The following is a 56,483-nucleotide window of genomic DNA, read 5'->3' as shown; positions in this document are numbered from 1 at the left end:
CTGATTTCGTATCGACATCCGGCCAAAAACAAGCCATGTCACAATCCGTGTTGCAGACGGAAATGACGGATGCCGTCAACACCGGAATAGTAGGACGCGCCGACAAGAGCGAGAAGTCGTTGAAGAGCGGTCTCTACTCGGTTGGCAAGAAGGCAGCAACGGGCGGTGCCGCCAGTGCCGCCCTCGCCGCCGTCACCAATGGAAGGAACGGCAAGACCGGTTCCGCATCTGGCGGGGCGTCCCCAAAAGGCAAGGCCGGAAAGGCCAGCGCCGCCGCCATGGTTCACGCCGCCGTCCATAGCGCTCTGGAAGGCTCCGAACTTGAGGGCGCTGATGACCTTTACAACAGCGGAAAGGGCGCGTACCGCGCCGGTCGCGCCATCGGCAGGCGCATCAGCGGTAAGTCCGGGTCCCTCGACATCAAGGGCGCGGTGAAAGGTGCCGGTAAGGCAGCCGCAAGGGGTGCGGTGAGCGATACCCTCCAAGGTTCAGAACTTGAGGGCATGGATAACGTCTATGACGGAGCGAGGGTCGGCTACCACGTCGCGAAAGGCGTGAAAAAGCACCTCGGCGGCAAGGACCCCCTATCATCGGACAAAAGCCTCGGCAAGCTCTCCGAGAAGAAATCCGCGAAGAAGGTAGCAAACACGGTCGAGGCGAAGCGCAAGGCTCAGGCCGCAGGGTACTTCAAGAGGAACGTCTATACCTCTGCGCATAATGTGCAGATGGCTAAAGAAACAGCCAGTGCAGCGAAAAGTGGTTTCCACCTCATCGCGTCAGGCTCGAAGGGCGGTTTCTTTGCTGCCATTAGCTCGCCTGCCGTTCTCCTCCTTATCGGGTTCCTCCTGATTTTCATTTTGTTGGCAGCCATTCTCGGCGGTGGCGCTAATGATGAGATGGAAAAGAAAAGTATTGGTAGCTTGAGTGGCGTCCCAGCAGAGGTCGCCACATACCTAAAAGGTCACGGTTATTCAAACGAAGGCATCGCGGCGATTCTTGGAAATATGCAGCAAGAATCATCAATGAATCCGGGAACGTCTGGTGATGACGGATATGGAACCGATTCGTTCGGTCTGATACAGCTTACCGGCTCCAACAAGAACAACTTCCTTCGCTGGTGTGCCAATACCGGCAAGATATGGAACTCGGTATCCGCGCAGATGGAGTGGTCATTTTCGGGCGAACTCGGAACTGGGTATTTCGCTGGGGATTGGTATGATGCCCTCGCGGAAACATATTATGAACTCGAAGATGGATATGAGCCTCGTTTCGGTAGCGACTATTATCGAAATGGCGAGGAAATGAAAACCTCCAACGATGTTGAACTCGCCACATATTCTTTCATGGCATGCCATGAAAGACCGGGTAGTAGAAAAAGCTACAATGATGATGTGTCTCGTCTCGACAAGAGGCTCGAATACGCCCGAAACTTTCTCGCCCAATTGAATACCGGTCCAATTGGCGGCGGTCAAGATTATGTCAGCGCCGAGCAATGGCAGAAGGACATTGTAGATGCGTGCAATCGCGTCAGCTGGCCTGGTGCTTCCTTGTGCGCAACATGGACCAGCAATGTTTATCGCGCCGCTGGTTATCAGGTATGGGGAAACGGTAACAGTGTTCTAGGCCATCAAGGATATGGCGCAAGCTATTATCCCTCACGTGCAACAACGGACTTATCAGAAATAAAGGTTGGGATGCTGGTGTCAGCACAGTTTGGTTCAAATACCGCAGCAGGCAATACATACGGCCATGTGGGCATTTACATCGGTGACGGTATGGTCATGGACAGCGTAAACTCTGGCATTCGAACCATACCTCTTTCTGAGTGGGTCTCCCAGAACGGCAGAGGTTGGATTGTATGCGGTTACCCTTGGGATTGGCGATAAAAAAAGGAGAAAAAATACAAATGGAGAGCATTAAAACATTCATCAGAGAGCATCAAAAGGGGGCTATCATCCTACTCTTCATGCTCATCGTGTTCATTGGATGTTCCGCCGTCAGCGCCATCAACGTGGCTAAGCATCGTGCGGAGGAAGCAGCCGTACAGACAGATGAGGTACGAGACAAGGGAAATGCCTCCGATAATACCGACACCCCTCTATCTAAGGAACAGAAAGAAGCCATCAGCAACTACGATGATGAGACAAAAAACTTCATCGACACTCTTTCAGCTTCCGTATGGTCTGCGGGAGGTGGTCGTTACTCACTTCGCTTCTCCCGAGATTCGTATACCGAGTCTGTGAACGGTGAGTCCAACACCCATAGCTATGCCATCACTCGTATGGAAAAAACAGGAGACGGTTATGGTGGAACATATCGCACTATCGTCTTTGACACAGACACAGGTACTCATATCGTGACTTATGCGGATGGAAAAGGGTCTGCTGTACAGGATGTGAGTGGAAACATCGACAAAGATGATTCCTCCGTCATCTCAACCATCAAGAGCACATCCATGTTCGCCCAAAAAGATACCCCTTATGAAAGGGTCGAAACTGTCGAAGACATCAGCATCAAGGGATTGAATAGCGAGATAACAACACTTCTCGACGATAGCACCGATAAACTCATCGAAGAACTTAGCACGTGGTGCGCAGTCCATTATCCATCAGCTACCGAGGCGACATGGGAGAAGACTGCGGTCATTGATTATGAGACCGGCGTTGTCTCCACCAACTTCACCCTTAACACTGAGAACCCGGTCTCTATCGCCATCACATACAGCCTTTCTGACAAATCTTATGACTTCGAGTTGTAGTGTTGATGACGGAGCAGAAAGGATTGAGATATGAAAGAAAATACAAACAAGACAATCACCCGTATCAAAAGAAGGCTCCCTACTAGGCTCAATCCAGCCATCATCCTTCTAATCGCCGCATCTGTCACGCTGCTATTTCCTCAACCAGTTCACGCAGCGCCATTTTGGGAAGTCGGAACAAATCTCAAGAATATGGTTTGCGAATGGCTCCTCGACATGTCATGTTGGGGATTCAACTTGTATAACGACATCGCCATGAAAATCGGCAGTTCCGACATGCTCTCGGCACCATTCGACTCCCTGCTTGGTGTTAGCACCTATGAACTCACGAAGACCATCCATCAGACAGCTGTAATTCCTATCGCGGAATCTATTCTTGCGCTCTTCATGTTGGTTCAGCTCGTGAAAATCAGCCAACGCATCGACGCGACCGCGACCCTCCCAGCTGTAAAAGACATCGTGTTTCTCGCAGTCGTCTACGTGCTCATACATTGGTTCATTGTCAATTCGCTCGACATCATGCAGGCCATTTACAAGATAGCCGTTGACAACATCATTCCAGAAATCGGCACCGCTCAGAGCAATACAGGATTTTTCAATGGTGAACTTACCACTTCGAACATTCCTGATTCCACTTGGGATGAACTTACGATAGGAGGTTGCTTCTTAACGCTCTGCGCGTCTATTCTTAGCGGTATCGGAGGAGTCGTCGCCTACATGGTCGCATTCATCGTCGCTTATGCCCGTGCTTGGCAAATCTACGCCATGGCGGCATTCTCCTCCATTCCAATAGCCCTTCTGGGATTCGATGAGACCCGGCAGATGGGAATCGGATTTCTCAAGAATTTCGCAGCCGCCGTCCTCGCCGGTGCAGTGATGATGTTCCTTCTCGTTATCTATCCTCTCGCCCTCAGTACAATGACAACTGCAAGTGGTGTTACGGGAGGCGCATCCATTCTATTCCTGATTTCGATTCCGGCCGGTGGAACAGCAAGTCTGGCCTCGGCATCAGTTCTGATACTTCTTGAGTTCCTTGCCATTACATTTCTTCTCATCATCGCCCTCATAAAGTCCGGCGCTTGGGCAAAGGAGATTTTGGGCAGTTAACCACTTACCGAGAAATCAACACCATCAACCGAAAAGGGACGGTCTTTCGGCACCGTCCCTTTTCTTTAATAATATATTATTGGGCAATCGCAAGAGCCTTGGAAAGGAGCCGCCATGCCAAACTACAACGACGCACAGGGGGTCGCCGACCTCCTCTCCCAATTCGACTTCAATATCATCAGCAAGGGTCCGGGTGACTTCTCGACCCAGCACCGCAAGTACACCTGCGAGTTCAGCAAGCCCGGCATCGAGTCCTTCACCACCACGTACCAGTCCAACCCTGATGTCCACGGCCAGCCGACTGCGACGGATGTGTTCGCCGCGCTGGCGAGCGACGCGCTCGCGGTCGATGGCCGTCATATCGACGACTTCGCCGATGAGATGGGATTCGAGAAGCCGTCTCAGGCCATTCGCGCCTAGGAGTCCTGCCGCAAGACCCTCGACTGGCTCAAGAACGATATGCAGCTCATGACCTCTGAAATCTCCGACATCGCGGAGACCCTTGACAACGAGCTTGATGAGGTAAAGGAGGAGGTCGAGCGCGTGCAGGCGGAGCGCAAGGCAAAGCATGAGTTCGAGCACCCGCCAGTGCCAGAGGGATTCACCTCCATCGAGGACTTGCAGGCGAGCCTCAACCTCGGCGAGTACGGCGACCGAATCACGGACTACACTGGCAATATCGGAGATGCCTTCAGTGAAATCGCCGATGGTGCGGTGGACCTCTACACCCACGACCTGCTCAAGTGGCTTCCCGATAACTACGAGTGGCTTGAGGAGGCGGATTTCCAAGGCCTTCTCGAAGGTTGCAAGGGCGACCTCATCAAGATGACCCAGATGGCCCAATACGAGTGCTTCACGCAGGACATGTACAGTCATCAGGAGGACATCGCCAAGTACGCCGCTCTCGAAGGCCTCGCAGCCGAAGGCGTGTACGCGCTGGCAGATGAGGTTTACGACGATGTGTTCGACGGCATCACCATCGACTTCAATGACAACAACATGGACATCGAGGACTTCGCCACCGAGGCGCAGACCGCGATTCAGGATGCCATGGATTCGCAACTCTACGATGCCCTCGGTTCAAACGATGAGATTCTTGAAGATGGTGAGCTGAGTGGCGACTTCGAGGCAATCAAGGAATCCGGTTACGATTTCCCGAATCCCTACGCCATGAGCGCCGAGGCGGTCCGCACGGTCAACGAGAAGGGCTACGAGACCGCGTTCAACGAGTTCTGGAAGGAATTCATGCCAGATAAGGGCTACGAGGTCCCGACCGTCTCCGAGGCTGCCCAAGAGAGCCGCGAGGCATCGGGCAAGCTCGAACAGGACAGTCATGACGGGCAGACGCCCGAGCGTGAGGATGAGCGTGCCGATGGGGACGCTGAGCATTAGATAAGACGATGACCGGGCGGCGCGGGTTCTTCTCGCCCGCCTTTTCACATGAGAACATCGGGCAGGACGCCCGTTAGGAAGGAGCATGGATATGGATAAGACACCGAAAGAGCGCATCGTCTTCGATGAGGGCGTGTATTACGGCGACGAGGGCAGCGAGATTTCCATCGAGGACATCACGAGCCGCGAAGGCATCACCGTGGAAGAGGTTCTTGATAGCTATACCGAGGAGGAGATATTCGAGAACGCGATGAACATGATGGACATCGACCGCTCCGAGGAACTTGCCGGATTGAAGGCGTTCCTAGACGGCTCCGATAGCCCGCTGTCCTCATACGACAATCCACTCGGCGGTAACCGCATCATTGCGCGAGGCTCCATCGGTCGCTGGGATGGCACGCGCCATGGCATGACCGCGTACAGGGATTTCGATGACATGATGGGCGGTCACGACTCCGTGTTCAAGGACTGCGAAATTGGTAAGGTCTGGGATGAGAACGGCAGCCTGTTCATCCACGGTTACCATCACGACGGCGGGGTCGATGTCGAGGTCCGCCAGCTCACCGATGCCGGTGAGGAGGCACTGGATGTCATCGAGGACGCGTGGGTCGGCGAGCCGTTCACCATTAACGACAAGGAATACGACGGCTCTTGGGAATCAGTGAACGCAGCGATGCGTGAACTCTGGGAGAACCCCGCCCTCTGCCCCTCACCGCGCTATATGGAGCTTGCATTCGGCTGCCCCGCAGTGGAGTACGAGGCACCAGTCATCGACCCGCTTCTCGAAACCGCCGAGTTCACATCATCCGCCATCATGAGCGCCGAGGTCGCTCCGGGTGCCGCGAGCGCGACCGTGCATGATGTCGCGGGTGTTCCCTATGAAGTCCCCGCAGATGTCCTCAACGGGTTGAAGGACGCTGTGCGCATCTCGGACCGCGCAGCGACTACCACCCTCTTCACCTCCCTCACCATCGCCGGATGGACGCAGAAGGGCGATGAGAGCGCCAAGGCCAGCCCGGTGAGCCTGAAAGCCGCCGCAAAGGAGGCACGCGAGTCATCTGCCGCGTTGGCTGCGCATGGGGCTTCCACCATCGACCTCGAACATGAGGTCGATAACGCCCAGAAAGCATCGGAAACTCTTTTCGATGCCGATGGCGACCGTTAGAAAGGAGGCGGCTCTATGGATTTCAACGACGCGACCGCGCTCATGCGTCTTGTTCAGGCAGTCGAGAACGACCCCTATGTATCGAGTGGGGCCGGTGAAGCCCTCGCGGACAAGGTGCGCGAGTTCATCGAGGATGAGGCGGAATTGGGCGGCTGGTACACTGAGCTGATGAATGCCATCGGCGAGGGTGAACCGACTTTCAGGGAGTGCGGAACCTTCACCGACCACGGCTTCGGCTTCCATGCGCAGGACGGCACGAGGACGGATTACGTCATAGGATGGCCCTTTGAGGACGGCGGTTGGGCCGTCCTCACCGGCAGTTACGACCTTGAGAGCGATGAGCTGGCGGACTACCATCTTCCCGAAGATTACCTGAACGGCCTGCTGTCCCGTTACGGCTACTCGTCGCTCGCCGACTTCAAATCCGTCAACGGGGAGGCATGGCGCGACGCGCTCACGGGAATCAGGAAGCGAATCGCTTCGAGGTTCCCCATCTTTTCCCCGACCCATCAGCCGCAGAGCGGTTCTGCACTTATCAAGGCGTCCCCGGCGACCTGCTCCGCCCCGCCATGGAGAAGGCACGGGCCGAGTACGAGAAGGTGAAAGCCCACCAATCTCCCGAGAAAGCCGTGTCCCTCAAGGGCGAGGTGGAGACGGCCCGTGGCGCTTCCGCCGCGATGGCCGATAACGGAAACCATTCAAATCGTGGGCAGGACGCCCGCTAGGAAGGAGGATTGTGACATGAAGGGCATGCTCATCCCGACAAACGGGAACCCGGTCGAAATCGACATCGAGGTCGATGAGACGGGTTCCACGTTACACGACCTGCAACGCCTTGTCGGTGGGAACATCGAGTCGTTCGATGTCATCTTCGGCGAGGGCACCAGCCTCTACGTCAATGAGGAGGGCCTGTTCACCTGCCCGCCCAACCGCGCGGTGTACGCGACGAAGGGCATGGAAGAGGCCGGGTACCTCTCCATGATGGATTACAGTTCACCGGTCAAGGAGGGAGAACTGTACTCCATCCTCTGCGGCGACCTCGTGGCCGTCGGGTTCGACTTCGAGACCGGAGAGAATCGCGACCTCTCAGCCGATGAGATGTCCCGCGTAGCCGACTACTTCACCGAGGTCAGCAAACCCGGCAGCGGCATCGAGGAGGTCATCGCAATCCGCACGGGACAGCGCCGTGAGGAAGCCCGCTCGGAGGATGGCCGCGTCACCCTCAAGGGGGAGGCTCAGGCATCACGTGCCGCCTCCGAGAAGCTGGCAGAGGGACGCGACACCGGCTCACCGGCACTCGACGACCACTCCATCGTGTAGATATATAGAAAGCCATCATGGCAGAAAGGTAGGAAAACACCATGGCATATGACAAGAACATCCCCGACGTGCTGCAACTACTGCGCCTCGACCTCGGTAACGTCGATTACACTGTACCGCGCGACACGACCATCGCGCGATACACCATCGTCGGAGACTACTTCCCCCGCTACTGCATCGCGGATGTGGCCGACGATGCGGACACCATGGACATCCAAGGCGCTATTGAGGAGACGATGCACACCATCCTCGACTATGGCGGTACGCCAGAGGATTTGCGCACCGCCATGGGCCTCGTGCCCGAGGCGGAAATCGACTCGGACATCATCGAGTCCGGTGAGTACGTCCCCGTAGACCTCGGCTACTGCCTCGACGGGCAACTCACGGGTTTCGAGGTGCTTCCACTCGATGAATGCGACATCAAGGACGTGTTGAACGGGCACCAGATTGAGAACGTCATGACGGCGCTCAACAACTTGCCCGTGAACCTGCGCCTGCCAGCAGCCAAAGTCCTCTCGCAGGGAGGCTACACCGAGTGGCAGGCATACCAAATCTGCAAGGCTTTCGAGGTAGGCGTCGATGCGGACGTCATCGCGGAGCGCATCGCGAACCCGGTCCTGAACCATGCCCAGATGCGCGAGCTTCGCCGCATCGCCGTGCATACCGACTTCGCCGACCACGATGCAAGCCCCTATAAAAAGGATGTCTTCAAGACGCTCTCGAACGGTGAGTACACCGCCGAGCATCTACATCAGGCTCGTGAGCTTATGAAAACCACTGCCATCCATGACATCGCGTTCCCTCGCGACTGGCTGAAACTCGACTCACGCCAAATGGAGGTCGTGCGTCACTCCCTCAAGTCCGATGTCCCCATGGACGCTTTAGAGGAATACGCGGACGGCACTTACACCGCCGACCACATGAATGTCATCACCATGGCGCTCACCGAAGGCATGGAAAAGCCAGGAATCGAGCGTCTGATGAACCATGACCTCTCCATGGAGCAGGTCTGGGGCTTCTATTCGGCCATCTCGGGTGGTCGCTTCACGAGCGAGCAGCTTGACGTGCTGTGCGACCCGACCAAGCCCGCCGAAGTCATGAACGCCATGCGCACCGGCATGACCTATGGACTGGATACCCAGACGGTGACGCGCTTCGCCGACGGCACCTTCAAACCCGGCCAGATGGAGACTATCTATCATGCCGCAGCCGACAAGAAGTGGGTCACAGATGAGATTCTTGATGTCATCGCCGACCCGCGTTACAGCGCGAACCAGATTGGCGCTCTTCATATCAGCGCCGCTCAGGGCGCGACCCTCGACGAAATCAAGCGCGAGAAGGAGGTCATGGGCATGTCCATGAACCTCAAGGACGATGCCGCGAAGTCCGGTTCCGTCCACGAGGCAGCCAAGGAATCCCGCGAGGCATCCGCCCAGCTCGGCTCTGAGAGCCATGGCGATAAGGCCGTCGAGCGCGAGGAGTTGGAGTAGAGAATAAGCGGTTTTCCACGCTTTCAATGGCCGGAGGGTTCTCAACCCGACCCGCAGGCTGTTGGAAGGGTGGAAAACCGCCCCAACTATACATATTGGAAACTATCAGACCACAAAGGAAGGAGGCCATATGCCAGATGAGATGAACAAGCGAGAGGTCATCCTGACCATCCGCGAGTACGAGAACTCGGTGGCGATGCCCGAGGGCGAGCGCGTCACCTACCTCGACCCGCGCGGCGGGGTGCATCTGAAAGACGGCGACGATAAGGCATCGGATTACACGGGGCACGCCGCGAAGTGCGCTGAGTACCTTCGCTTCGGCGATGAGGTCGATGCCGTCACCTGCGGGGAGTATCCCCGTTCCAGCGCGGTCAAGTTCTGCGATACGCCGGAGCTGTTCGTGCAGGCCGGGTTCCGCCTGCTGCCGATGCTCTACACCCAACGCCACCTGCGCGATGCCATCCGACCGAAGAGCAGCTACGACCCCCACCGCCATGGACTCACCGTTGAGCAGATGAAGCGCCTGCCCGAGTTGATGGAGCATCCCGTGATGCTCTGCGATAGCCCCGCCCGCGAGGACACCATGCTCGTGGTGCTGCGCGATGTGGATTGCGATGACCTGCCGCTCATCATGGCCGTGCGTCCCGATGGGCGCGGTTATTACGAGGCTGGCGAGATTGAGACCAACTTCATCTTGGCTGTCTACGGTAGGACGAACTTCCCCCGCTACTTCGACAACCTCATCACGCCCGATAGGGTCGTCTATTATGACGAAGAAAGAGGCCGGGAACTCAATGCACTTGCGAAGCTACACTTGCTTCGGAGCCACATCGTCGAACCCGACCTCAATAGGATTATTATACGCTGCCCGCAGTGCATAGTCAAGAGCGAAACCGCAGGTCAAGAGGGTTATCGGTTGGAATCGAAGGCCAAGGAGGCCCGTGATTCGAGTGCGAAGTTGGCAGGAAAAGAGCACAGTGCCACTCTTGAACATGACCATGAAGATAGGTAGATGGACGTGATGAAGGATATATCAGAAATCGAGGGATATGAGGATGTCGTCACATGGTGCCGTGACTTCTTCTCGGCTACGGATTCAATCCATGCCGACATCGGCGTATCGCCACTACTCTACCGTTCGGAACGTAACCTCCTGATGTCTCTGGTCTCATACCTATTCGATTACCTCCCATCGGAGGACCTGACAACGGATGCCTTGCTGACTCTTCTGTCCATGGCGGAGACTAAGCCCGATGATTATGGATGGAAATCGCCATTGGACCTTCTCTTCATGGAACTTGAGACGGGCAAGAGATACGCGGCCAGACCTGACCGCGAAGAGCCTATCGGACTATCGCGAAATCTCCTACCTGCTGACGATTCCTACCTTGTCCAGATACCCTCCCCGCTCAAGCGGCGCGACGGCTACAAGCCATCTGAGTGCGAATACTTCCCATCACCGGATAAGGACTTCACCCTCCGATGCTGGCTCCCCGTCAAATCGCTCTCCCGAGTGGACTTCGCGCTCATCGTCTCAGACTTGACGTGCCGGACGCTCGACTTCAAATACCGTGATGTGTCAGTAGCTCATCCTCTCATCACCGATGAGGATAAATCTATCGCGAAACGCCATAAACCCTTCGGTTTCAGAAGGGACAAGAGACAGAAAGGACAAAGCCTATGAAACTGGTAATCGCTGAGAAACCGATGCTCGCACGCGACATCGCACGCGCCATCTGCGGCAAGGAGGTATCGGAATCGGCGCGGCTGCCCATCTCGGGCAACGGGTACACGGTCATCGCCTGCGCCGGTCACCTGCTCGAACTGGTGGAGCCGGATGCGGTGAACCCCGCATGGGGCAAACCATGGTCGTTGGACGTGCTGCCCATCCAAATCGACGATTGGGCGAAGGAGCCGACCGAGGACAAGAAAGACTTGGTGGAGCGCATCGACTCGCTTTTGCCGGAGGCCGAGTGCGTCATCAACGCCGGTGACCCCGACGATGAAGGCCAGCTCATCGTTGATGAGGTGTTGGACTACCTCGGCTACGAGGGAGAGGTGCTGCGCGTTTACGTCAACGACAACATCGAAAAGAACATCGTCAAGGCGTTCGAGCGTCTGGTACCCAACGAGCAGTGCCGCCCTGCCGGTGACGCGGCATACGCCCGCCAGATGGCGGACAAGTGCTTCGGCGTGAACGAGACCCGCCTTGCCACCAAGCGGCTCGGGGGCCTGTTCTCCGTCGGTCGCGTGCAGACCCCAACCCTCGGATTGGTGGTCAACCGCGATGAGGCGATAGAAAACCACGTCACCCGGAAATATTACGAGCTGACCGCTACCGGCAGCTGTGCAGACGCGTCGGGAGCACCGGTGTTCAAGTTCAAGCCGGACAAGGACATGTTGGCCGGTGAAAAGCACGTCTTCGACCGCGATGTCCTCGATGTCATCAAGGCGAAGCTGGACGGCTCGGGTATGTCCTTCTCCACGGTCATCTCGAAGAAGGTCGAGAACCCTCCCCTGCCCTACAACCTGACGGTGCTGCTGTCCGACATGTCCCGCCGCTACGGTTTCTCCGCATCGAAGACCCAGCAAATCACGCAGGACTTGCGTGATAAGTACAAGGCGATAACCTACAACCGCTCGGACTCCCAGTACCTCAAGGAGGAGCACTTCGCGCAGGCACCGGTGGTGCTGGCGCAGGCCATGGAGAACGTCGGGGTAACATGGCCGCTCGACTACTCCATCCACTCCAAGGCGTTCAACGAGAAGAACGTGACCGCTCATCACGGCATCATCCCGCAGGAGGTCAGCGCCCCCGTGGCCGACATGACCGGGGATGAGGCCAAGGTCTACACGGCCATCGTGGAGCGCTACGCCATGCAGTTCCTCCCGTCTGCCACTTACGATGTGAGCACCAGCGTCTTTGCGGTCGATGGCGGGGAGTTCCAAGCCGTCGCGCGGCGCGTGCGCGAGGCCGGTTTCAAGGCCGTGTTCGGCAACGTCTCCGATGAGGACGGCGATGACGCGGCATCCGGCAACCCTTGGATTGACGAAGGCGACCATCGCCTTGAGCGCATCGAGTGCGCCGTCACCGAGAAGGAGACCGCCCCGCCCAAGCCCTACACGGAAGGCACGCTCATCGCCGACATGGCCTCCATCGCCAAGTACGTCACCGACCCGGAGGTCAAGGCCATCCTCAAGCAGAAGGACGACGGAAAGAAGGGCGAGCACGGCGGCATCGGAACCACGGCCACCCGCGCCTCCATCATCGAGAAGTTGAAGGAACGCGGGTACCTTGAGGACGTGAAGGGCAAGATTCGCTCCACCGAGAAGGCCCGCGCCTTCTACCATCTCCTCCCGCCCGAGATTCGCGGCGCGGACGTGACCGCCCGCTGGTGGCTCATCCAGCAGGACATCGCCGAGGGCAACGCGGATGTGAACGCCCTGCAACAGAGCGTCATCGAGGTCTTCAAGGGCCATCAGGACACCGCCTACGTCGGTGCGAGCATCGCGCCCAAGGCCACGGTCGTGGGCAAGTGCCCTCTCTGCGGCGCGGACGTGGTGCAGCGCAAGTCGAAGTCCGGCAAGGCCTTCTACACCTGCTCCTCAAACAAGAGCGAGAAGCAGGAGGACGGGACTTGGAAGCAAGTCGCGGGCTGCGGTTTCAAGCTGCTGGGCTGGTGCGGCAAGATGTTCACGGCGAAGCAGGCTGCATCGTTGCTCGAAGGCAAGGCGGTGAAGCTCACCGGCTGCATATCCAAGACGACGGGCAAGACCTTCGACTGCAAGGCGAAGCTCAAGAAGGACGGTACGATAGAGCCGATGTTCGATAGCAAGCCCAAGGGCAAGTACAACAAGGCAAGGAGATAGCACATGGACATGGTGAATGACGGCAAGGACATCCACCTCGACACGCCGCAGGCGGTCAAGGAGGCACTGGCTTCTGGCAAGGACCTCTACAACCCTCAGACCGGCGAGTTCTGGTGGGAATATAACTACACGGGAAGCATCGCCAATACATACGTCCACCTCGACGACCCGAACCTGCTGGCGGTCATCGACAATCCCGACTTCGACCTATACGAGGACATCGTGGGCGGGTTGAACTACACGGGTTACATCACCGACAGCATCGAGACCATCATCGAGGACGGCGAGGAGAATGCTCCGCTAATCGACCCGCGCGATGAGGTGTTCGCTCAAATCGCCTCCGAGGACGGTTGGGTCATCGCGTCCCCCGAGAACGTGAGAAATGCCGTGCAATCGCACATGGCTGAACATGGGGCCGATGCTCCCGGAAAGGAGAAAGGCATGGACAAGACCGCAGAAATCGCCGCGTGGAAGGAGAATCACGTCCCCATCGACCGCAACGGTGATGACGCGCTCGTGATGCACAAGATGGCCGACGGCAGCCGAGAGTTCATCGTGGCGCACGGCTATGATGAGGAGACCGGGCACTGGGGTCACGGCACCTACTACGATTCCCTCGCCAGCGCGGCGGCAGACCTTGAGAGCCGCACCATCTCCGACGCCGGTGAGGAGGTCATCTGCCCTGACTTCTGGTACCGCGCCGACATCGAATCCGCCCTTGAGAACGCCGGTCTCGAAGTGAACGATGCGAACGTGAATGCCACGCTAAAAGAACTCGGCTTCGACAACGGATGGCTTAACAGCAATTTCCACGACCGCCTCGCCGAGATGGGCAACGAGATGATTGCAGATGCGGTGGACAACATCGAGCCGAACGGCGGCGACGGCGATTCCCCCGAGGCCTTCGTCGATAGGGGCATCTCCCTGAAAGCCGAGGCCGAGTCCATGCGCAGGGCATCTCAGGCGCTCTCCGCCGACGGCTCTGTCGATGAGCGTGAGCCTTCCTTCATCCCCGACCTCTCTTAGGAGGCACCGATGATGGACGTGAACTCGGGGTACATCGGCCACTCGATGTCACGACGCGCCGCCGAGGCTTACGAGGACGGCGAGATGCCCAATAGCAAATGGACGAAAAAAGCCATGGTCGCGGCCATCCAATCCTATTGTGATGAGTTCGACATGTCCTTCGACCCCGATGTGCTCAAGGGTATGCGCAAGGATGATATGTTCGAGCGGTTCTTCCACAAATCGTCGTGGCACCACACCTCCAAGTTCTTCAACGAGACGGATTTCTACAAGCTCGATGAGGATGCGGTCTGCGGGTCGTTCCGACCGATGACCGATGCCGAGGTCGCCGAGCGCGATGCGCTGCATAGACAGGCCATCGAGGAAGAGAGGGCCGTGCGCGAGGCCATGCGGGCTGCGAGGATTGAGCAGTTGGACCGTCATCGTGCATACCGAGAGGAGCATGGATTCGCCCCCGACACGGTGGCCGCGTTCGCCCATGAGCATCCCGAATGCTGCCATGAGCGCGTGAGCCGCAAGGGCAACCGCATACTCTCCTATATCGACTACCTTGGGCATGAGCAGGTGTGTCCCATCGACCGAATCGGCGAAACCCATCTCTACGGTTTCGATGCAACCGAACCGGGCAGCTTCGACAGGGCAATCGAGTGTCACCAGTTGCACAGTACGCGCGGAATGCCCGGTAACGACCGCATCACCCTCGGGGGCGAGGCTCAAGCCATGAAGGCCGCGTCAGCTGAGATGGCGGATGGTACGGAAAAACATGACATCGGGCTAGATGCCCGATAAGGAAAGGATGTGATGGAACATGCTCACCGATTACGAGCGCTATCAGCTCGAATGGATGATTGAACACGGGCACAGCCTCAAGGAGTTCGTGCAGGGACTCGACCTCGTTGACCGTGACGGCATCGACAGCCTTGAAGAGGCCTATGCCATCTGGGAAAACGACTACGGTTTCGGCGGTGAAGTCTTCTCCAACGAGCGCGAGTTCAAAGAGGAGGACCTACCAGCCATGAACGTCGGGGCGCATGGCGAAACGCTCCGCCAGATGGTCGCTGACACCAGCGAGATGCCAGTTAAGGCCGTCGAGCTAATCAAGGGCCTCTATGTGGTCGAGGGCGCTATGGCGCAGGACCATGGCATCGACTATCTTTTCGATAACATCGGAATCCTCACAGCCAGTGTCCGCGATATGCTCAGTCGCGAGGCTGAGCGCGGTCAGTGGGAGGGCCAATACAAGAGTCTCATCGACAAATGCGAGGAGATGCGCGGCGATGAGGAATGGGATTGCAGGGACACCGACACCCTCGTGGACGGCTTCGCGAAGGCCGTTGAGCACGAGGCGGATGCCGCATTCGAGGTCGCCCGCATCAAGGGCGAGCTGTCGATGTACAACGCCGCGTACTACAACCCCGAGACCGGCGACCTCATCGTGAGCTACCTCACCGATTACGAGGACCCGACGGTCGAGGTGTTTTCGTATACGCCTGATGAACTCCTCGACGAGATAGCGAGGCAGGGCGGTGATTTGGAGAACCTTGAGCTGACCGCGCACGACATCACCGCAGACGGCGATTACAGTCATCATGTCGCGACCTACCACTCGACCGACGAACTCGCCGAGTCCGGTATCTTCGGCAAGGGAAACCTCATGGATGTATCGGGGGAAATCTCCCTCGCCGAAACGATGTCGAGCCTGAAATCTGACAAACCCGTCCCCGAAGGTCTTCTGAATATCGACAACGTGCGCGAGTGGTATACATCCGCCTTCCCCAACGATGAGCTTGGGGCCGAACTCAACCTCGACCTTACCTTCGATGACGCCCTCGCGGCGATACCGTCGGGTACCGGCTTTTACGATTCCATCGGCGCGGGCGATTCCGTGGTGCGCGAGCGCGTCTTCGAGGAGCTGTGCAACCGCTATGGATACACCTACGATGAGGTCTATGATAGTTGGCTCAATGAGTCTCCCTTGCCCTCCCCCGCCATCTCGCAGCAGCCCGAGAAAATCGCGGTGGCGGCGGGCTACCGCTTCAACCTCGTGGACACGCGTGAGACCTCCGGCATCGACCTCAAGGGCTGCGGCACCGTGGTTACCGTGGACGGCCATGATTACGATGTAATGAAGGGCGCGACCTACGAGGACTCCCGCAAGGTCGATGACCTGCTCGACTCCCATGGGGACAGGCCCATCTCCGATTACCGCAAGCGTCCGCAGGGCATGAGCCTCAAGCAGGCCGTGAGGGAGTCCCGCGAGGCATCCGCCAAGCTCGCCGAGAATAACAGCGGCACCGATGCACCCGATGGCAAGGATGAGCGCTAGGAGGGATGCCAGATGGGACTTGAACGCGACACCTATCTCGACGCGGATGACATGACCGTCTCCGTCACCCAATCGCTCCTCGACGTGCAGGCACCCTCGCATGACGATGCCGACGAGTATGAAGATGGCTGTGCCGTCCTACGGGAGGCGGTTCAGGTGACCTCGCATGGACGCGTGGTGTCCAGTGCGGTGCAAGAGCTCCCGGTCTCCATCCACGGGGAATCGACCCGCGCCCGCGCGGCGGCTGCCGCGTTGACCGCGCATGTGGATGCCGAGGATGAAGTCGAGGAAAAGGACGACAAGCGCAGGAGCCGTTAGGGCAACCGCTACCCAGATGGTGTGGTTTCCCTTCACCACCTGCCGATTGATATACAATATAGGGTGTCTTAGGCACTCTATGGACAGAAAGGATGAGTGATAGACATGCCAGAGAACGCGAAGTACGCCAACGTCAAGATGCCTGCGGCGTTCCTCACGCCGCACGAGTTCACCGCCAAGGACGGTCGAACTTTCGAGAAGGCCTACGTTCATTTCCCGGAGGGCACCAAGGTCAACGGCATCGACCTCGGCCACTACTCCTGCGACGTGTTCCTCAACGAGCGCATGAAGCAGCAGATGCTCTCCGGCGAGCAGGTCACCATCGGCTTCAAGGCCGATGAACCTGTTCAGGTCTGGACGGGCAAGGCCGGTGATGAGCAGAACCCGTACAAGAAGTACGAGGTCAAGCCTTGGGATTTGGTCAAGGGCCTCAAGGCAGCCAACGAGGGCTTCAAGGCCGAGAAGGCAGCTGAGCGCGAGGCTGCCAAGGAGCAGGGCGCGACCCTCAAGGGCGAGTCCGAGCAGATGCGCGAGTCCTCCGCCAAGCTGGCCGGGGACAACACGCCCGAGGAGCACGCCAACACCCGCTAGGGTCCAAGGAAGGGGGAATACGGTAGATGAAGGTCGAGGTGCTTTTCAAGAGCCACCGCTACGAGGAGTTCGATTCGTCCACGCAGACGTGCCCGGAGCCGTATCGCGGCAAGGGGCTGAACGTCCTCACCGACTGGAACCTCTATCTCGGCTCCCTTGAGGAGAACGGCATCATCCTCGTGCAGCACTGGTATGACGGGAACCCGGCATCCTCCCAAGGCAAGGTGACCTTGGAGGGGGTCGAGGTTCCCGCCTCCGTGCGCAAGGTCGGGTGCGCCATGCTGCTCGTCTCCCCTGACGAGCTGGACGAAATCGTGTGGCTCAAGAAGGACGGCGAGAAGCTACTTTGGCGCGAGGGCGAAGACCTCATCAACGGAGAGCGCTTCTTCGCGCAGGAGCAGCTTTGCTACTCCGATGAGACCACCAAGTCCATCAACCGCCGCGCCGTGGCGGTCTACGATTACCTCGCGAACGCCCATCCGACATGGGACGAGGAGGAAGTGGCCGAGAGCATGGGCTACACCGCATCGGCCATCCGCCGCATCCGAGATGCGGAGCTATGCCAAGACCCCGAGTTCATCGAGGTCGAGGACGAAGATGACACCGAGGAGGCCGACGTGGATGCCGAGGGCGGTATCGGCGGCTACAACTTCGGTTAGAGATAGCAATCAGGCAAACCACCAAGCAATCAAGAAAGGAGTCTTTCATGGAACGAATCTTCTGCAAGATTAAACGCGTGAAGCGCAAGCTCGAAGGCAAGCGCATCACCGCCAAAGTCATGTCAGCCGTGCTCATCGCCAGCTCCATGCTCAACGCGTTCGCGCCCGTCGCGGCATACGCAGCCGAGCCGGAGCTTGCGACCGTCTCGCTCTCCGAGACCCAGCACGGCAAGCTCTCCTTCGACGGCACCGAGGACATGACGCTGGCCGTCGAGGTCGGCACCGATGTCACGGTGAACGTCACCCCGGATGAGGGCTACTTCTCCGACGGCATCACCGTGTTCAAGGATGAGGAGGACGGCAACGCCGTCGATGTCAAGGACGGTAAGGCCACCTTCACAGTTGAGGGCGACACCATCGTCACATCCACCTTCTACGCGAATGGGACTCCCGGCTCAGCGCCCTTTAAGGCCGTCGATGTCGATGAGGGCAAGGCATTCGCCAGTGTCGAGGGCTTCATCCGCGAACATGCAGATGCCCAGTACGTCGGCGAGGGCGATGAGCTGACCCGCGCGGACGTGCTCACCGTCACCACCTCCGTGGTCGATGGCGGCAAACTCCCCGACGCGACTCTCGACAAGCTCTGGGCTGATGAGGACGGTGACGGCTTCTCCGAGCATTGGGATGCACTTCTCTCCCAACCTGTCTCCCACGCCGTGCTCTTCGAGGTTGACCCGGATGCCGACTACTACGTCGGTTGGGCCGGTGCCGACATCTCGGGCGCAAAACTCACCGACTGGGGCGCTTCCGAGAACAACGCCGACGCGAAGATGCGCGAGGGTTTCATCGTGGACGAGGCCACCGGCCTCGTATATGTGCCCAAATCCTATACCGAGCTGAACGACAAGGGAGAGCCGATGGTGGCCTCCTCTCGAATCCAGCTCGTCTATACCGTCGAGAATGAGTCCGCCGAAGCGGCTTTCGATTTCAACAGCACCGTCAACGACGTGCGCGGCGACGTGGCCGGTAAGGGCAAGGTATCCCTTCCCGTGACAGCCGCGTCCACCAAGGTCACCCTAGCGACCGACGATGTAGCGCTTGAATCCCTGACCGGACGCACCATCGACAGCGTTACGGTCAACGGCATCGAGTACACGCCCGACATGGGAATGTGGCAGTACGATGCGGATACCGGTTCGCTTGAGTTCGCCATGGCCCCGGCGGGCATCCACGCCATGAACGTGAAGATGTCAGACAACTTCGGCAAGGGGGTCGCCAGCTTCTTCCGCATGCCCGAACCCCGCATGTCAGTGAACAACATCGGCACGTGGGAGTTCAAGAGCGCCCCTTGGGCCGGTCAGACATTCATCACCCGTGGAAAGAACGCCTACACCGGGCGCAACGTTCCAGGATACACGCTTCCGGCAGTCGAGAACCCCGGCGGCGGTAGGTACGAGAACAAGACAATCAATCAGGCCATGGGTTGGCAGGGCGTCGATGTCTCCCGCCTCCAAGCGGGCAACTACTCCATCGAGCGCACCGCTGAGATTTACGCCCAAGACAACGGAACGGTGAAAATCAACACGCCCGCTAAGCTGGCGCTCACCTGCGGCCATGTCGGCGTGAACCCTAGCTTCGGCTATGACCCGAACTACAACGAGCCAGCCGCGTCCGAAGACCAGTACGGCCAGCACGTCCGCGTCTTCTCCGTATCCGGTAACGAGGCTATTGTGGGCGTGACCGTTCCCACATCCCATACTCAAGCGGGAGCGGGATTCTTCCGCATCGGGTGGCGTGTCCTCGCCGGTCACATCAACCTGCATAAGACCAGCGCCAACCCGGGAATCACCGACGGTAACGACTGCTACTCCCTTGAGGGCGCGGAGTTCACCGTCCTCAATGCGACTGGGCAGACCATGGGCGTGCTGCGCACGAACGCCCATGGCGACACCAACACCCTTGAGCTTCCCGAGGGCACCTACACGGTGCGCGAGACCAAGCCGCCCAAGGGCTATCTGGCCGCGCCTGACCAGCAGGTCACGGTTCACGGCGGTCAGACCACCACGGTGCAGGTACAGGACAAGGCATCTTTTGACCCTGTGATGATAGCCCTTGGTAAGTTTGATGGTGATAAGGAATACAACGCCAACAACCTCCCGCAAGGTTCCGCCTCCCTTGAAGGTGCCGAGTTCACCATCGAGTATTTCGACACCGTGGATTACGACAACTACGATGCCCTCAAGAAGGCCGATGTGAAGCCGACGCGCACTTGGGTTGTTCGTACAGATGAAAATGGCCGCGCGTTCCTTGATAATGATTCACTTGTATCCGGTGATGAACTCTACTATCAGGATGGTGTTCCAATCCTTCCTCGCGGTTCTCTCGCCGTGTATGAATCAAAGGCTCCTACCGGTTACAAGTTGAACTCGAAGGTTGACTTCCAGAAGATTCAGGACAACTATCTCGAAGGTGTCACGACCTTTAATATGCCTGAAATCCCAGAGACGGTGATTCGCGGCGGCGTGTCCGTCCAGAAGCTCGACTCCGAGACTGGACAGACCCCGCAGGGCGGTGCCGATTTCAGCGGCATCACCTTCTCCATCATCAACGACAACCCCAACGCGGTCACGGTCGATGGCAAGAGCCACAACCCCGGTCAGACGGTGAAGACCATCGTCACTGACAAGAACGGCGTGGCGAAGACCTCTGCGGACTGCCTGCCTTACGGCAAGTACATCATCCGCGAGACGGCCACCAACGACGATTACCTCAACACCTCCAACGAGATGCGAGTGACGGTCTCTGAGGACGGTAAGATGTATTCCTTCACCGCCAAGGATGACATTGTTCGCGGTGGCGTGAAAATTACCAAGCATGACATCGAGACCGGCACCGGCGACCCGCTCGGCGGCGCGTCCCTCGACGGCACGAAGTTCGAGATTAAGACCCTCAACGAGAAGCCCGTCATCGTCTCCGGCGTGACCTATACCAAGGGTCAGGTCGTTCATGCCCTAACCATCAAGGATGGCGAAGCGAGCACCAGTGCTCATCTGCTGCCCTTCGGTCTCTACTCCATTCAGGAGGTCAAGGCCGGTGAGGGTTACCTGCTCACCGACGGCGAGCCGCATGAGTTCCGCATCGCCAAGGACGGCGTGCTGGTGAACCCCTTCGACGGCGCGTTCGAGAATCAGGTCATGCGCAGCGACCTTGAGTTCACCAAGAAGGGCGATGACGGCCAAGACCGCCTCGCCGGAGTGGCCTTCAAGCTCACCTCCAAGACCACCGGCGAGAGCCATGTGGTCGTGACGGATGAAAATGGCTACTTCTCCTCCGCCTCCTCTTGGAACAAGCACACCCATGAGACCAACGCCAACGACTGGGCGCTGGCTGCCGAGGGTGTCATCGACAGCTCCAAGCTGGATGCCACCGCAGGTGTCTGGTTCGGCGGCACCACGCCGGATGACTCCAAGGGCGCACTGCCCTACGACACCTACCTCATCGAGGAGCTTCGCTGCTCCGCCAACGAGGGCTATCAGCTCATCGAGACATCGGTCATCGTGAGCCGCGACGGCAAGGTGTACGACTTCGGCACCCTCACCGACGTGAAGGCCTCAATCACCACCAAGGCCTACGACCCGATGGATGGTGACTCGAACATCGGCATGGGTAACTTCCTCACGATTGAGGACAAGGTGGCCTACGCCAACCTCTTCCCCGGTCGCAACTACAAGCTGGTCGCGGAGCTGCACGATGCCAAGACCGGCGACCTGCTGTCCGGGGACGTGACGGAGCACACCTTCACGGCTCAGGAGCCTAGCGGTTTCGAGGTCGTTTCCATCAATGTTCCCGAGACTTATCAACATGCCGGTGAGACCATCACGGTCTACGAGAAGCTGTACGACGAGGGCGGTTCCCTCATCGCCAAGCACACCGACAAGGACGACGTGAACCAGCAGGTCACGGTCATCGCCCCTGAAATCGGCACCACCGCAGTGGATGGCGCGGACGGCGATAAGCTCGTCTCCACCGACGATGCGGCAACGGTGGTCGATACCGTCCATTACAAGAATCTCATCCCCGGGCGCAGCTACGCCCTCGTCGGTGCCCTCCTCGTGAAGAAGACCGCCGAGGATGGCGAGGTCACCGGTGAACCCCTTATGGTCGATGGCGCTCCCGTGGTGTCCTACACCACCTTCACGCCCGAGACCGCAGACGGCGATGCCGATGTGACCTTCACCTTCGACTCGCTGGCGCTCAAGGACGGCACCCAGCTCGTGGCTGCCGAAGTGCTCTTCGGCATTCCCTTGGAGCCAAGTGACCTCACCGAGCCTGATGCCGACGCGCTGCTCAAATTGATGGAGAATGCCGAAGACGTCTCCACTTTCCTCGCCAAGCACTTCGACATCGAGGATTTGGGCCAGACGGTCACCATCAAGAACCCCAAGATTGCCACCACCGCGCTGGATGGCATCGACAACGACAAGAACGTGGTCACCGACAGCGAGACGGTCATCGTGGATACCGTCGAGTACCACAACCTCGTCCCCGGCAAGGAATACACCCTCAAGGGTTCCATGCAGGTGAAGGGCGAGAAGGACGGCAAGCCCGTAGCGACGCCCCTTGAGGTGGGCGGCGAAGCCGTCACCGCAGAGACCACCTTCACCCCCGAGGCCGCACACGGCACGGTCAACGTGACCTTCGCCTTCGACTCCCGCGACCTTGAGGACGGCACCCAGCTCGTGGTGTTCGAGAACCTTGAGCGAAACGGCAATGTGCTCGTGACCCATGAGGACATCGAGGACATCAACCAGATGGTGGTCGTGACCGTCCCCGGTATCTCCACCTCCGCACGCGATGGTATCGACGGCGACAAGGATGTTGTCGTGGATGACGCGACCACGGTCATCGACACCGTGGAGTACAAGAACCTCGTCCCCGGCAAGGAGTACACCCTGAACGGCAAGCTCTATTCCAAGAGCACCGGCAAGCCCCTGATGGTGGGCGACAAGCCCGTCACGGGTCAGACCACCTTCACGCCTGAGAAGGCCGACGGCAAGGTCGAGGTGACCTTTACCTTCGACTCCCGTACCATCGCCGACAAGACGGACATCGTGGTCTTCGAGAGCCTTGTGCGCTCCGGCACCGAGCTTGCGTCCCACGCCGACATCGACGATAAGAACCAGACCGTCACCGTGACCCATCCTGAAATCGGCACCACTGCCGTGGATGGCGCGGATGGCGACAAGAACGTCATCACCGATGACACCACCGAGGTCATCGACACCGTGGAGTACACGGGACTCATCCCCGGCAAGGAGTACACCTTGAAGGGTACCCTCCATGTGAAGGTGACCGACGAGGAGGGCAACGTCACGGAGAAGGCTCTTGAGGTGGACGGCAAGCCCGTCACCGCAGAGACCACCTTCACGCCTGAGAAGGCCGACGGCAAGGTCGATGTGGTGTTCCACTTCAACTCTCTGACCATTCCCCACGACACGGAAATCGTGGCCTTCGAGTCCCTTGAGAAGAACGGCGTTGAAATCGCCGCCCATGCGGACATCAAGGACAAGGCGCAGACCGTCACGGTCAAGCACCCGTTCATCACCACCTCCGCACTGGACGGCATCGACGGCGACAAGAACATCGTCACCGATGACGAGACGGTCATCGTGGACACCGTGAAATACTCCGGCCTCATCCCCGGCAAGGAGTACACCTTGAAGGGTGCCATGCAGGTGAAGAAGTCCGATGAGGACGGCAACCTCACGGCGGAGCCTCTTGAGGTGGATGGCGAGCCGGTGACGGCTGAGACCACCTTCACGCCTGAGACCGCCAGCGGCGAGGTCGAGGTGACCTTCACCTTCGACTCCCGCACCATCGCCGACAAGACGGACATCGTGGTCTTCGAGTCCCTTGAGCGCACCGGTGTTGAAATCGCCAGCCATGCGGACATCGAGGACGGCAAGCAGACCACCACGGTCACCCGTCCGCAAATCGGCACTACCGCGCTGGACGGCCATGACGGCGACAAGAACGTCGTGACCGACGGCAAGACCACGGTCATCGACACCGTGGAGTACAAGAACGTCATCCCCGGCAAGACCTACACCTTGAAGGGCAGCCTCCATGTGAAGGTGACCGACGAGGAGGGCAACGTCACGGAGAAGGCTCTTGAGGTGGACGGCAAGCCCGTCACCGCAGAGACCACCTTCACGCCCGAGAAGAGCGACGGCAAGGTCGAGGTGACCTTCACCTTCGACTCCGCCGGCATCCCGCAGGACACCGAGATGGTCGCATTCGAGAGCCTTGAGAAGAACGGCGTCGAGCTTGTGGCCCACGCCGACATCGAGGACGGCAAGCAGACCACGACCGCCCATGTGACGGGCATCTCCACCACGGCCACCGACGGCCTCGATGGGGACAAGAACGTCATCGCGGATGCGGAGACCACCATCACCGATGAGGTGGCCTACGAGAACGCCCTGACCGGCATCGGTTACACCATGACCGGTATCCTCATGGATGCCGAGACCGGCCTTCCCATCCTCACGGGCGAGGGCAGCGAGAAGTACACCGAGGCGGATGTCGCGGCGTTCATGCAGCAGCTCCTCGACGTGCTCGGACTCTCCGCGCAGGATGAGGATGAGGGTATCGCCGACATCGTGGTCTCCGATGAGACCGCCGAGGACGGTTCGGTGAAGAAGTCCCAGACCGTGCGCGTCCATGCGGACGGCACCTTCGAGGTCATCGACACCACCTATGAGACCGATGAGGACGGCCTGACCTCCGCCACCGTGGACACCACCGGCAAGGTGGGCTACGATGCCCTGACCGATGAGCAGAAGGAAGCCGTCTCCGACGTGGCCGTGCTCAAGGACTCCGGTATCGTGCTCAACTACTCCGCCACCGGCGAGCTGCCGGTGTCCATCGACATGGATGCCCTCGGCAAGTTCATCGCCGACAACGAAGACCTCATCTCCCATCTGGTCTACCAGACCGCCGAGTTCACCCCGGAGAAGTACGACGGCACCGTGACCATGGACTTCCACTTCAACGCCAACGATGTCATCGACCGCCTCGGCGGCGAGACCAAGGACATCGTGGTGTTCGAGGTTATGTCCAAGAACGCGGTCGCGGATGAGGAGGGTTCCGCCCCCGTCATCGTCGCCTCCGAATGCGACCTCGACTCCGAGGAGCAGACCGTGAACCTCGTGCCCACCGTCATCGGCACCACCGCTACGGACAAGTCCGACGGCGACCACACGCTGATGGCCGGTAAGGATGCGGTAATCACCGACCGCGTGACCTACGAGGGCCTGATTCCGGGCAAGGAATACACCCTCAAGGCGACGCTCATGGACAAGAAGACCGGCGAGATGCTGTCCATCAACGACCAGCACGTCACCGCCGAACTCAAGTTCACGCCCAACAGCCAGAACGGCACCATCGACATCGACCTCGGCAAGTTCGACGCCTCCTCCCTCGACGGCCACGACCTCGTGGTGTTCGAGGAGCTGTACAAGCAGACCGAGCAGGGCAACGAGGCCACCGAGGTTCTGGTCGCCGAGCACAAGGACATCGACGATGAGGGGCAGACGGTCACCGTGACCACCACGCCTCCCGGCGGGTTCTTCGGCAAGACCGGCGGCAACGACTTCTTCATCGTGGTCTCCATCGCGGCACTCGCCGTGCTCGCGTGCGGCTGCGCCTACTACGGCATCAAGAACCGTCGCGCCGCGAAGGCCGAGGATGCCGCAGCCGATGAAGGCGACGACACTGACAACGGGGATGTCTCGGGCGACTCCGAGGCCTAACCCACTGCACATGTTGCGGGCGCTCCGTCCATGCGAATGGGGAGCGCCCGCCCTATCCCAGAAAGGGGGACACCCATGGATGACAAGAACCGTCTGAACGACGGAGAGAAACCGCAGACCCCCGCCGACCGCGAGGCCAAGGCCAAGCGCCGCATCCTCGTCGGTATCGCGGCGGGTGCCCTGCTCGTCGTCGGTCTCATCACCGGCGGCATCTACCTGTCCGGCAGGCAGGGTGGCACGCCCACAGCTCCCGGCTCTGGCACCCCGACTAGCCAGCAGGAGCAAGTCGATGGCGAGAAGCCCTGCGAGCACGACTGGACGGTCACCTACAAGACGGTGCATCACGACGCGGTGACCCACACCGAGAACGTCCCACCGGTCTACGAGGCCAAGACCAGCTACCACACCGTGTGCAACGACTGCCAGCAGACCATCGACGGCATCGCCGATGCGCATATCAAGGACACCGGTCACTCCGGTTACTCCACCAACGTGCCCATCACCGGCGAGGTGCTGGTGAGCGAGGGCTTCACCCGCGAGGTCACCGATTCCCCGGCCTACGATGAGTCCGTGCCGGACAAGCTCGTCTGCACGCTCTGCGGCGAGGAGAAACCGGCGACTGCCGAGTAGCGACCCTCTCCTTTTCAAGACCCGGCATCCTGCAATCGGGGTGCCGGGTCTTTCTCATGGAGACGATTCAAAAGCCAGAAACGACGGATGATATGATTAGAAGCTAGGAGGTGAACAGAATTGAAGAAGAGAACGAAATCGCGCATAGCTTTCGCGGCCTCAGCTGTCTTCCTGCTGAGCGCCGCAGCGATGTTCGCCTTCCTCCTCTATTGCAGGCAGGCGGCGCATACACCGCCCTCGCCAGACGCGGCCACCGAGTCCACGGTGGAGGACGGCGATGGGTTTCCTGCGGTCGATTGGGATTACTGGCAGGACATCAACCCGGATGTCATCGGCTGGGTCACCATCCCCGGCACCACCGTGGACTCCCCCATCCTGCAAGCCCATGGAGACGCCCCCGGCTATTACCTCAAGCACGACGTGTACGGCAACTACAACCCAGCCGGTGCCATCTACCTTGATGCCGATTGCGAGGAGCTGGGGCTGTCCAGCCGCAACGCCGTCATCTTGGGGCATCATTTCTGGAACGACAAGAAGGTGGCCCCCATGGGAACCGTCGCCGATTACAAGGACGAGGACTTCGCCCGCGAGCACGCCCGCGTGCTCATCCAGACCCCGACCTCGAAGATGACCTACGAGGCGCGGTTCGCGCAGATAGTCAACGGTCGCGAGCGCAACAAGCGCATCGACTTCGAGGGTGAGGCGGACTTCCGCGCATGGTACGGCGAATCGCGTGCGAACGCCGCCATGGTGCTCGATGTTGAGACGGAACCGGGTCAGGTCATCTCGCTCGTCACCTGCTCCTATAACATCTGGGTCGATAACGAGCGCACCGTCCTCGTCACGAGTATGCAAGAAACGGCCAAGAATCAAGCCGAAAATACGCAAATCGCACCAGACGCATCCTGAGACCGTTCCAGGCGGTTTGCCATGTTGCCGGGGGCTGAACTCGACACCATCCTCCCAAGACCCCGCAGAAACGATTCTGTGGGGTCGTTTTTTCTTCAACCACCGAAAATCGGCGTCAGGTGGCCCGCCACGCGCGTTGATATAATGATGCCATCGGCTGACGCGGAAAGGACTGAAATGAAAGAGCAGAAGAAATCGAAGTCGCTTGAAATCGTGGAGAAACAGCGTGCGCTTGTGGTCGAGAAGATTATCGAGGACATGAAACGCGACGGACTCCATTGGTCGGAACCCTACATCCCCTCCCTCAGTCCCCACAACCCGGTATCCGGCACGGTGTATCAGGGCGGCAACCGCCTCCATCTCGGTTTCGTGGGCTACATGCGCGGGTTCACGGACAACCGTTGGTGCACCTTCAACCAGATTCGCGATAGCGGCTGGCACCTCAAGAAGGGGGCCAAGGCCGCGCTCATCGAGAAATGGCGCGAGTTCTCCATCAAGGAGGAGAACAAGGACACGGGTGAGAAGGAGGTCACCGGCCACTACCTGCGCTGCGTGGGCTATTGGAACGTCTTCAACGCCAGCGAGATTGAGGGCATCCCCGCCCCACCGGCACCGGAGCATGTGAGCGACCGCACCGCCGCTATCGCGGACGACCTCATCCTCTCCTCCCGGTGCCCTATCGTGGAATCCATGCGCTATCAGGGGAGCGCCGGTTACGCCCCCGGCTCCGACCGCATCCTCATCGCCCCGCGCGAGACCTTCCTATCGGATGAGACGTTCACTCGCGTACTCCTGCACGAGATGACCCATTCGACCGGACACCCCTCCGCCCTCAATCGCGGCTGCAACACTGACTTCGGAAGCCCCGAGTATGCGCAGGAGGAGCTTGTGGCCGAACTCGGCTCCCTTTTCCTCTCCGCAGACCTCGGCATCCAGAACACCGACTACGAGGGCGAGCATTACGAGAACCACGTCTCCTACCTGCAATCGTGGATGCACGCGCTGGAAGACGACCCATCATACCTGTTCAAGGCGGCGGCGAAGGCCGATAAGGCGGGCACCCTCATCATCGGGCGCTACAACGATGTCTTGGAGAAGCGCCGCGACCGCGACGTGGAACGTGCACCCGAGAAGGTGTCCCTCAAGGGCGAAGTCACAGCCATGAAGGACGCGGCGAAGAGCCATGATGAACAGGCCAAAGCGCCTGAAATCGCGGTCTCCGCGCGGTAGAAAACAGTTGTGGAAATGGCTGAAATGTAGTATAATAGTAGTGTAGAAAACTATCAACATTAGAAGTAGAAAGGCACTATAAGCGAGGTGAAGGAGGATGAAATATATGCCGAAAGTGATTGAACCGACTCCATGGAGCTTCACCATCGAGTTCGATGAGAACAAGGCGAAACGCAATGGGTACGACATCGAAACACTCTACGATTACACGGACAGGAACCTCTCTCGGTACGGATGTATCCGCATCGCTCAAGGGACTTGGAAGGCGACTGACGGCGATGAGGTCGAGTCGCAGTGCCTCGCGTTGTCACTGTTGTCCAGAACCGGATGGGTCATGCGTAATATCAAGTCCATGACCGCTTTTGAGGACGACTGCGATGAGCAGGTTGACTACCTTGATGTCTTGCGCCGCAACAATCCAGAGCGCTTATACGCATGACGGCGATGATGTACCATGTCGCACAAACGCAAGGCATTCAATTTCGATTTGGATAACGAGAAGCTAGAGGAGTTATATCCATCTCCTTCTGGTAGCACCACGAGTTACAACAACGCATGGTCGAAAATCAAGGCTTTCATGGAGGCCAACGGATTCGAGCATTCCCAGTATTCGGGATACGAATCTATCCATGGAATGTCCTATGCCGACGCATTCTCGGTTTTGGAGAGACTGCAAGCGACGTTCCCATGGTTCAGGGAATGCGCCCAAGCTGCAACCCTCACCGAAATCGGCAAGCGCCATGATGTCCTTGAGCACCTTGACCATATCAATGATGAGGTGGAACTTCCAGATGAGCCTGAACCTCATGCAACCCTTCAATCTGAGATGAAGGCCATGAGGAAAGCAGCAAGAGCATTAGAGAATAACACCGGGCAAAATCGAGAAGCACCGGTAAAGAATAACGAACGATAAGTACTAAGCGAGGTGAGGAAAGGTGAAATACGAGATTCTTGACGGACGTTACAAAGTTCCCGTACTGACCAAAGAATGGAAAGCGATGTGGTTCGTACTTGGAATGTTCTTTCAATATATCGCGGTAATCTATGCCCTCATCTTCTATCGTCTGAAATATCGAAATCTTCCGACGGTCGCAAAAGTCGCAACCAAATGGTCTGCCATCGGGTCATGGCTCATGTTCGGAGTCGTAATTTGTGGATACTATATCTTCGCCTTGTGCCATTGAGGGCATTCAACTAGATACGTCTTTCGTTCGGGTTTCCATATGACCTGCATGAAGCCCCGGTATAAACCGGGGCTTTTCCTTTGCATGAAATCGGCGCGGAGCCGTTGTCAACGGGAGCGTGGAATACCGGAGCCTTGGCGAGGATATGCCGCGAAAGCCCGTTTACAGGAGGCTCACAGGGAATCCTCTCGGTAAAGGAAAGGAGGCCTCCTGCTTTCCCTGCCCTCCGGCGAGGATGGGTTCGGGTAAAACCCGAGATACGGGTCAAGGGACGCGTCCCTTGCGGGGTTCGGGGTGGAATCCCGAGATGGATTGCACGGCACTGATATGACGAAGCCCCCGGCTGGTAACCGGGGGCTTTTCTTTTTGCAAGATAGAGCAACTTACAAAACTGTAATCCAGTATTCTATTTAGCCGCACCGCAGGAGCAGGCATATCCGATAGTAACAGTCTCGTCCCATGCAGGAGAAACTTCAACAGTCTCGTCCCATGCTTGCTCTAATACTATATTGATAGTATGATAGCCCATGCAATTAGTGTTTCCACTGTCTAGTTGAGAGTTGCAATGTGCTTTCCAAGCTCCATACGAATCAAACTGAGCGAAACATCCATTACACTCGACACCGGTTCCATACACCGCATCATGATGAATCGTCTGATACACAGCATCGTGATGCACAACCGTGGTCTGGGGAACCCAGTTATGGGTGTGCTGCGGCTTGCTCTCACCGCCACCGCTGTTCGAGCTACCACCCCCGCCATTTGAGCCGGAGTTCCCACCGTTACCACCGCCAGATGCACTGCCGCTGTTGTCATTGCCACCGGTCTCGGGGGCAGGCGTACCATCGCTGTTACCTGACGGCTCGTCGGTCACGCCCTCCTCGGCCTTTTGGCTCTCCTCATCCACCTTGTCCTTGTCGGCGTTCGGGTTCGCCTTGGCGTTCTCCTTGACCAGTTCGATGACCTTGGTGCCGTTCACTCCGGTCAGGGTCTCGTCGCCCTTCTTCACGGCCTCGCCGACGGACTTCACGATGGCGTTGAGCGCATCCGCGTCAGCCTTGTCAGCTGCGATGGGCTTGAACTCGAAGGGCAGTTCATCCCCCGTGTCCTTCCCATCCTTGTCTTCGACCCCGGACTTCACCTTGGCGGTCTTGGGGACCTCGTAGGTGGAGCCGTCCTTGTCCACGGGGCTAATGAAGGAGACCTCGTACTCGCCCTCTGCTGGCACGTCGAGCGCATGCGGCTCGTTCGCGTCGTAGGCGTGGTAGTAGTCCACCTTCTCTTCCTTGTTCACGATGTGGGCGATGACCGGCGAGGACTCGCCCTTCACCCAGCCGTCCGACTTGGCACCGAGCTGGATGACCTGCTGCTCCTGCTTCTCAGTCTGCTCGATGGGCGTAGGCTCCTTCGGCTCCGGCTTTTGCGAAGCCGCGTACCAGACACCGCCTCCGATGAGGGCGATTGCCAGCAGCCCGCCGAGTCCGGCCATCACGGCCTTCTTCTTGTCGAACTCATGGCCGAAGAGCACGATGGTGCCCTTCTTCCCGGTGTCCTCATCTTCAATCGGGACATGCGGCATCTGCTTTGTGCCCATCTCCTGTTTATCCTTATCGAAATCCTTCTTGTCTTCCATGACCAATCTTCCTTTCAATCCCGCGCCGCGAGCGCGGCGCTTACTTCAATCTGAACCTATATGTATGTGTCCGCGTCATCCGCATAGGGCGAAATCACGCGCATCTTCGAGCCTGCGTGTTACGAGAACATCTGCCAGACGATGTGGACCAAGATGAACAGCACGAGCATGAGCGCCGTCCACTTGAGGAAATGGAACATGCGGTCCGGCAGGGTGACCATCGCAAGGCGCTCGATACGCCGCTTCGACTCCAAGACCATCGTGTCGATGGCCTTCTTACTGCGCTGCGTCGCCTCGTCTATGTTGCGAAGGGTTATCTCCTGCGCTTTCTCCTGCGCTTTGTTCACGCCGTTGAGCGCGGCCTGCTCTGCGGAATGGGTCTCGTCCTTGGTGCTGTTGTACAGCTCCTCGACCCTATCAACCAGATTGCGCATCTCATAGAGCGTCTGGTCCATCTTCTTCACGGCCTGATTGACCTCGGCCCTCTGGGCATCCACGCTCTCCTTGAGCTTCTTCACGGAACCGGAGAGCCTTCGGTAATCGCTGAGGTCATCGGCCTTCTCCTCGTTCTCGCCAACCAGCTTGCGGCCTGCGGCACGCATCTCACGCGCCTCCTCGCTGAGGTTCCTGACTCCGCTGATGTGCGTCTCGACGCGCTCGTCATCGCGTTCCATATCCTCCCCTTGCCCTAGAGATTCCTTGACGTTCTTCGCGCTATATGCCATGCCGTCACGCCCCCTTCTCGCCCACCAGTCTGGTGCGGGTGTGGAAATCATCGCCTATGAGACCGGTTCGCATGAAGTTCTGCAAGGCATCGGCCACGGTGATGGCGGTCTGGCCGTCATCACATTGGGCCACGCAACACCAGTTGCCCGGTCGGTGCTCCAATGCGTGGGCGCGGCGCACCTCCACGACCCACTTCTCCGTCGCCTGCTCCTTACTCATAGAACTCCTCCTGCTCGTGATAATCCTCGCAACTGATATATTCCGGGCAGTTGCGAGGGTCGATGCGGCATCCATCCAAATCGGTGTATTCGCATCCCAGATTTCTGCCGAGCCAATGGGCGCAATCCGCCTCCCTGCATTCTTTGTTAGCCATTCGTTCTCCTTTCCATGCAATAGTATTATACCATACTATATCAATAGTAAACTACTTTTCTCCAATTTTACCCATCTCCGACCGAAGCTCGAAGATGTTCGCCAAGATGAAGGCGATGCCGAAGTGGGTCATGGCATCCGCCCCATCGGGTCCGCCGCTGAGCCACCGAGCTATCGCGATGAGTGCCCAGATGGCGGCTATCGCGTACCAGAGGATGCTTTGGATGAGGTCGCCGTCCACCTTACTCATCGGTGCGGACCTCCCCGTTCTTCCTCATCTTATGACGCATCACCTGTATGGCACGCACGCTCCTGCCGGTCATGCGGGAGGTTGGGTATCTTCACGGGACCGCTACTTAGCGCACGTCCGTTCGCTCATGCCCGCGCTCATCCTTACCCATGGACGGGGCCTCGCGGCGCGGCTGGCTACCGGACCCGCTCGTACCGCCGCCCTTCTTGGGCTTGCGTGCATAGGGGACCTCGGAGGCCATCTCGACGCGCAACTCGTCGGCACCGCGACGGTACGCGAGCCACAGTCGCTTCACCTCGGGGTCGTCCACGACCTCCTTGGGCGGGCGCTTGAGTTCGAGCTTCGGGAACGCGGCGAGGGCGGTGCCCTCCAAGCCATGCGCCTTCTTGCGGTAATCGAGGTAGGTCTTCCTCATCTCCTCTAGGTAGGCATCGCGGATGCCGGTGACGCGCTGGCGCTCGGCCTCGACGGCTGCACGGGCCTCGGCGATTTCCGCGCCCTTGGCCTCGATGTCCGCCTCCACGTTCTGCAAGAAGCGGTCCTCAAGGCCGTTCGCGTTCAGGTCGGCATCGAGCTTCGCGAGGGAGAAGGAATATTTGGAGTTGTCGGTGTCGGTGACATAGAGCCTGCCCTTGCGAAACTGGGTGTCAACGCCCCAGCCCTCAAGCATCTCACGATACTCGTAGATGTTCTCGGCCCTGTCAGCTGCGAGGCGGCACAGCTCGCGCAGGTTCATCTTGTAGGACTCCCCACCGCGCCCCTCTATCTCCTTCTCCACCTTCGACGGCTGCTTCTTATGGACGGAGGAATTGCGCTCGTCGCGCTCCACCTGCTTCAAGCCCCATGCCTTGTCCATCTTGCGGATGCGGGAGGCACGGCGAACCTTCGCCTCCTTGCCCCTACCCTCATCCAATCGCTTCCCGGTTGAGAGGTCGCTGCGGTTTATGACGATATGGACCGCATAGCGATGGGTCTTGTCCTCCTTGCAATACTCGTTGTGAAGGGCGAAGACCACCTCTTGGTTCGGGTAATAGGTGCCGACGTAATCCCTCGCATATCTCATGCAGTCCTCCGGCGTGAGCTTGCCGCCGTTTAGGTCGCACTCGTCGGGAAGAAAGGCCACGATTTGATGGAACAGCACTGTGTTCTTGGCCTCCTTCAACTCACCGGTCTTCCTATCGCGGATGCGACGGGCGGCCTTATCATGCCCGAAAGTCTTGCGGGTGCGCTCCATGTAACTCGCCCACCGCTTCAAGTCCTTGCACTCCTCCATGTTCTGGGAATCGCGCAGGAGCACCTTCTTGTCATCGTTTATGTAGGCTCGGAGGTTTCGCTGATGGGATTTGCTGCTCACCCCTCCCTGTTTGATGATGGTCATGGCTCTACCTCCGTTTAGGCCGTTGTTTCATCGGCATCACCGCTATCGACATATTTCCAGTGATAACCGCCCGAGGTTCCACCACGCTTTAATGCGCTCCAGACGGCACTTGCTGAAAACCCCATGCTCCGCGCAGCGGCACACGCAGACCTAAATATTTCCCCGGTCTCGCAACACATGACGGCACGCCACCTTTCTTTCTTGAACGGAGGAACAGGTTTCTCAACATCTGCGAACCGCCAATGATAACCACCTGCTCTTCCGCCAGACTTGAGAGCCACAATGATATTGCTGGGTTTTTTCTGACCGATGTCTATGGCAGCATCGGTTATACTGTCGTATTTCTTCCCAGTCTCCACGCATATGACCGGAATTGTTCTGCTGGGTCTTATTGACATGGATGAATCATCTATATAGTGAAAATGAAAACCTTTCGTTGCTTGTCCAGACCTTGCAGATTTACTAACGCCACTAATGGTCAATCCCATCTCATATGCAGCAACGCCGGTGCTGTCAAAGACCTCGCCTGTCTCGACACATACTACGGCTTTGCGGTCTTTAACTCTCTTGAAGCTATCCGGTGTTGGACGCTCGTCAGTTTCGTAATACCAGTGGTAGCCACCTGATGCTGTATGATTCTCGATGGAGATGGAAATTGCACGTTTGTGAACACCGATGGCGCGGGCGGCATCGGCTACGGATTCAAACAGCTCACCTGTTTCATAGCAAACAACGCTTCTTTTAGTCATGGGAATCATCTCGAAGCCAAGATTGACTAAACGCTGCTCTTGTTCTTTTGTGAGTTTCCCTTCCCTCCAAAGCCTTCTAAGGGACTCTTTTATGTTTTTGAGGTCGTTTCCATGCGAAGTATAAGTATAGCCACGCTCATCCGTTTCTACCGCTCCCACCGCAACGGCTTGTTCGAGAATGGAAATCCTCTCGTCAGCATCTACTTGTGGATGCAGAGCTTGTTGTAATTCCTTCGCTAAACTACGGGAGTCCTTGACTGCATCAATGACCTTGAAGTCGCGTGGCGTGTAAAGTGGATTTACTTTCTTGTCAGTCAGACTCTTGTATGCCCGCCGCATCCGCTCGCGCGTCACAGAGATACCACCAAGCAACCCAAAGTTGTTGCACAGGTCGAACACAACCGGGGCCTGATTCCCGCCAGAAGAGAGGGCGCGACCAAGCTGTTGATGGAAGATGACCGGGGATTTCGTAGGGCGAACCATCACAATCGCGTCGATTCCTTTGACATGAACCGCTTCGTTGAGTTGGTTGATGCAGTACAGTACCTTCAACGCACTACTGTCATCCGCCTTGAAGTTCTTGAACGATAGGGAAGCGTAAGGGTCTTTACTTGTTGTCTTATAAACATGGATTTCATCGTTCACTTCACCGAACCACTTATGAGAGAGAAGCATGAACTCGTTCAGCTTTGCTTCACGCGGGCAGAAGACGATGACCTTACCATCACGCTTTTTAAGATGCTTAGCGATGATGCGGTCGATGCCATCCGCATCTTGGAGCGAGCGGCGCAGCTCCTCGTATTTCTTGACGAACTTGGAATGTTTCTTCTTTTCGTGTACCTTGTCGATGGAGACCTTCAACTCGCCAAGTTCTTTCGGCGCATCGTAAAGGGCGATGATGTACTTTGGGATAGGCAGGATACCGCGAAGCCACGCCTCCTCAAGCTCCATACTGCTCGCCACATTGCCCTCGAACATCTCGTCTGCCATGTTGCGCCCGTTGTCCGAGTAGCGAATGGGTGTGGCGGTGAAGCCGATGACCTTCGCTTCGGGATTGCTTTCAATAACGTATTGCACGCCCTTGCCCCACTCGGGCGCTCCGCAATGGTGGAACTCGTCGGCGATTATCACATCACATTTCGGGGCGGCAACCTCGTTCCTTGCCGCGACCGAATCCGGGCGCGAAGTCAGCAAGGTTCGCCATCTGGTCGGCGAACATGTACTCGTTGGTGCCGAGCAGGAGGAATCGCATCTTCGGATTGTCCTGCACAAGTTTGGCGATGATGACAAACTTGCCGGTGCCGGTGGGCTGCACCACGCAGGCGCGGTCGCTCACCTCAAGCATTTTGCAGAGCTTGTCATAGGCCGTCTGGTTGTGCGGGTAAAGCTCGATTTGGGAATCCATGTCAGTTGTCCTTTCTGTCCTTGATTTCCTTACATCCAATATAGGACCTTACGTTCGCAGTGCGGGCACTTCGCCGGTAACCCGGCGAGCACGCGGCGCTCATCCAAGTTGAAGCCATAGGCAAATGTATGGCCGCACTTGGAGCACTCGTACCACCACTCCACCGCATGACGTTTCCTGTTGTGCTTGGCTTTGCATTTGACGGTGCAGAACGAATCGTCCTTCGGTTGGATGGTGAGCATCAGGAATCCTCCTCTTCCATATCGTCACTCAACTCCAAATTGACCATGACGTTTCCTCTCCGTGCCTCTTCCTCAAGAGATAAGAGCGCCGCTTTCGTTTGCAAGAACACGGTTCGCTCGTTCTCAAGGGTCGGGATGACATGGCTCTCGTTGAACGCATCGAGTCCGTAAGTGTTGCAGAACTTCATGAGCTGGTTCAGGTTCACGCCGTGTTTGTGCAACTCGAAGAGCGTCTTGCTGAGAACCGAGGTGTCGATGACGTTGATGGTCAGGTTGTCCGAGTGGATGAGCGAGCTGCGCACGAAATCGGAAACGGTGAGGCCGACTTTCTTGGCTTTGCGTTTCAGGATATTCCGTTCCTTCTCTGTCACACGAACGAGAATGTACTTTTCTTTTTTCCCCACTTGTGATTACACCTCCCTCATAGCAATGATTAACCAAATAAGAAACGGTGCCGCCGCCGTTTCCAAAACTGCGAAAAGCCGCCTTTTCGCTTAAACGAAAATCAGTGGAATGGTATCTATTATTAGGTACCTGACAACCGATTGAGGAAACCCTTTTGGTAGGCTCCTAAAGCCGCCCAAAAGCAAGATGGAAGGGGATATACAAGTGCGGTTTTACCGCGATTGTATATACACTTCCCAAATCTTGCAACTCGAAGAGCGACCTTGGTCGGTGAGCACTGCTATTGTAGCAGTGCGAGAGCCTTCCCGGACGGGAAATAGGGGTGCCGCCGCCCCTATTTTCTGGCCGGGAAGGCGGTGTCTCCCGGAGCTTGCGGAGGGAGACAGAAAGGTGGGGTGCCGCCGCCCCACCTTTCTCAAATTCGCGAAACGCAGACAGATAATTTGGTTTTTCCCGACTTGGCAGTCATGTATTTTCAGACGCTCGCGAACGGATGAATGCCCTACGCCTCGGCATGAGAACGCCACTCCGCGAACCGACAATCGTGTGATTCTCAAAATCGGTCGCGCCGTTTTCTGGATGGCGGCGAACCGGAATCTGCGAAGGGCAGTAATGCGAAGCGGCGTGTCTCAGAAAGTGATAATCAGAATTACTTGTCGAGGGCTTCAGCGAAGACGCAGCAGCGGTAACCCGCGCTCGACATGTCGCCCTCCTTGGGCGGGTCGTTGTGCTTGTAAAGCACAGCACGCCTTCCGGGCCAGTAGTCCGTACCGTCATCGTTCTTCTTGGCCCACAGCCATTCGGTCACCTTGCCGTATCGGAAATCTCCGATGAGCGGAGACGGAATCGTCTCGTCCTCGTCCTTCCCGAACGTGCGGTAGGTGATTTCGTATTTGTCGTAACCGGTCTTCGTGGAGACACGCTTCACGCCGACGATGGTGCAGTGAATCTTGGTCGCCATCGCCACGCGATAGGCTAGGTTGTTCTCATCCTCGGCATCGACGATTGCCCTTGCGCATAGACCTACTTCTACGGGTCTGGGTTGACGGCCCTTCTCGATGGCGGCGGTCATATAGGCCATCGGAAGAATCTCGCGATAGCGTTGGTCGGTCATCTTGTTCTTGCGCTCGTCCATATTGCGTCTCCCTTCGTCGCGGACGGCTGATATGGGAAACCGCCCACACGGGCGGCTCCATATTCCTACTTCAACTTCGCGACCAACTCGACGATTCCCTCGCGCTGTCGGCTACCGAGACCCTGCACGCGTCGGTTCTCCGCGATGCCGAGCTTGCGCATGATGTCATCGGCCTTCGCCTTGCCGATGCCGGGGATGCACATCAGGAACTCGTGGACGCGGATGCGCTTGGCGCGGTCATCTGCAAGGGCGTCGGCAAGGGAAATCTCCCCCGTCTTCACGAGTCCCTTGAACTCCGTGCGCTCGCGGCGAGCCTCTGCGGCACGCTCAAGCGCGGCCTTGCGCTGCTCGTCGGTCATCTCGGGCAGGTTGTTGTTCTCCATCTTGATACTCCTCACTCTCCGGCTAAGCCGGTCTGCTTGTTCTCAGATGCCGCCTTGCGCAATCGCCAGCGGCGGTTCGAGATGGACTTCATCGAGCGCTTGATGATTCGCGAAAGCTCTCTATCAGGAATCCTTTGGATGAGAACCAACTTATCCTCGTCTTCCGTCCACTTTCGCCGCTCGTACTTGAAGGCAGTCTGGGCGTAGTAACGCTTGTGCTCGGCGCGTTTGCGGTCATGCCGCTCCGATGCACTCAGGCTACCTCTCATCTATGCCGTCCACATCTTGACCTCGACCACGTTGGTGGCGCAGTTGAACATGCGGCGGTCCATCTTGCCGTCGGGCATCTGGTACGTGCCCATGTACGTCGCCCCATGAGTCGGGCCGTAGAGCTTCCCGCGTCCGCCCTGTTGGTTGAATATGGGCTTATCGGGCTTCGACATCCGTCTCCTCCTTCACCTCGACCGCGACGCCCTCCTCGGCGGGCACGAGCCACGTGCGCCACTTAGAGGTAAACTTGCCCGCCTCGCCGTAGGCCGCGCGGAAGTTGCAGACGACGCAGATGCGCCCATCGCCGCCACGCGCGACCCCGATGACCGTACCCAGACCGAACTTCTGGGAGAGGATTTTGCCCCCGATGCGATAGCGGTTCCCGTAGGCATCGCGGGGGAGCGCATGGATGTACTTGTATACCCCGGTTCGCTTTCCCATCGCGCACCGCCTACGCGAACTCGGCTTCGAGGAGGCGGTTGATGAGGACGGTCATATTCTCACCCGTCTCCACCTTGTGATATTGGAGCCTCGTGTGCATGGACTTCGGGATGCGGACATTGATGCACACCAGCTCATCGACCTCCGGCTGCGCGTGCTGGATGGAGGCCTGCTGGCGCTTGGACTTCTTCGCGGAGGCCATGAAGGCGTTACCGTTGTTAGACATACTTCTTCTCCTTCTCGTTGATGATGGAATCTGCCAGCTCCTCAAGAGCCGGGATGACGTGGCTGTGCGGGCTGTGCTCCGCGACCGACTTGCCCTCGGCTGCGGCCTGCGAGAGCGCGACCGCGCGGGGCACCTTCGCGATGACCGGAACCTGCTCTGACTCAAGGAACTCCACGAGCTGCTTGTCGAGCTTGCCGAACGCGTAGAAGTTGTTGACCACGAGACGTATCGTCGCGTCCGTACCGGAGTCCTTGGCGATTTGGTAGGTGCGCATGGTCGGCTCCACATCGCGCGTGCTCGGGAGCATGGGGATGAGGATGACATCGGCGGCGCGGCACCAATCGCCCATGCCGTCGTTCAGAACGCCAGCCGTATCGACAATCTGGTAATCGCAGGACTCGGCGTAGTCCGGGTCATCGCAGACCTCGTGGACGGAGCCGCCCTGCGGGTCGGTGGAGACGAACGCCACCGTGGAGCCTCGGCGCTCAAGCGCGAACGCCAGCTCGTCGGCGAGGGTGGTCTTGCCGACACCGCCCTTCTGGTTGAGGAACAGAATCGTGAACATATACATCAGTCCTTTCGTGTCTTGATTCATGAGTTGCTTAATCCGCGAGGCCGCTCTTGCGGTATTCCAAGCAAAGGGCGCGAACCGTCACGGCATAGATGGTGAGCAGCGCGGTGAACAGGAACGTGACCGCGAGCATGCCGGGTACGCTCAGGCCGATATAGCAGCCAAGAGCGAGGGCGATGATTGCCGCCATCAGCACGGCGGAGGCGACCGCGATGGTCAGCTCCGCTTCCCATAACATGGGCTTGCGGCCCTTGTGGTCGCGCTTCCGATGCAGCCCATTCGAGGCCATCGGCATCACTTCCCTTCCGAATCGTCGGGACCGCACCCGTCTGAGACTGCGGCCATGCGGCATAACGCATAGGAGAACAAAAGCATGAGCGCCACCGCGACCACGGCACCGAAAGCCCATTGCGGACCTCCCAGCGCCCATGCGAAGGCGGCTATGGCGATGAACTCCACGGTGAAGATGAGCGGGACCACGTAGCGCATGCCCCACATCGCGACCTTATCCGACCTTGCCATCCGGCACCTCCATCAATTTGAGAACGATGCTATGAGGAACATGACGGCCAGAAGCAACAGGAAGCCGATTTGCAGCACCCTCGCGCGGGTCATCTTCCTCCTCGCGAAGATATACATGGAATCGTGGGAGATGCTGGCGGCGGCGAGGATGACCGCCAGCATCAGGAAAACCCAGCCGACTGCGAACGGGACCGGCCTCATCTCGAACCCTAGAACGGGATGTCCTCGTCATAGAGGTCGAGTTCAGATTCGGGGGCAGGAGTCACGGAAGCGTCGCCGGTCTGCTCGCGCTTGCCGCCGCTGAACTCAAGTTGGTCCACGATGACGCTCAGCTCATGGCGCTTCTCATCGTCCTTGACCCACTGCGAGTAGCGCAGCTTGCCGTCGATGGTGACCTTGGTGCCCTTCAAGAGGTACTTGGACAGCTTCTCGGCGCGGGTGCCGAACAGGGAGCACTTGACGAACACGGGGGCATCGACGTACTCGCCCTCGGCGTTCTTGCGCTTCTCGTTGACAGCGACGGTGAACCCCGCGACCGCGAGGCCGCTGGCGGTGGCCCGCATCTCCACGTCGCGCGTCAGGTTGCCCTCGATGATGACTCGGTTGATTGCCATGCCTGAATCCAATCTACTCGGATATGACTACCTGCCTTTCGGCACTACTAATATAGCAAACTACAATGCCAGTATAATTGGAATGTAGTAACCTCCATATCTTCTACACGCGGCGAACCCGCCACATGCCAAGGAGGGGCCGCCGGTCATCCGGTGCCCCTCCCATGCCGCGCCTAGCGCTTTCCAAAGCTCGTGACCGAGAACCAGTCCCCCTTGCCGACGGTCTTGCGCACACGGTAATAAATCCCCTCTGCGCAAGTCTCCCTCGTTATGACGACATCGGAGGGCTTGACGTTCTTCCATCCGTACATCCCGCGAACCCACTTGTCGAGGAACGCCTTGGTGGGGTGGAACGAACGGAGAGAGAAATTGCGGTAGAAGTCGCGCCTCCTCCTCTCGCGCCTCTTGGCCTTCGCTCCATCCGCCTCACGGACATCATCGACGTACCAATCACCATCGACCTTGAAGAACACGCGCTCGCTGATGACGTTCCCCGGCTCGACCCAATCGAAGGACCCCTTCGGGGCGCGGCACTCGAACAGGATGCGCGAGTCCAGCCCCCGCAAGTTTGCAAATCGAGCGTCACCGCTCACCTCCTTCAACTCCGGGCGGCGGATGCCGACCGCGACGCGCTCGCGGCCACGGGAGAGGAAATGCACGCCCACGACATCGCTGTAACTCGAATTACACATCTCAAGGACCCAGCCGTCCTCGATGTAGCGATGCACGATGCCCGTGATGATGGCGTTCAGGTCGTTGCGCTTCATGGTGGGGTTCCTTCCCTCGCGGTTTGCGTTGCCTTAATTATAGCAACCTACAATACTACAAAAGTGGTAATACAGTATGCCACATAGACTCTCCATAAGAATAGGGGCACCCTCGCGGATGCCCCTATTGCCACCTAGTCGAAGACGAAGCGACCATCTTGGACGTGCATCTTCTCGCCATCGAACGTGTATCGCCAGATGCGCGGGTCCTTCTCCTCGGCCTCGTCCCAGTTCTCCATGAACATAAGGACGGAACCCGCCCCGATGACGGGGGCGCAGGCCTCGAAGACGGCGCGTCCCATGTCGTCCCTGTATGCACCGTACCCGCTGTCTTCAAAGCAGACACACTCCAAGCCCCCCTCGGTCTCATCCGCCGAGAACCCAAGCCATTCGAGGATGCCGCGCGGCCCCTCCTTCTCTGCATCGAACCAGAACTCGCCGGTCTGCGTCTCCTCGTCGTAATCCCCGGCAAGCGCCAGCTCGACGAACCTGCCGTAATCCTCGCGCTTGATGGAGAGGATGCCCTTCAACAGGACCGTCTTGTCCTCCCACTTAATCTTCCTCCACCAGTCGCACTTCGGCTCGAACATATCCGGTTCCTTTCTCTCGGTTGCCTGTGGCTTAATTATAGCAATGTGCCGTACTACCAATGTAGTAGACTATAATACTACACGCCCTCTCCACAAAGCCGCCCCCGCAGGGAACATGGGTCATAGGGGCTTGCCCCTATCCTTGCCCTCCCCCATCCGTCACCCATGCGAACCAACCGCCATCTCTGCAACATCGCCCTTCTTGTGACCGTCACCCCCTCCTCCTCTCTCCCTGCCTTCCCACCGTCTCGATTCGCGGCTCCGACCACGGCGCAGGGTTGAGAATCTGAGAGTATCGTAGTATAATAGTATGATATATAACTATGTGAAAGGAGGAACGGTCGCATGGACACGACTGGTATATTGAGACCCGACGAACTGCCGTTCGAGGTCCCATACGACCTCGAACTCGCGATAAACGAGTTGCTGGACGCTTGGGAGAGCGACGAGGTGATGAACCTCGACTGCTACCTCAACGAGGTGCAGGCATCGGCGCGGAGCGTCAGCGAGGAGAATGACGCATGGGTACGCTGGTACTACGTGCAGTACGGATGGAGGCATGGGCATGATTGATTTCACGGGTTGCAAGGTTCTCGTCAACAGCTACGAGGGTGCCGACTTCAAGAGGAAAATCATATACGATGGCGACGTGTACATGTTGAAGTTCGGACAGAAGCTCGAATCGGATGAGCACAAGCCGTTGCAAGCCAGCTACACCAGCACGCCGGTATCGGAGTACCTCGGCTCGCACATCTACGCCCTCGCCGGTCTGCCGACGCAACACACGGTGATGGGGACATACGACGGAAGGTCCGTCGTAGCCTGCCGCGACTTCATCGAGTCCCGCCCGGACGCGGAGAATGTGACTCTCGTGGAGTTCAAGAAACTTGAGAACTCGTTTCTGGGAAGCTCCACGGCAGGAGGCAGAACGCCAATACTCGGCAACCTCCTCGGCATCTTCTCGGAACACGATTCCCTCGAAGGCATAAGGGAGGCCGCAGAGGAGCGGTATTGGCAGATGTTCGCCGTCGATTCCCTCATCGGAAACTTCGACCGGCACGCCGGTAACTGGGGGTACATCCTCGACAAGGGCAGGAACGAGATAATCGACTTGGCACCCATCTACGATTGCGGTTCGAGCCTCTACCCGGCACTCAACGAGGCAGCAATGGCTGACTTCATCAAGGATAGGGACAGTCTTGTCAAGAGAGTGCTTGATTTTCCCCGTGCCGCTCTCCGCATCGGTAAGAACAAGGTCGCCTATCACGAGTTCCTGCTATCCGATGTAGGCGCGAAGGCACGTGCGGTGCTCGGAGGCATCATGCGTGAGCTGGATTTCGCCGCCATCCACCGCCTCATCGAGGATACCCCTTGCATCAGCGATGTGAGGCGCGAGTTCTACTCGCAGCTCATAGACGTGAGGAGGGAGGCAATCCTAGAACCGGCCTACGAGCTGTACAGGGAGGAGCGCCGCCACGAGAAGGCCATCGAGTCCCCCGTCTCCCTCAAGGAAGAGGCGAAAAACGCCAAGGAGGCGTCTAAGGCGATGGAGCAGACCGCGCCGCCCGCAGAACGCGAGCGCGACGGCAACCGTTGACAGCGAATGGATGGAAAAATCGAATACAGAGAAAAAACGACCCCGCAGAATCGAATCTGCGGGGTCTTGCGTGTCACCCATGTCCCAGATGACCTATATCTGATGATGCCTCCTAGAATCGGCTCTCAGCGTGTCTAGCTGGAAACGGGCAGTTCACGGCATCATACATCCGAAATCTCCCCATCATCGCCCTTGCCGAGCCGATGCGCGAGGGTCAGGCACGCGACCGAGGATGCGCCCAAGATGGCGATGGCCGGTGCGAGGCCGATGCCACCGGTCTTACCATAGCTACCCGCCTCCTTCTCATCGCCATCGGACTCGGCGGCGCAGATGGTCACCTGAGTGGTGTCGGCGAAGGCGGTTCCGGGATTGACGGCAACCGGTGACATGAGCAGGGCAACGGCCATATCCAAGGTCGGGTACGCGCCGATGGCGGACCAGCGCCACCGCTCCCCGTCCGGCACCCAGACCTCCAAGCTGTAAACGGTGTCCATGCCAGCCACCGCGACCGCCTACTCCCCAATCTCCTCGGCGATTTCACCGGCGATGCGCAGAAGCTCGCCACGGCAATAGTCCATCTTCCGGGCGTAGGACTGCATGATGACCGAAAGCTCGGCGTTCAAGACCGCAAGCTCGTCATAGCAATCCGCCAGTGCGCGGTGGGCATCCGTGCGCTCGATGCCGAGGATGCCGCGCAGGCTGTCCATGGAGCGTCCGGGCAGGTCGGGCCACAGCTCCCTCGCCGCCTCCAACGTGTCGATGACATAGGGGTAGATAAAGACACGACCGGATTTGGCGGCTGCGTTCGCCACGAACGGGATGTCGAACGAGACGATGTTGTGCCCAGCGAGCACCGCGTCATCCCCGATGAAGTCGAGGAACGCATCGAGCGCGTCGCCGATGGCGGGAGCGCCCTTGAGCATATCGTCGGTGATGCCGTTGACGCGCCCCGCCGCCTCGGGCATAGACCCCTCAATCGCCACGAGCGTCGAGAACGTGCCCTGCGGCAGGCCGTCCTTGACACCGATGGCGGCAATCTCGCAAATCTGGTCGCTATCGGGATGCAGCCCAGTTGTCTCAATGTCGAACACGACGTAATCGTATTTGGATTCCATCTTACTCTCCCTCTCGGTTGAAAAGGGGCCGCGCCACCTGCGGCACGGCCCCGCAAAAGGTCATCTCCGACTGTTAGTCGCGCACGACCTTCTCCAACATGACCATACCCGGCGCGTCCTCGTCACCGCTGACGGGCACGGCGCTGAGATGCACCGAACCCTCCTTCAACGCGGCAGTGAATCCCGCGACGGCGATGTCCTCGATTTCCCCGCGCAGGGCGAAGGCGGCATCCACCCAGCCCTCACCGCGCACCCACACCGGGAACGGAGTCGCCGAGACCATGAACATGCGCAGGTCCCCATCACCGGGCAGCTCGTCGGAGTCGGTCGTGCCACCGCCCTCCCGATGGAGCGGGCAACCCTCGCAATCATCGTCACGGAACAGCTCGCAGAACAGCTCCTTGATGATGTCGGGGGCACCATCATCATCGTCATCCTCGCAACGCGCCTCCTCCTCAGCCAAGGCCGCAGCAGCCGCACGGGCGTTCGCAGCCTCCTCGGCGAGCGTGGGGCGGTGGATGGCATCAGGTTCGCGCAAAGCGTCGTTCTTGACGGTCTCCATCAGCGCGACGGCCTCGGCAATCTCCACGGGGGAGGAACAGGCGGTGAGGTTCAGCAGGTCATGGCCGCATTCGCTAACACCGTCGTAGTAAGCCTGCTCGCACTCCTCCAACTTCCCCAACTGATACTCGTCAACATACCCATCTTCATCGCCATCGAGAAGCGATTCCCAATCACAGTGGTGGAAGTTCCCCGCCCAACGAAGGACGGCCTCATTCTTATCCATCCCGGGGAAGACATCGCCGCCGAAAGCCACCAACCTGCAAAGCATTATGAACTGCTGGTTCAAATCGAGCTGCGCCACGTCATCATCGCTGTACGGTGCGCGGTACTCGTGGTAGCCGTTGAAGACGTACTGCTCTATGCCGCCGTTGCAAATCTGGTAGTCCATATTGATGACGGAGCTGAGGGCGCTGACCTCGTGGAACTGGGTCGGCGTGAGCGCGGCCTTGTCGCAGGTGAGCAGTTTGTCAATCCAGTCGGTGCCCTCGTCGGTCTCCATGACGCGGCTATGCGACAGCTTGACCTTCTTGTCCAAACCCTCAAGCTCGATGCCCTTGTACTTCATGGTGGGGTTCCTTCCCTCGTGGTTGCCTGTGGCTTAATTATATCAACCAACCATGCCATAAATGTAGCAAACTACATTCCTACATATCCTCTCCATGAAAAAGGGCACCCTCCCGGATGCCCCTTTCTCCTATCCCAAATCGTGTCTTTGAAGAATCTCCGTGAAGGTGTCTTGGTCCATGTCATCGACGGTATCGAAGCCAAGGTCGTGAATCTCCTCGACGATTCCTTCGATGTCCCATTCGGATGGGTCGAAGTTCACAGAGACGTAATCAACGACCTCCTGCTCGATTCGCTGCCTACTCATACACAAAACCTTCCTCTCTCGGTCTTACCGTGCCTTAATTATATCAACCTATCACGCTATCAATGTAGTAACCTACCACCCTACACGCCCTCTCCACAAAACCGCCCCCGCAGGGAACATGGTCATAGGGGCTTGCCCCTATCCTTGCCCTTCCTCTCGTCACCCATGCGAACCAACCGCCTTCTCAACAACGCCATCATCCCCCCATCCTCCTCTCTCCTTACCTTTCCTGCCATCCGACCATGAGAAAAGGGGCCGCGCCGAAGCGCGACCCCTTCCGTGCCATCTCACGTCAGAACAAGTCTGGTCTTTTCTAAGCCGTATCCATTCGAAGCGTCGTCTGTCCTCTCCATCGCATTGCCGGTCTTACCCGAAGTGCCGTATCGGTGGAATCGGAAGATTGGCGGCTAATCGGCTGCGTAGCGCTTCGGGTCGTATACCTTTAGGTCATCGCCGCTCATGCCGATTTCCTCTCCGTAGACTTCGTGATGCACCGATTATACAGCCCCGACTGCGACTTCCATCAACGCGTCGATGTAGCCTCGCACGCGGTCGGCAATCTGCGCGGGGCACTTGATGTATACCATGCCGTCATCAGTCCGCCCCTCCTTGTCCGTAGGCGCTGGCAAAGCGTCCGCAGGAGCATCCGCATCGAACAGGGCGTCTTGCGACGGTTCGGGCGCTTTCTCGGTCTTGACGGCGAGGGAGTCGTAGAACTCGATGACGGACTCGTTTGCGTAGAGGCGTTGACGCTCTATCTTCGGCCACACGGTGAGGCCGTCGAAGGTGGTGCAGCGGGACAGGGCGACGTAGAGCATGCCCGCGCCGAACACCTTGGAGTGGACGGCGCAGCGCTCGAAGGTCTGGCCCTGTGACTTGTGGATGGTGATGGCAAACGCGAGGCGCAGGGGAATCTGCGTAAACGCGCCCACCGTGTCGGTTACTAGCTCCTGCGCGGGGTTGCCGTCATCGCCGATGAAGTCGCGCACGGAGGATTTCAGCACTTTCCACTCCTTCTCGGTCACCTCGACGGGGTACTCGCAGTCATCGAACTCGACTACCACGCTATCCGCCCCGACTTCCGAGATGGTCCCCAGCGAGCCGTTCGCAAGACCGTGGTCGGGCATGTTCGCCAGCAGCATCACGCGTGCGCCCTCCACGAGGCGCAGCTTATCGTCGGTTGGCTTGTCCGAGGGCTTCACATCTCCGTAGGAGTACGCCGTGTACGTCCGCGCCCTTGCGCCCAAGCGCTCCAACTCCCCCACGCGCTCGTCGTTGATGGTGGATGCCATGCGGTTCGTGGCGCACAGCCACAGGTCATCCTCCGGTGCCCGCTTGCGGTCGGAGATGGAGCGCTCGTTGAAGTAGGCGATGCAGTCCCTATCGCCGATGCGGGCGCGGTTGAGCTGACCGATGAACTCCGGGTCGCTCTGGCGCACCACCTCGGTGAGGACATGCGGCTCGAAGCCCATGCCCTTCCATAGCGGGGACTTGAAGGCGTAGCCGTCATCGTTGCCCGGCCACAGCTGCATCAGCACCTTGCGGTCATCATCGGTCACGACCGGCGGGAGCTGGAAGAAGTCGCCCACGAGCACGACCTGCTTCCTGCCCGAGACGCGCTTGGCTGCGAGCACCATGTTCATGACGCGCTCGAACAGGTCGATGCGGCACATGGATACCTCGTCGATGATGATGACCTCGGCCTTGTTGAGCACCTTGCGCGTGAGCGTCTTCTTGTTCTCGTCGTGCGGGTCGAGCACGCCGAAACCCACCTGCAAGGTGCGGTGGATGGTCGTGCCGTTATGCAAGTTCTGCGCGGCTATCCCCGTCGGGGCCATGGCGAGGTAGGGAACCTCGCGCTCCTCAAGCTCCTCGATGAATGCGTTGAGCACATAGCTCTTGCCCGTACCGGCGTTACCCGATAGGAACACGTTGCGGCCAGACAACAGGGCGTCCATGGCCTCCGCCTGACCGGGCGTGAACGTGCGCTCTTCCTCTTCCATGCGACCCCTTCCAAGTCGAGATGATGCTATATGGATATGATTATATCAGACTATAAAGCAACAATGATGCGAAACCACAATACCATGAGATGCGCACATGGCGTCTCAAGCGTCACGGCCACCAACCTCATGGACGGTTCCCCCAAGCTCGCCGCGAGAGCCATTCACGATTGTCGGCGCAACCCACTTGATTTCGAGACCGGTGGGGTTCTCTCTCGGGCCGGTCCAGTACCCGTGCCAATGGCCGCGCCTGACATGGGATGCCACATGCCGTCCTGTATTGCCGCCATCCTGACCCTTCGCGTCATGCTCATAGACGCGGCGCACCTCCGCGAGCTGTGGGGCGATGCGGAAACCGACGTCATGGACGGTGCAATCGGTCTGACGGCTCTTCCGGGACAGGTTCTTCTGGGGAACGTAGACCGTGCGCACATCGGCCTCCTTGGAGGAGATATAGAGAAGAGACCCCAAGATATGCTCAAGAAGATAGCTGTGCGAATGAGCCGTCATCAACAGCTCCTCATCGGTAATCTCACAAGCATATGACATGGACTCATTCGCTTTACGAACAACATTCAGCTCCTCGGAATACCATCTTTCAAGCGAAGTCCCCTCATCTATCGGAAGCTCGATTGTATCGAGCCACATCCGCATCCCGCGTCGAACCTCCGCCACGTCCGAACCATAATCGTCCGTGTGCCTCATCTCGCAATGATGGGTCAAGCTATCGACGAAGAGAGTTCGCCCCTCAACCCAGCAAAAACATCCCTCGTAGTAACGCGTCACATAACAACTCGCCTCACCCCAGATGTCAGCTATATCATCGGTTAGCAGCTGTTCATACTCATCTACCCATCTTCTCTCTATGAAGATACAGCCATATGGCAGTCGCAGCAGCGCATCCACCGGCACCTCGTCCGCCTCATCAATGCGAAGCTCATCCCAAAGCTCCTTGCCGATTCTATAAACCTGTTTGCTGTCATCCCAAGAAGACAGCAACATGCTCTCCACTTCATCCAAGTCGGCACGCCGCCTCGCCTTGTCGGCCCACACCTGCGCGGGCACCTTGCTCGCCGGTATCTTCATGTCGGTCTCCTCTCGAACCGTGAATCCTATTTGCCCTCATTATCCATCGCGTGAGCCGTCGAGACATGGCGCAGCCGTGAATCGACGGGGAGGGCGATGCCTCTGGGGAGTCCGAGGGGATGAAGTTCCCTCGTCATTCCCGACATGGGCATGTCCAATCACCCCAAGGCTCGTCAAGGTCATCTGATGATGCGAAGGTCTCGGCAATGCGGTCATGGTACGTGGCGTGGGCGAGTCCGTATATCCGACCCAGTGCATCGCCGTCCCATGTGCGCGTGATGCGCTCGGCAACCTCCTCCTCGCAAACCCCCGTGATTGCCGCCATATCGGCGAGGGTGCATCCGGTGGCGAGGAAGGCCACGGTCATGCCTACCGATTCCGCCCGCCTCACGTAGAGCGCACCTAGGTCATCCGCCCCATCCTCCATGGGGATGCCGTGCAGACGCATCACATCCGAGAACACGGACGCGGCGTGTCCGCGCCGTCCGGCATCATCAGGAAGGCTCCCGCCGTATCGCTTGAGGAAAGACCGCAGTCTGCGGGGCGTGAGGGGCTTCTTATACCAAGGCTCCTCGCAGCCGCCCATGAGCAGCGAGGCCTCGTCCCAGAAGGGGCTTTCCACCCCGGCTTGCAGGGCGAGCCGTTCGACCGTGAGGTAACAGGCGGCAGTCCCCAGACCGCCTTCGCGCATATCCGGCATATCCCCTCCCCGACCTCTTATCTAGGTGCTATCACATCAGACCACAACACCATCAGGATAGATTAGTATCTATCTATATGAGCCACATGCCAAAGGGCACCCTCTCGGGTGCCCCACGGTGTCACCATCCCCGGTTCTCCCGTTCGGCCCTGCGGCGCTCGCGCTCGGCGTGACGGCGGGCGAACTCCGCTTGGATGCGGCGGTCTCGAAGCATACCGGCGATGTAGAGCGAGACGGTCGCGATGACGATGCAGGCGATTCCCAAGCAGAACTCGACCACCGTGCCGTCGCAATATCCGTAGACGCGTGCGCAGACAACGGCATCCTCGCAGAGGAACACACCGCTCCCGCCGAAACAGAGACCCGCGACCGTGTACTTCTCGGTCTTGTCCATCTTCCCCATGTCCCCATCCCTTCCTCATTGGCTTGTGTTAATAGTATTGTAGCAAACCACAATACTACATAGGTAGTAAAACAGGTATCCACATATCCATCATAAAGAAGGGCACCCACTCGGATGCCCTCGCTTGGGTATATGCCCTGCCCTCACCATCGCGCGATATATACGTCTCGGTATTTGAAGAGGCCTTCCCGCCAAACCTCCTCGCCAATCTCAAACCCCCGCCCGCGCATGACCTCCAACGCTCCCCGCTTGGCATCGTCAAGACCGCCGACGAAGAGGACCGCATCGAGTCTGCCTTCATTGACGGCCTTCTCGATGTTCTTCTCGCAGCGCTCGACCATCTCCCGCCGCCTACGGGCCTCGATGTCCTCCTCGTTCTCCTTCGCCAAGATTCTCGCCGTCCTCGCATCGAGCATAGGTGTTCCCCTCTCTTCCAGTCCCACACGGGGAAGGGGCACCGCCGAGGTGCCCCCTGATGTTTCCATATCCGGCTACTCGTTGAAACGGCAACGGGAATCTAACCAATCCGACACCTCATGGAAGGCGTCTGCATCCACGTCCCACGGCATGACCACCCAAATCTCGGTGAAGGGGTCGTTAGCCTTCCACTGGTCCACATCCTCCGCGAACACCACATGGAGGTCTGGCCGCTCGGCTCCCAACTCCTCCGCACGTCCGCGAGCCAGCTCGACAAGCTCCGGATAGCCCATACCGAGGTCCGCTGCGTAGCTCTCGTCATACATGGCGGAGAGCTGGACGCAGTACCGCCCATTCCACTCGACAAGGTAGCACTCCACCCCGTAGCCGTCCGACCACAACTCGTCCAGCACGCGCCTGAGTTGCACGGGAAGGTCTTCCAAGGCGGCGTTGAGGTCACCGGTCGCGTTCGACCAGTAGCGGTGCCCCTTCGGGTACTCGCCCTTCTCCAACGTGTGCAGCATGTCATTTCCTCTCTTCTCGGTTGCCTGTGCCTTAATTATATCAACCTACCATGCTATCAATGTAGTAAACTACATTCCTACACGCCCTCTCCACAAAGCCGCCCCCGCAGAGAACATGGGTCATAGGGGCTTGCCCCTATCCCTGCCCTCCCCCATCCGTCACCCATGCGAACCGCATCACCGCGCCTACTGCACCGCCCTTGCCATAGCCGTCACCCTCCCTCCTCTCTCCCTGCCTTCTCATCATCCCGGCATGAAAAGACCCTCCCGTGGCATCGAGCCGCCGAGAGGGTCTTTTCCTAGCCTTTATCGGGTAATCAGTAGAGCATCGCCGTGAAGGGCAGCATCGCGATGTAGCCGATGACCGACAGCGCGATTCGGATGCCGAGGCCGATGAGCGCGAACTTGGTGCAATCCGAGCGGTACGGCGCGTCGATGTTGCACAGGGATGCCAAGATGGCGCATCCCGCGCCGCCGAGCAGACCGGCGAACAGGTAGCCCGCCTTCTGGGCACCGGTCAGTCCCGTCTTCCGCGTCACGAGCACTTGGTCGTTCTGGTTCTCCATCATGTGACTCCAATCAGACAAGGGGACCGAGGGCATCAAACATCCCCCGGTCCCCACATGCAACCACCGTCAAGAAAGGAGACGGCCCGACCATCGTAGCACATTCAGCCGCGATACACGGCCTTGTTCTCCCCGTACCATCGGCGGGCATCCTCGACGGTGCCCTCGCCGAAGTGGCCCACGACCTCGACACCCTCGTACAGGCAGTCGGCGAAGAACGGGTGGCACTCATCGCAGAAGCCGCGAAGCCCGCGCTCGACCCACGACGGGTTGCAGGCGTTCACCCACAGGCCCTCCTCACCCTCGATTGACACGAGGTAGTCGCGACCGCCCCCCTCGTACTCGATGATGTCCCCGGCACTGTACATGTCCCTCAAACCCATGGATTGAACTCCTCTCCCGACGGGCACCTGCCTGTAAACGGCAGATACCGTATATAAAACAACATTGCTAGTATACCACTATACTACAATGATAACAAGGCAACCACCTCTGTCGGTTTTCCACGCTTTCAATGGCCGAAGGGTTCCCAACCCGACCCGCAGGCTGTTGGAAGGGTGGGAAACCGACTCTGGCATATAATGGAGGCTCATGTCGGCGAATAGACGGAAAGGACTGAACATGCCAACGGTATCTGAAATCGACGGGAAGCTCGATGAGTTGAAACGGCAGGCCGCAGCGCTCAAGGAGCAGCGGAAGGTAGCCGCCGCCAAGGAGCGCGAGCAGGCGAGGAAGTGGAAAGCCGCGACCCTCGCGGCTATCGGCGAAACCGTGCTCAAGACCCTCGGCGCGGATTGGACCGCCATCGACCTCGAAGGGCTGCAAGGCTGGCTCGCCGACAACGCCGAGGACATCCGGCTCATGGCGGTTACCGACACGCGCACGCCCATGGAGGCGAAGGAGGTGCTTGACGCATTCAAGCGCTCCTCGAAGCCGAAGCGCACAGGGAAACCAGATGCGGTCGAGGATGTGACCGAGATGCCGGAAACCATCGACATGGCCGAGGATGAGAAGCAGGCGGACTGGTAGGCCGCAAAAGGGAAAAACCCGCAGCGGATGGCAGATGCCTCCCCCTGCGGGTCTCCCGTCTCTGCTGCAACTCATCAAGCAGAAAGGACTGACTCGATGATACGACACCTCGGCGCTTTCGGCACCCACATTTCACATTCCCGACCGATTTGGCACTCGGCTACCCCTCGCGCGTGTCCCTATAAATAATTAAATGGGTGTGTGAAGGATACGTGGAGAGCGATATGTCATATTGCAAGTATTGTAGGAGACTATCTTACTACAAACATGGTGAATATATGGAGCCGCCATACAGCGTGCATCCCATCGCCGAATGGTGTATCATCTGCATCAAGGTTTGTAGCGGAACCGGACAACTTAGTTTTCTCTGCTCATCTTTGAGTGGGAAATAGATAGAAATCCCCCCATGGCATCCGCTACTGCCATGGGGGGATTTGTTCTTTGGAGGCAAATGAAATGAAAGCCCTCTCCATCTGCGAGCGCTACGCGGCGACCTTCGACTCGAATGATAAATACGGTCTGCTCCTTCACTGCGCAGCTGACTCCACCGCCGAATGCGTCTCGACGATAACCAAAGTAGTCTCCCATCTCGGGTCCTCCATCGTTCAAGCAGATTCCCTTACCATCTGCAAGAACTTGCAGATGCCTTCCGGTAAATCGTCTCGCGAATACAAACGGCTCCTATCCTGCGACCTGCTCATCATCGAGCGCTTGGATGCGCTGCTCGACAGCAGTTCCGATGTCTACATGGTGGAACACATCTACGCCGTCATCGACGGTCGTTACAAGTCCGGCAAGCCCATGGTCGTCACCATCGACCACGACCCGATGAGCCTTCGCGACGCTCTCCAAGAACAGCAACAGCGCATCCTCGACCGCATTTTGGAGCGCTGCTATCCCATCGCCTAGAAAGCGAATCTGAAATAGGAGGACACCGACATGCAACATCAGTTTGACATCGAAATCGCCGAGGCATATGGCCTGAACGAGGCCATCATCCTCAACAACATACGTTTCTGGGTGATTCACAACGAGGCCAACGGCACGAACTTCCATGACGGTCGCTACTGGACGTACAACAGCATGAAGGCCTTCGAGAAACTGTTCCCCTACATGAAGCCATTCGCAATTCGCACGGCCTTGAAGACGCTTGAGGAGAACGGCCTTATCATCACCGGTAACTACAACAAAAGCTCATATGACAGAACCAAGTGGTACGCGCTTTCAGACAAAGCCAAACTCATGTTTTCCCAGCTCAACTCCATTTGTGAAAAACCTCAAATGGAGAGTAAAGAAAACCTCAACTCGATTTGTCAGATTCCTCAACTCGATTTGTCATCCGCATCAAATCGAAATGTTGAAAACGACGAACCTATACCAGATGGAAAACCAGATGGTAAAACCATTGCTGAAACATCAGATGTCAAACCAGATGTGAAACGCGCCTACGGCGAGTACGTGAACGTGAAATTGACTGACGCCGACCTCTCAAAACTCAAGGCGGACTTTCCCGCAGACTGGCAAGAGCGCATCGAACGTCTCAGCACCTACATGGCGAGTACCGGAAAGACCTACAAGAACCATCTCGCCACCATCCGCAACTGGGCGCGTCGCGACGCCGAGCGCGTGAGCGCGGGCAAGACATCCCCTCGGGCGGCGCAATCCTCTTCTTCTACACCGCGCAAGAAGATGACACCGGAGGAGATTATGGAGAAGCACAACGTCGATTACCTGACGGCTCAGGAAATGCTCTTTGACGGTGCGTACTAATCCATCCAGACGGCAACGAGACCGCATATAAGGCGTTTTGACGCCAACACGCGAGTTCGGATAGCAAATAAGACGCTAAACCGCCCGCAAATCGCCTCTCATTGACGTGTGACGTGAAAGGATGTGAGACTGATGGAAAAACTGAGCGAGATGATGGGGCAGATGCCGACCCCCGAGCCTTGCGTTGAAAAATCCGATGGCGATTACCTCGATGAAAAAGGCATCCTCATCTGCGGGAAGTGCGGAATGCCCAAACAGAAGAAATACCCTCGTCCAGACATCGCGGGCGGCGGGTTCGGCCTCGCATCCGTCCCCTGCGAGTGCATGAAGCGAGAGGAGGAGGAGCGCATCGCCCAAATACGGGTGATGCAGCGCAACGCGATATTGGACGCGCGTCGCGACGCGTGTTTCCACACCAGCGGCTTCTACCGCAACTGCACTTTCGAACGCGATGACGGCAAGACCCCGAAGACCTCATCAATATGCGAACGATACGCCGCGACGTTCAATCCAAGCGACCCATACGGACTTCTCCTGCTTGGGGACGTGGGCACGGGAAAGTCGTTCATGTCCTCGGCGATAGCGAATCGCGTCATCGACCTCGGGTTCACCGCCTTCCAGACGGATGTCCGATACATCGTGAACCTCATGGAGTCCTCGTTCGAGAAAAGGCAACAGAACCTCGAACGCATCCTCTCCTACGACCTTCTGCTCATCGAGGACTTGGGTGCGCAGAGAAACACGAGTTACATGATGGAACATGTCTACGCCATCATCGACGGTCGTTACAAGTCCGGCAAACCGATGGTCATCACGACCAATCTCGACCCAGCTCGATTCAACGATTCCAGCGACGAATCTTGGAACCGCATCTTCGACCGCATCTTGGAGCGCTGCTATCCCATCGAGTTCACCGGCGATAACCGCCGTGCTGGAAAGAAGGCCGACATGCGAAAGGCGATGCGACAGCGACTCGGTTTGTGATATACTTCTTATCGTCCTCCGTGAATGGCACTTCGTATCTTAATCGCAGTCATCCATTCCGCAACCCGCCCAAGATTCCTTCCATCTCGGGACAAAGAGACCCCCGGTGCCTTCTCCACACCGGGGGTCTCTTTCTAATTCAGTCATATTGATAGTCCGATTGCATACGACAATGCCATGAATGTGGTCTTATGGGGGTCTCTCGCATCCCAAGGCCTTTCCTCAAATGTAGTAATCCGGTAGTAAAACCGACCCCTTGACCCGCCGCGATGCCCGTGAATTGGGCGTTCTCGGCGATTATGCGTTGATTTATATGATAATTCATTTCTGATTGACTCCAGAGTATTCGTTAAATCAAGAAAAGGAATTAATTTTAGTTCTGATTT

Annotated in this window: 64 protein-coding genes (1 of these 64 running past the window's edge); 30 read left to right on the top strand and 34 right to left on the bottom strand. The window is 58.2% G+C overall.

The features are described from left to right. From EAI80_RS01205 to EAI80_RS01090, 24 genes are all read left to right on the top strand, one after another. Positions 1-1,886, top strand: the 3' portion of a protein-coding gene (locus EAI80_RS01205; protein ID WP_129980636.1) for a phage tail tip lysozyme. Its footprint begins 10 nt before the window's first position; the window shows 1,886 of its 1,896 coding nt (coding positions 11-1,896); its start codon lies beyond the left edge, outside the window; the stop codon is at positions 1,884-1,886. A gap of 20 nt (positions 1,887-1,906) precedes the next feature. Continuing rightward, positions 1,907-2,758: a hypothetical protein gene (locus tag EAI80_RS01200; RefSeq protein ID WP_129980635.1), complete on the top strand. Its 852-nt coding sequence runs from the start codon at positions 1,907-1,909 to the stop codon at positions 2,756-2,758. Between the two features lie 30 nt (positions 2,759-2,788). Continuing rightward, entirely contained in the window at positions 2,789-3,865 is a 1,077-nt protein-coding gene (locus EAI80_RS01195; protein WP_129980634.1) for a hypothetical protein, read from the top strand. Between the two features lie 114 nt (positions 3,866-3,979). After that, positions 3,980-4,285, top strand: coding sequence for a hypothetical protein (locus EAI80_RS01190; RefSeq protein WP_129980633.1), 306 nt, complete (start codon positions 3,980-3,982; stop codon positions 4,283-4,285). Between the two features lie 48 nt (positions 4,286-4,333). Continuing rightward, entirely contained in the window at positions 4,334-5,257 is a 924-nt protein-coding gene (locus EAI80_RS01185) for a hypothetical protein (protein WP_129980632.1), read from the top strand. A gap of 91 nt (positions 5,258-5,348) precedes the next feature. Then, complete coding sequence (locus EAI80_RS01180) at positions 5,349-6,422, top strand: hypothetical protein (protein ID WP_129980631.1); 1,074 nt, start codon at positions 5,349-5,351, stop codon at positions 6,420-6,422. 15 nt (positions 6,423-6,437) lie between these two features. Then, positions 6,438-7,025 carry a hypothetical protein gene (locus EAI80_RS01175; protein WP_129980630.1) on the top strand — a complete coding sequence of 196 codons (588 nt, stop codon included), beginning with the start codon at positions 6,438-6,440 and terminating at the stop codon, positions 7,023-7,025. Positions 7,026-7,163: 138 nt separating this feature from the next. Beyond that, complete coding sequence (locus tag EAI80_RS01170; protein ID WP_129980629.1) at positions 7,164-7,742, top strand: DUF3846 domain-containing protein; 579 nt, start codon at positions 7,164-7,166, stop codon at positions 7,740-7,742. Positions 7,743-7,783: 41 nt separating this feature from the next. Further along, positions 7,784-9,232, top strand: coding sequence for a hypothetical protein (locus EAI80_RS01165; protein ID WP_129980628.1), 1,449 nt, complete (start codon positions 7,784-7,786; stop codon positions 9,230-9,232). A gap of 130 nt (positions 9,233-9,362) precedes the next feature. Next, positions 9,363-10,244 (top strand): hypothetical protein, encoded by an 882-nt coding sequence (locus tag EAI80_RS01160; protein WP_129980627.1) that lies wholly within the window; start codon positions 9,363-9,365, stop codon positions 10,242-10,244. Further along, on the top strand, positions 10,245-10,916 hold the full coding sequence (locus EAI80_RS01155) for a hypothetical protein (protein ID WP_129980626.1): 672 nt from the start codon (positions 10,245-10,247) through the stop codon (positions 10,914-10,916). Next, the gene (locus EAI80_RS01150; protein WP_129980625.1) at positions 10,913-13,102 is read left to right on the top strand and encodes a type IA DNA topoisomerase; all 2,190 of its coding nucleotides are present in this window, start codon (positions 10,913-10,915) and stop codon (positions 13,100-13,102) included. Before EAI80_RS01155 ends, EAI80_RS01150 begins: the two co-directional genes overlap by 4 nt. A gap of 3 nt (positions 13,103-13,105) precedes the next feature. Then, positions 13,106-14,128 carry a hypothetical protein gene (locus EAI80_RS01145; RefSeq protein WP_021420628.1) on the top strand — a complete coding sequence of 341 codons (1,023 nt, stop codon included), beginning with the start codon at positions 13,106-13,108 and terminating at the stop codon, positions 14,126-14,128. A 9-nt stretch (positions 14,129-14,137) separates the two neighbouring features. Then, positions 14,138-14,917, top strand: a complete 780-nt coding sequence (locus EAI80_RS01140) for a hypothetical protein (protein ID WP_129980624.1) — start codon at positions 14,138-14,140, stop codon at positions 14,915-14,917. A gap of 19 nt (positions 14,918-14,936) precedes the next feature. Beyond that, positions 14,937-16,454, top strand: a complete 1,518-nt coding sequence (locus tag EAI80_RS01135) for a hypothetical protein (RefSeq protein ID WP_129980623.1) — start codon at positions 14,937-14,939, stop codon at positions 16,452-16,454. 12 nt (positions 16,455-16,466) lie between these two features. Beyond that, a complete protein-coding gene (locus EAI80_RS01130) occupies positions 16,467-16,772 on the top strand; it encodes a hypothetical protein (protein ID WP_129980622.1) in 306 nt (101 codons plus the stop codon). Positions 16,773-16,877: 105 nt separating this feature from the next. After that, a complete protein-coding gene (locus EAI80_RS01125; protein ID WP_129980621.1) occupies positions 16,878-17,363 on the top strand; it encodes a hypothetical protein in 486 nt (161 codons plus the stop codon). Between the two features lie 26 nt (positions 17,364-17,389). Next, a complete protein-coding gene (locus EAI80_RS01120; protein WP_129980620.1) occupies positions 17,390-18,022 on the top strand; it encodes a hypothetical protein in 633 nt (210 codons plus the stop codon). A gap of 47 nt (positions 18,023-18,069) precedes the next feature. Further along, positions 18,070-25,836 (top strand): VaFE repeat-containing surface-anchored protein, encoded by a 7,767-nt coding sequence (locus EAI80_RS01115; RefSeq protein ID WP_129980619.1) that lies wholly within the window; start codon positions 18,070-18,072, stop codon positions 25,834-25,836. 75 nt (positions 25,837-25,911) lie between these two features. After that, positions 25,912-26,466 carry a hypothetical protein gene (locus tag EAI80_RS01110; protein ID WP_129980618.1) on the top strand — a complete coding sequence of 185 codons (555 nt, stop codon included), beginning with the start codon at positions 25,912-25,914 and terminating at the stop codon, positions 26,464-26,466. Positions 26,467-26,586: 120 nt separating this feature from the next. Beyond that, the gene (locus EAI80_RS01105; RefSeq protein WP_129980617.1) at positions 26,587-27,375 is read left to right on the top strand and encodes a class B sortase; all 789 of its coding nucleotides are present in this window, start codon (positions 26,587-26,589) and stop codon (positions 27,373-27,375) included. A 177-nt stretch (positions 27,376-27,552) separates the two neighbouring features. Further along, the gene (locus tag EAI80_RS01100; RefSeq protein ID WP_161220256.1) at positions 27,553-28,605 is read left to right on the top strand and encodes a zincin-like metallopeptidase domain-containing protein; all 1,053 of its coding nucleotides are present in this window, start codon (positions 27,553-27,555) and stop codon (positions 28,603-28,605) included. Positions 28,606-28,711: 106 nt separating this feature from the next. Continuing rightward, positions 28,712-29,044 carry a hypothetical protein gene (locus tag EAI80_RS01095; protein WP_129980615.1) on the top strand — a complete coding sequence of 111 codons (333 nt, stop codon included), beginning with the start codon at positions 28,712-28,714 and terminating at the stop codon, positions 29,042-29,044. A gap of 15 nt (positions 29,045-29,059) precedes the next feature. Next, on the top strand, positions 29,060-29,518 hold the full coding sequence (locus tag EAI80_RS01090) for a hypothetical protein (protein ID WP_129980614.1): 459 nt from the start codon (positions 29,060-29,062) through the stop codon (positions 29,516-29,518). A 677-nt stretch (positions 29,519-30,195) separates the two neighbouring features. Here EAI80_RS01090 and EAI80_RS01085 read toward each other — a convergent pair. The 22 genes from EAI80_RS01085 to EAI80_RS00995 form a co-directional block, all read right to left on the bottom strand. Then, entirely contained in the window at positions 30,196-31,422 is a 1,227-nt protein-coding gene (locus EAI80_RS01085) for a hypothetical protein (protein ID WP_129980613.1), read from the bottom strand. A 119-nt stretch (positions 31,423-31,541) separates the two neighbouring features. Further along, a complete protein-coding gene (locus EAI80_RS01080) occupies positions 31,542-32,147 on the bottom strand; it encodes a hypothetical protein (RefSeq protein WP_129980612.1) in 606 nt (201 codons plus the stop codon). A gap of 4 nt (positions 32,148-32,151) precedes the next feature. Next, complete coding sequence (locus EAI80_RS01075) at positions 32,152-32,367, bottom strand: hypothetical protein (RefSeq protein WP_036745239.1); 216 nt, start codon at positions 32,365-32,367, stop codon at positions 32,152-32,154. After that, positions 32,360-32,521 (bottom strand): hypothetical protein, encoded by a 162-nt coding sequence (locus EAI80_RS13285; protein WP_153903708.1) that lies wholly within the window; start codon positions 32,519-32,521, stop codon positions 32,360-32,362. Before EAI80_RS13285 ends, EAI80_RS01075 begins: the two co-directional genes overlap by 8 nt. Before the next feature lie 51 nt (positions 32,522-32,572). Continuing rightward, the gene (locus EAI80_RS01070; protein ID WP_129980611.1) at positions 32,573-32,770 is read right to left on the bottom strand and encodes a hypothetical protein; all 198 of its coding nucleotides are present in this window, start codon (positions 32,768-32,770) and stop codon (positions 32,573-32,575) included. A 106-nt stretch (positions 32,771-32,876) separates the two neighbouring features. Further along, a complete protein-coding gene (locus EAI80_RS01065; RefSeq protein WP_129980610.1) occupies positions 32,877-34,148 on the bottom strand; it encodes a relaxase/mobilization nuclease domain-containing protein in 1,272 nt (423 codons plus the stop codon). Positions 34,149-34,162: 14 nt separating this feature from the next. Beyond that, a complete protein-coding gene (locus tag EAI80_RS01060; protein ID WP_161220255.1) occupies positions 34,163-36,028 on the bottom strand; it encodes a helicase-related protein in 1,866 nt (621 codons plus the stop codon). Position 36,029: 1 nt separating this feature from the next. Continuing rightward, the gene (locus tag EAI80_RS13280) at positions 36,030-36,302 is read right to left on the bottom strand and encodes a DEAD/DEAH box helicase family protein (RefSeq protein ID WP_161220254.1); all 273 of its coding nucleotides are present in this window, start codon (positions 36,300-36,302) and stop codon (positions 36,030-36,032) included. Positions 36,303-36,543: 241 nt separating this feature from the next. Beyond that, positions 36,544-36,948: a hypothetical protein gene (locus EAI80_RS01055; protein WP_129980608.1), complete on the bottom strand. Its 405-nt coding sequence runs from the start codon at positions 36,946-36,948 to the stop codon at positions 36,544-36,546. Between the two features lie 650 nt (positions 36,949-37,598). Beyond that, positions 37,599-38,084, bottom strand: coding sequence for a hypothetical protein (locus EAI80_RS01050; protein WP_129980607.1), 486 nt, complete (start codon positions 38,082-38,084; stop codon positions 37,599-37,601). A 65-nt stretch (positions 38,085-38,149) separates the two neighbouring features. Further along, complete coding sequence (gene mihF / locus EAI80_RS01045) at positions 38,150-38,467, bottom strand: integration host factor, actinobacterial type (RefSeq protein ID WP_129980606.1); 318 nt, start codon at positions 38,465-38,467, stop codon at positions 38,150-38,152. An 11-nt stretch (positions 38,468-38,478) separates the two neighbouring features. After that, positions 38,479-38,736 (bottom strand): hypothetical protein, encoded by a 258-nt coding sequence (locus tag EAI80_RS01040; RefSeq protein WP_129980605.1) that lies wholly within the window; start codon positions 38,734-38,736, stop codon positions 38,479-38,481. Then, positions 38,737-38,910 (bottom strand): hypothetical protein, encoded by a 174-nt coding sequence (locus EAI80_RS13275; protein ID WP_161220253.1) that lies wholly within the window; start codon positions 38,908-38,910, stop codon positions 38,737-38,739. Further along, positions 38,894-39,178: a hypothetical protein gene (locus EAI80_RS01035; RefSeq protein WP_129980604.1), complete on the bottom strand. Its 285-nt coding sequence runs from the start codon at positions 39,176-39,178 to the stop codon at positions 38,894-38,896. Before EAI80_RS01035 ends, EAI80_RS13275 begins: the two co-directional genes overlap by 17 nt. Before the next feature lie 10 nt (positions 39,179-39,188). Beyond that, a complete protein-coding gene (locus EAI80_RS01030; protein WP_036745257.1) occupies positions 39,189-39,404 on the bottom strand; it encodes a hypothetical protein in 216 nt (71 codons plus the stop codon). Beyond that, positions 39,397-39,969 carry a P-loop NTPase gene (locus tag EAI80_RS01025; RefSeq protein ID WP_193760851.1) on the bottom strand — a complete coding sequence of 191 codons (573 nt, stop codon included), beginning with the start codon at positions 39,967-39,969 and terminating at the stop codon, positions 39,397-39,399. The genes EAI80_RS01030 and EAI80_RS01025 overlap by 8 nt, the downstream gene beginning before the upstream one ends. A 37-nt stretch (positions 39,970-40,006) precedes the next feature. Beyond that, entirely contained in the window at positions 40,007-40,264 is a 258-nt protein-coding gene (locus tag EAI80_RS01020; RefSeq protein WP_129980603.1) for a hypothetical protein, read from the bottom strand. 5 nt (positions 40,265-40,269) lie between these two features. Further along, entirely contained in the window at positions 40,270-40,497 is a 228-nt protein-coding gene (locus EAI80_RS01015; protein ID WP_129980602.1) for a hypothetical protein, read from the bottom strand. 12 nt (positions 40,498-40,509) lie between these two features. Then, entirely contained in the window at positions 40,510-40,698 is a 189-nt protein-coding gene (locus EAI80_RS01010) for a hypothetical protein (RefSeq protein ID WP_129980601.1), read from the bottom strand. 8 nt (positions 40,699-40,706) lie between these two features. Beyond that, the gene (gene ssb, locus EAI80_RS01005; RefSeq protein WP_129980600.1) at positions 40,707-41,111 is read right to left on the bottom strand and encodes a single-stranded DNA-binding protein; all 405 of its coding nucleotides are present in this window, start codon (positions 41,109-41,111) and stop codon (positions 40,707-40,709) included. Between the two features lie 173 nt (positions 41,112-41,284). Further along, on the bottom strand, positions 41,285-41,878 hold the full coding sequence (locus EAI80_RS01000) for a hypothetical protein (protein ID WP_129980599.1): 594 nt from the start codon (positions 41,876-41,878) through the stop codon (positions 41,285-41,287). Positions 41,879-42,012: 134 nt separating this feature from the next. Beyond that, a complete protein-coding gene (locus tag EAI80_RS00995) occupies positions 42,013-42,468 on the bottom strand; it encodes a hypothetical protein (RefSeq protein WP_129980598.1) in 456 nt (151 codons plus the stop codon). Positions 42,469-42,813: 345 nt separating this feature from the next. Between EAI80_RS00995 and EAI80_RS00990 the strand changes: the two genes are divergently transcribed. Further along, entirely contained in the window at positions 42,814-43,041 is a 228-nt protein-coding gene (locus tag EAI80_RS00990) for a hypothetical protein (protein WP_129980597.1), read from the top strand. Beyond that, positions 43,034-44,065 carry a HipA domain-containing protein gene (locus EAI80_RS00985; protein ID WP_161220252.1) on the top strand — a complete coding sequence of 344 codons (1,032 nt, stop codon included), beginning with the start codon at positions 43,034-43,036 and terminating at the stop codon, positions 44,063-44,065. Before EAI80_RS00990 ends, EAI80_RS00985 begins: the two co-directional genes overlap by 8 nt. Before the next feature lie 161 nt (positions 44,066-44,226). On the opposite strand, the gene EAI80_RS00980 is transcribed toward EAI80_RS00985, so the two are convergent. The 12 genes from EAI80_RS00980 to EAI80_RS00930 form a co-directional block, all read right to left on the bottom strand. After that, positions 44,227-44,559: a hypothetical protein gene (locus tag EAI80_RS00980; protein ID WP_129980595.1), complete on the bottom strand. Its 333-nt coding sequence runs from the start codon at positions 44,557-44,559 to the stop codon at positions 44,227-44,229. A gap of 18 nt (positions 44,560-44,577) precedes the next feature. Beyond that, a complete protein-coding gene (locus EAI80_RS00975; protein ID WP_129980594.1) occupies positions 44,578-45,180 on the bottom strand; it encodes a 3'-5' exonuclease in 603 nt (200 codons plus the stop codon). Positions 45,181-45,253: 73 nt separating this feature from the next. Continuing rightward, positions 45,254-46,309 carry a hypothetical protein gene (locus EAI80_RS00970; RefSeq protein WP_129980593.1) on the bottom strand — a complete coding sequence of 352 codons (1,056 nt, stop codon included), beginning with the start codon at positions 46,307-46,309 and terminating at the stop codon, positions 45,254-45,256. Between the two features lie 129 nt (positions 46,310-46,438). Continuing rightward, the gene (locus tag EAI80_RS13270; protein ID WP_153903714.1) at positions 46,439-46,615 is read right to left on the bottom strand and encodes a hypothetical protein; all 177 of its coding nucleotides are present in this window, start codon (positions 46,613-46,615) and stop codon (positions 46,439-46,441) included. A 497-nt stretch (positions 46,616-47,112) separates the two neighbouring features. Beyond that, the gene (locus EAI80_RS00965) at positions 47,113-48,618 is read right to left on the bottom strand and encodes a DEAD/DEAH box helicase (protein WP_129980592.1); all 1,506 of its coding nucleotides are present in this window, start codon (positions 48,616-48,618) and stop codon (positions 47,113-47,115) included. 105 nt (positions 48,619-48,723) lie between these two features. Next, a complete protein-coding gene (locus tag EAI80_RS00960; RefSeq protein ID WP_129980591.1) occupies positions 48,724-49,704 on the bottom strand; it encodes a hypothetical protein in 981 nt (326 codons plus the stop codon). Positions 49,705-49,837: 133 nt separating this feature from the next. After that, entirely contained in the window at positions 49,838-50,404 is a 567-nt protein-coding gene (locus EAI80_RS00955; protein WP_129980590.1) for a hypothetical protein, read from the bottom strand. Positions 50,405-50,525: 121 nt separating this feature from the next. Further along, positions 50,526-50,807: a hypothetical protein gene (locus EAI80_RS00950; RefSeq protein ID WP_129980589.1), complete on the bottom strand. Its 282-nt coding sequence runs from the start codon at positions 50,805-50,807 to the stop codon at positions 50,526-50,528. Positions 50,808-50,950: 143 nt separating this feature from the next. Next, a complete protein-coding gene (locus EAI80_RS00945) occupies positions 50,951-51,223 on the bottom strand; it encodes a hypothetical protein (protein WP_129980588.1) in 273 nt (90 codons plus the stop codon). Between the two features lie 75 nt (positions 51,224-51,298). After that, the gene (locus EAI80_RS00940; protein WP_129980587.1) at positions 51,299-51,748 is read right to left on the bottom strand and encodes a hypothetical protein; all 450 of its coding nucleotides are present in this window, start codon (positions 51,746-51,748) and stop codon (positions 51,299-51,301) included. Between the two features lie 317 nt (positions 51,749-52,065). Then, complete coding sequence (locus EAI80_RS00935) at positions 52,066-52,314, bottom strand: hypothetical protein (protein WP_129980586.1); 249 nt, start codon at positions 52,312-52,314, stop codon at positions 52,066-52,068. 104 nt (positions 52,315-52,418) lie between these two features. Continuing rightward, positions 52,419-52,697: a hypothetical protein gene (locus EAI80_RS00930; RefSeq protein ID WP_129980585.1), complete on the bottom strand. Its 279-nt coding sequence runs from the start codon at positions 52,695-52,697 to the stop codon at positions 52,419-52,421. 238 nt (positions 52,698-52,935) lie between these two features. On the opposite strand from EAI80_RS00930, the gene EAI80_RS00925 reads away from it, so the two are divergent. The 4 genes from EAI80_RS00925 (at position 52,936) to EAI80_RS00910 (ending at position 56,097) form a co-directional block, all read left to right on the top strand. After that, positions 52,936-53,343, top strand: a complete 408-nt coding sequence (locus EAI80_RS00925) for a hypothetical protein (protein WP_161220251.1) — start codon at positions 52,936-52,938, stop codon at positions 53,341-53,343. 441 nt (positions 53,344-53,784) lie between these two features. After that, on the top strand, positions 53,785-54,252 hold the full coding sequence (locus tag EAI80_RS00920) for a hypothetical protein (protein WP_129980583.1): 468 nt from the start codon (positions 53,785-53,787) through the stop codon (positions 54,250-54,252). A 30-nt stretch (positions 54,253-54,282) separates the two neighbouring features. Further along, positions 54,283-55,113 carry a hypothetical protein gene (locus EAI80_RS00915; RefSeq protein ID WP_129980582.1) on the top strand — a complete coding sequence of 277 codons (831 nt, stop codon included), beginning with the start codon at positions 54,283-54,285 and terminating at the stop codon, positions 55,111-55,113. A gap of 132 nt (positions 55,114-55,245) precedes the next feature. Further along, positions 55,246-56,097, top strand: coding sequence for an ATP-binding protein (locus EAI80_RS00910; protein WP_129980581.1), 852 nt, complete (start codon positions 55,246-55,248; stop codon positions 56,095-56,097). Positions 56,098-56,483: the final 386 nt, after the last annotated feature.

This window comes from Catenibacterium sp. co_0103 (genome assembly GCF_004168205.1).
In the GTDB taxonomy this organism is placed as follows: Bacteria; Bacillota_I; Bacilli_A; order Erysipelotrichales; family Coprobacillaceae; genus Catenibacterium; species Catenibacterium mitsuoka_A.
The sequence above is the reverse complement of the archived record's forward strand: the minus strand, read 5'-3'. Positions and strand labels throughout refer to the sequence as shown.

Bases quoted from the DNA above. Each gene is read 5' to 3' on its own strand.
- EAI80_RS01070 (WP_129980611.1), bottom strand. From the start codon at position 32,770: ATGAGTAAGGTGGACGGCGACCTCATCCAAAGCATCCTCTGGTACGCG.
- EAI80_RS00985 (WP_161220252.1), top strand. From the start codon at position 43,034: ATGATTGATTTCACGGGTTGCAAGGTTCTCGTCAACAGCTACGAGGGT.
- EAI80_RS01065 (WP_129980610.1), bottom strand. From the start codon at position 34,148: ATGACCATCATCAAACAGGGAGGGGTGAGCAGCAAATCCCATCAGCGA.
- EAI80_RS01170 (WP_129980629.1), top strand. From the start codon at position 7,164: ATGAAGGGCATGCTCATCCCGACAAACGGGAACCCGGTCGAAATCGAC.
- EAI80_RS01010 (WP_129980601.1), bottom strand. From the start codon at position 40,698: ATGAGGCCGGTCCCGTTCGCAGTCGGCTGGGTTTTCCTGATGCTGGCG.
- mihF (WP_129980606.1), bottom strand. From the start codon at position 38,467: ATGGAGAACAACAACCTGCCCGAGATGACCGACGAGCAGCGCAAGGCC.
- EAI80_RS00965 (WP_129980592.1), bottom strand. From the start codon at position 48,618: ATGGAAGAGGAAGAGCGCACGTTCACGCCCGGTCAGGCGGAGGCCATG.
- EAI80_RS01030 (WP_036745257.1), bottom strand. From the start codon at position 39,404: ATGTCTAACAACGGTAACGCCTTCATGGCCTCCGCGAAGAAGTCCAAG.
- EAI80_RS00995 (WP_129980598.1), bottom strand. From the start codon at position 42,468: ATGTTCGAGCCGAAGTGCGACTGGTGGAGGAAGATTAAGTGGGAGGAC.
- EAI80_RS00915 (WP_129980582.1), top strand. From the start codon at position 54,283: ATGCAACATCAGTTTGACATCGAAATCGCCGAGGCATATGGCCTGAAC.
- EAI80_RS00910 (WP_129980581.1), top strand. From the start codon at position 55,246: ATGGAAAAACTGAGCGAGATGATGGGGCAGATGCCGACCCCCGAGCCT.
- EAI80_RS13275 (WP_161220253.1), bottom strand. From the start codon at position 38,910: ATGTCGAAGCCCGATAAGCCCATATTCAACCAACAGGGCGGACGCGGG.
- EAI80_RS01085 (WP_129980613.1), bottom strand. From the start codon at position 31,422: ATGGAAGACAAGAAGGATTTCGATAAGGATAAACAGGAGATGGGCACA.
- EAI80_RS01155 (WP_129980626.1), top strand. From the start codon at position 10,245: ATGGACGTGATGAAGGATATATCAGAAATCGAGGGATATGAGGATGTC.
- EAI80_RS01050 (WP_129980607.1), bottom strand. From the start codon at position 38,084: ATGGACGAGCGCAAGAACAAGATGACCGACCAACGCTATCGCGAGATT.
- EAI80_RS01200 (WP_129980635.1), top strand. From the start codon at position 1,907: ATGGAGAGCATTAAAACATTCATCAGAGAGCATCAAAAGGGGGCTATC.
- EAI80_RS01160 (WP_129980627.1), top strand. From the start codon at position 9,363: ATGCCAGATGAGATGAACAAGCGAGAGGTCATCCTGACCATCCGCGAG.
- EAI80_RS00945 (WP_129980588.1), bottom strand. From the start codon at position 51,223: ATGCTCGATGCGAGGACGGCGAGAATCTTGGCGAAGGAGAACGAGGAG.
- EAI80_RS13270 (WP_153903714.1), bottom strand. From the start codon at position 46,615: ATGAGTAGGCAGCGAATCGAGCAGGAGGTCGTTGATTACGTCTCTGTG.
- EAI80_RS01080 (WP_129980612.1), bottom strand. From the start codon at position 32,147: ATGGCATATAGCGCGAAGAACGTCAAGGAATCTCTAGGGCAAGGGGAG.
- EAI80_RS01035 (WP_129980604.1), bottom strand. From the start codon at position 39,178: ATGGGAAAGCGAACCGGGGTATACAAGTACATCCATGCGCTCCCCCGC.
- EAI80_RS01095 (WP_129980615.1), top strand. From the start codon at position 28,712: ATGCCGAAAGTGATTGAACCGACTCCATGGAGCTTCACCATCGAGTTC.
- EAI80_RS01150 (WP_129980625.1), top strand. From the start codon at position 10,913: ATGAAACTGGTAATCGCTGAGAAACCGATGCTCGCACGCGACATCGCA.
- EAI80_RS01180 (WP_129980631.1), top strand. From the start codon at position 5,349: ATGGATAAGACACCGAAAGAGCGCATCGTCTTCGATGAGGGCGTGTAT.
- EAI80_RS01130 (WP_129980622.1), top strand. From the start codon at position 16,467: ATGGGACTTGAACGCGACACCTATCTCGACGCGGATGACATGACCGTC.
- EAI80_RS01185 (WP_129980632.1), top strand. From the start codon at position 4,334: ATGACCTCTGAAATCTCCGACATCGCGGAGACCCTTGACAACGAGCTT.
- EAI80_RS00955 (WP_129980590.1), bottom strand. From the start codon at position 50,404: ATGCCGGATATGCGCGAAGGCGGTCTGGGGACTGCCGCCTGTTACCTC.
- EAI80_RS01110 (WP_129980618.1), top strand. From the start codon at position 25,912: ATGGATGACAAGAACCGTCTGAACGACGGAGAGAAACCGCAGACCCCC.
- EAI80_RS01015 (WP_129980602.1), bottom strand. From the start codon at position 40,497: ATGGCAAGGTCGGATAAGGTCGCGATGTGGGGCATGCGCTACGTGGTC.
- EAI80_RS01195 (WP_129980634.1), top strand. From the start codon at position 2,789: ATGAAAGAAAATACAAACAAGACAATCACCCGTATCAAAAGAAGGCTC.
- EAI80_RS00950 (WP_129980589.1), bottom strand. From the start codon at position 50,807: ATGGGGAAGATGGACAAGACCGAGAAGTACACGGTCGCGGGTCTCTGT.
- EAI80_RS00970 (WP_129980593.1), bottom strand. From the start codon at position 46,309: ATGAAGTACAAGGGCATCGAGCTTGAGGGTTTGGACAAGAAGGTCAAG.
- EAI80_RS00930 (WP_129980585.1), bottom strand. From the start codon at position 52,697: ATGGGTTTGAGGGACATGTACAGTGCCGGGGACATCATCGAGTACGAG.
- EAI80_RS00940 (WP_129980587.1), bottom strand. From the start codon at position 51,748: ATGCTGCACACGTTGGAGAAGGGCGAGTACCCGAAGGGGCACCGCTAC.
- EAI80_RS13280 (WP_161220254.1), bottom strand. From the start codon at position 36,302: ATGGATTCCCAAATCGAGCTTTACCCGCACAACCAGACGGCCTATGAC.
- EAI80_RS01040 (WP_129980605.1), bottom strand. From the start codon at position 38,736: ATGAGAGGTAGCCTGAGTGCATCGGAGCGGCATGACCGCAAACGCGCC.
- EAI80_RS00960 (WP_129980591.1), bottom strand. From the start codon at position 49,704: ATGAAGATACCGGCGAGCAAGGTGCCCGCGCAGGTGTGGGCCGACAAG.
- EAI80_RS01120 (WP_129980620.1), top strand. From the start codon at position 17,390: ATGAAGGTCGAGGTGCTTTTCAAGAGCCACCGCTACGAGGAGTTCGAT.
- EAI80_RS00990 (WP_129980597.1), top strand. From the start codon at position 42,814: ATGGACACGACTGGTATATTGAGACCCGACGAACTGCCGTTCGAGGTC.
- EAI80_RS01000 (WP_129980599.1), bottom strand. From the start codon at position 41,878: ATGAAGCGCAACGACCTGAACGCCATCATCACGGGCATCGTGCATCGC.
- EAI80_RS01190 (WP_129980633.1), top strand. From the start codon at position 3,980: ATGCCAAACTACAACGACGCACAGGGGGTCGCCGACCTCCTCTCCCAA.
- EAI80_RS01075 (WP_036745239.1), bottom strand. From the start codon at position 32,367: ATGAGTAAGGAGCAGGCGACGGAGAAGTGGGTCGTGGAGGTGCGCCGC.
- EAI80_RS01145 (WP_021420628.1), top strand. From the start codon at position 13,106: ATGGACATGGTGAATGACGGCAAGGACATCCACCTCGACACGCCGCAG.
- EAI80_RS01125 (WP_129980621.1), top strand. From the start codon at position 16,878: ATGCCAGAGAACGCGAAGTACGCCAACGTCAAGATGCCTGCGGCGTTC.
- EAI80_RS01020 (WP_129980603.1), bottom strand. From the start codon at position 40,264: ATGGCCTCGAATGGGCTGCATCGGAAGCGCGACCACAAGGGCCGCAAG.
- EAI80_RS01135 (WP_129980623.1), top strand. From the start codon at position 14,937: ATGCTCACCGATTACGAGCGCTATCAGCTCGAATGGATGATTGAACAC.
- EAI80_RS00980 (WP_129980595.1), bottom strand. From the start codon at position 44,559: ATGGACACCGTTTACAGCTTGGAGGTCTGGGTGCCGGACGGGGAGCGG.
- EAI80_RS00935 (WP_129980586.1), bottom strand. From the start codon at position 52,314: ATGGAGAACCAGAACGACCAAGTGCTCGTGACGCGGAAGACGGGACTG.
- EAI80_RS01090 (WP_129980614.1), top strand. From the start codon at position 29,060: ATGTCGCACAAACGCAAGGCATTCAATTTCGATTTGGATAACGAGAAG.
- ssb (WP_129980600.1), bottom strand. From the start codon at position 41,111: ATGGCAATCAACCGAGTCATCATCGAGGGCAACCTGACGCGCGACGTG.
- EAI80_RS01140 (WP_129980624.1), top strand. From the start codon at position 14,138: ATGATGGACGTGAACTCGGGGTACATCGGCCACTCGATGTCACGACGC.
- EAI80_RS01115 (WP_129980619.1), top strand. From the start codon at position 18,070: ATGGAACGAATCTTCTGCAAGATTAAACGCGTGAAGCGCAAGCTCGAA.
- EAI80_RS00975 (WP_129980594.1), bottom strand. From the start codon at position 45,180: ATGGAATCCAAATACGATTACGTCGTGTTCGACATTGAGACAACTGGG.
- EAI80_RS01165 (WP_129980628.1), top strand. From the start codon at position 7,784: ATGGCATATGACAAGAACATCCCCGACGTGCTGCAACTACTGCGCCTC.
- EAI80_RS00925 (WP_161220251.1), top strand. From the start codon at position 52,936: ATGCCAACGGTATCTGAAATCGACGGGAAGCTCGATGAGTTGAAACGG.
- EAI80_RS01100 (WP_161220256.1), top strand. From the start codon at position 27,553: ATGAAAGAGCAGAAGAAATCGAAGTCGCTTGAAATCGTGGAGAAACAG.
- EAI80_RS01175 (WP_129980630.1), top strand. From the start codon at position 6,438: ATGGATTTCAACGACGCGACCGCGCTCATGCGTCTTGTTCAGGCAGTC.
- EAI80_RS13285 (WP_153903708.1), bottom strand. From the start codon at position 32,521: ATGGCTAACAAAGAATGCAGGGAGGCGGATTGCGCCCATTGGCTCGGC.
- EAI80_RS01025 (WP_193760851.1), bottom strand. From the start codon at position 39,969: ATGTTCACGATTCTGTTCCTCAACCAGAAGGGCGGTGTCGGCAAGACC.